We start from the raw sequence: 57,671 nt of genomic DNA on the forward strand, positions 1-57,671 counted from the left end.
ACGAACAAAATGGCTGCACTTTGGCATAAACGGGAACGACAAATAAATGGTTACATTTCACAAACTGTCGGCTTGTTGTTCAAAAAAGTGAAAGCATGTAACATAGATATGGTTGTCGTAGGGTATAACACTGGTTGGAAACAAAAATCTGATATGGGGAAAAAGAATAATCAAAAATTTGTTCAAATCCCATTTCATAAACTGATTGCAGCGATTGAGAATAAATGTATAAAAGAAGGTATACGATTTTTAAAACAAGAAGAAAGCTATACTTCAAAAGCTAGTTTTCTTGATAAAGATAAGATTCCAGTTTGGTCTAAGGAGGATAGGACTCATTATCGCTTTAGTGGCAAACGAATCACTCGTGGTCTGTATCAAAGTAAATCAGGAACATGTATTCATGCTGATATTAATGGTGCGTTGAATACATTGCAAAAATCAAGAGTTGTAGAATTGGATGACAATCTTAAAGTGAAAACGCCGATTCTATTAGAAGTGCAAAAACGTAAGGCTGTTGCTTCGCGCATAGCTTAGTGGATGTGTCAACCATCCATGTGTACTCGACTTGTCGGGGCCTGTAGCACACGCCGGATTCATCTGAGTGGTGGCTTCTTCTATAAGGAAGAACTGCTCTTTTTCGAAAGGGTGGTGCAAGTGGGGAAACGATTATTCGTTTCTAGTACCAACCAAAAACATACTTGGGGTGTTACTGTGAGGTGGCATGAATGCTAGAGCGTCAACTGTCTAGTGATAGATGAAAAGACCTAGAGTTCTAACTCAAGCCCCCACTGAAACGCTTCATCTCAGTGGGGATAGTTGACTCAGCTGATAACATGGTAGCCCTCCTTATTAAATTCATTGATCAACTATTTACCTGTTAACACATTACCGAAATAGGGCATGATTGGTTCCTTTGCATTCCAGGTTCAACACCCCTTCGATATTGTAAAATGTATCTCATTTATACAAATTGTAATATAATTTAAATGTAAATTCGTAGCGTAAAATAGATTAAAAGTAACAAATGTTGAGAAAGGATGCCCTTGTTGAAATTAGTATTTGTATTCCACTAGATAATAAAAAATGTAGAATGATTTCATTTCTGACATTGTTATTTACTAGTAATCAAAATACAAAATAAAGAATTTTCTCGGCTGGAAATTGTTACACAGTCATAAAATGGAGGCAATAGTTATGCAGCAAATTAAAAAAATAGGAAATTCATTTTGGTATATGACACCTGTTTCCGAGACTGATAGACCTATCTTAGGAATGGTAGTTGGAAAAGAAAAGACTTTGATGATAGATGCAGGTAATTCAGAAGCACATGCACAATTGTTTTTAGAAATGCTAAAAGAGCAAAATATCTCAAATCCTGATTTTGTAGCATTAACGCATTGGCACTGGGATCATATTTTTGGATTGCCTGTATTACAAAATGCATTGTCTATCGCACATTTTGAAACAAAAAAAGAGATGAACACACTTGTTTCTTATGAGTGGTCGGATGAGGCATTGGACGCACGAGTGAAAGAAGGTACAGAAATTGAATTTTGTGCGGACTGTATAAAAAAAGAGTTCAGTGAAAAACCAAGAAATATTCAAATTCTTCCGCCGTCCTTAACCTTTCAGAAACAACTTGAATTAGACCTTGGTGATGTGACATGTGTGTTAGAGCATGTGGGCGGAGACCATTCACATGACTCTGTTGTTATTTATATTAAAGAAGAAAAGATTTTGTTTTTAGGAGACTGTATATATGCAGATATCTTTTCTGCAAAGCGGAACTATACAACGAAACGAACGTTTAAACTGATACAAGAATTAGAGAAATTTGATGCCGAGACCTATATTCTTTCACATGGGGAAGCTATAGATCGAAATGAATTTTTGCGAGAGATTCGTTTATTAAAAACAGTAGGAACTTATACGGAAACTCATAAAGGCGATGAAGAGAAGATAAAGGCAGCATATAAACAAGAACTAGATAGAGAATTAAATGAAGATGAGCTAGAAACAATAACGTACTTTGTAAATGGTTATGAAATGGTTAATCTGTAAAACCTAACTCTAAATCAATTGATGCTTGTTCTGACCAAATGCAATGTAACTGCACAAAAAGAGTATTGAAAATTAATTCAATACTCTTTTTAATAATTAAATATTTAGTCCCAACCAATTTCTAAATTTTTTTGCTGGCTCATCAACTGGGTTTATACGGCTTTCAACACTGGTTGTGATTAGCAGCTTTTTTAGCTAATTCAGTAATATATTCAAAGAATGCATCACGTTTTACATCATAAATGACATTTACTGGTCTTCCGTTAGCAGTTTCCACTGTACGTCCTTGGCTGGGTCCGTATGTATGAACGATACTAGCAATCGTTTTTGTTTTTGCAAGATCAGCTTTCCCAACAAACGCAGCAGTTAATACATCCCACAAATAGTAAGTAGAGTTCGTTGAGAAGTGAACGAGAGGGGGAACCATTGCATAGCATTGACCAAGGAAATCAACACCAATATACTTACGCTCTTTTGCCCACTGTTCACGTATGTCTATAGTTAGCGGAACCTGGTTTGTACTTTCTAGAGTTACTAAATCAATGATTATATTAGCATTCCAAACACGAGCTACTGCTTCGGGATCCCAAAATGAATTCCACTCGGCTGTTCCGTCATGTTCTGGCTCATGTACATTGCCTGCAGTACGAAATGTACCGCCCATCCAAACGAGACGTTCAATTTTATCTTCGATTATTGGAGATTCATATAGTGCACGAGCAAGGTCAGTCAGGGGCCCTGTAAATAATAAAGTTGTTTTTCCATCAGTTTGTAGAAGAGTCTCTATTATATGATGATGTGCAGGTTTTTTTGATGCAGGTGTAACAACTTTCCCAAACTCATTTAAAATTGGTAAAGCATCTACATAAAATGCATGCATCCGCCATTCTTTTGGAAATGGGTTTTTTCCACGAGAGTTGGACGCTGCTACCTCAATATTATTTTTGCCGAAGCGATCTATAATTTTACGACTGGCAGACATTGCTGGTTCTAAATAACAATCTGCAGGAATAACTGAAACACCTGTAAGTTCTATATTTTCCATCTGGAGTAGTAAAAATAGTGATATTAAATCATCTACACCACCATCATGATTGAAGTACACTTTTTTCATCATTTTAATCTCCATTCTTTAATATTTAACCAGGAATTAAATTTTAATTGATGAAAAATCATCAATAATTTCCACCACTTCAATTCTCCCATTAATCAGTAACTCAGGAAGTTCATTTCTAACGTTTCCTTTCCAATACTCTCTAGCTTGTTCCATTTTTTGAGCGAAAGGAATACCATCTTCTTTCGGCAAAAGGTTTCCATCACCTTCAAAAGAACTTCCGATTACTCGTAGTTTAACAATCTGCAAAACTTCTCGATTATAAGAATCAAATAGCGCTTTCCATTTCAAAGCATCCTCATAGCTTTTGGAAGCATATAAGCAAGACAACCTTGAGGGATATTCAGGAAATTCTTGCAGTCTAACCATTTCTACAATCGTTTCTCTAACCGCTCTAATTGTTTGATCTATATAATTCAGAACTACTTTAGCATTTTCATTATTTATATGTAATTCCTCATTGATATAATGCCTTTTTAAAATTTGAATGGAGTCTTCATCATTAGAATTTAATTGTTCTCTTTCAAAAAAGAAGTGATAGAGGGTATTAGTTTGATTTTTGTCAAAGTGAATGATTTTTCCGATACTCATTGTTTTCCTTGTAACGATGTGATATGCGTAAAATTCTGCTTTATTCATGGTTATCCTCCTAGTAGTAATTATCATATAATTCAATATTAAATTTAATAATTCAACATCAAAATATATAAAACCTTTGTAAGTAAAAAGTTATAAAGTGGGAGGATTGGAGTGAAGAGTGGAAGAAATGCACGTAAACGCTTTAAAAATGTTCACAAAATGTTCACTTACGAAGGAGTTTCCAATATCGATATAATGACAAAGACTCAAAGAGAAGGGATGATGAAAATTGCCAACAACAAGAAAGGAAAACCTCCAATTTGGTATGATGATGTGCCTCGGGATGGTTATCGTTATGACGTTTTACAATTTATTAATGAATGGAGCAGGAGGGCCAATTCATATTAAGGAGATCGCATTAGAACTAATAATTGGATTTATTATTGCGCTATTAATTGAAATATGTATCGTAGGACCGTGCGCGAAAAAGATTGTATTTGCATTACCATTTGATAAATCAAAAAAAGTAAACATGATTATTGCGATGGCAACAACAATGGTAATCGGAATGGTATTCTTTATGTCATTTTACGGAATGGCTATGATGTATTTACATAATGGGTTACATGGTGACTCATTCGCTTCAATTTATTTCTCGATTTTCATTAAAAATTTCATTATGGCGTATCCATTGCAATTAATTATTATGGGACCACTTGTACGTTTCTTATTTGGAAAGTTTGTTTTGAAGAATAAAGCTGTTAATGTAGCGTAGTTTTAATTACTAAAATATTATATATGGATTAAATATTTTAAACACATCTCACATATTTTGAGATGTGTTTTTTCGTGTACATTACTAATTATTTTCATATCGATGTGACATTTGTCCTTTTGTCGTTGTAGTATTGTAGCTTTTAATTAAATCATAGATAGAAGATTAGGAGATGATTTTTTTGAAAGGTATTTTACTTTCAGTTTTTGGAGGAGTATTCATTACACTTCAAGGTACGTTTAATGCGAAACTTAGTTCAGATATCGGTATATGGTCGACGAGTATTATGACGCATTTAATTGGGTTTCTTATTGCAACAACTATATTTTTGTTAAAGAAAGAAGAGAAAGTAACGGATTTAAAGGGTGTAAAAAAAGTATATTTAGCAGCTGGCGCACTTGGTGGGTTGATTATTTGTGCGGAAACAATGGCGATATATTCAATGGGAGTTACATTAACAGCTGGAACACTTATGGTTGCTCAATTATTAACAGCTACTGTTATTGAAATGAAAGGATTATTTCATATAAAAAAGATACAAATGGAGAGATACCATATTGTGGGGACAATAGTAATGATTTTAGGTATTTTTGTGTTTAATATGTAAGGAAAGAAGGGACTGTAAGTGGATAATAAATCAGACTTAATTATTCAATATTTGAAAGCTTATAATATACTTGAAATTTTTTCAGGAATAAGTACTGACAATTTTCAAGTAAATCATTTTGAAAAAGGCAAGCTTATTTGCGATAAAGATGATGAAATTCATCGTTTATATTTTGTTATTAAAGGAAAAGTAAAAGTTTACACGATTACACCAGAAGGAAAGAAACTAATCCTTCGCTTTATCAATCCATTAGCAATTGTTGGTGATATTGAATTAATACAAAATAGCAAAGCACATAATGTTGTTGAAGCTTGTTCAGATGTTGTAGCAATCTCCATTTCTAATACAGTTATTAGAAATAAGTTATTACATGATCCTATATTTATGAAGTTCTTGCTTGAAAACATTGCGAACACGTTAAAAATATCGACTCGTTTTACAGCTCTAAATTTACTTTATCCGGTAGAAGTACGTGTAGCTAGTTATTTACTTTCGATTTCAACGGATAGTAATGGGAATATGTATAAAGAGGATTTAGATTCAACTTCTGTATCAAGTATTACAGATTTTATAGGTGTAAGTTATAGGCATGTAATTCGAGTTTTACAAAAATTTTATAGTGAAAAATTAATTGAAAAGAATAATGGAGTTATTGTAATTAAAGATTTTTCTAGAATGAAGGAAGTTGCTAAAGATAATATATATGAGTAATGAAAGGGAGAGAAGGGTTGTGATTGGATTTAGTTTAGCTATATTAGCTGGAATATTAATTAGCTTACAATCTGTTTTTAATACGAAAGTGAATGAAATTGTAGGACAGTGGTTAACAACTGCATGTGTTCTTGGAATAGGTCTCATAAGTTCTGTTTTATTTCATATCATTACAGAGAAAAGTATAAGCGTTAACTTTTATACTGCAAATTATTTATTTTATATAAGTGGATTGTTTGGTATCGGATTAATTATTTGTATAATGGGTGCAATAAAGAGTTTAGGTCCAGCTTATACGGTGCTCATTAGCCTTATTACTCAATTAGTTGTTGCATTATGTGTTGATACATTTGGATTGTTTGGAATGGAGAGAGTACCTATACAAATAAATAAATTAATTGGTATAGGTCTATTAATTGTAGGGGTAGGAATTTTTAAAAATCTTTTTTCGAATAAGAAAGCTATTACTATAAATGAGGATAGGGCCTAAAGAATTTAAAGGAAAAAGGTGTTAATAATTAGAACATATACATTTAGGTGGTAGTAAATGAGCGATAAGGAGAGAAAATAAGTGATTCAGTACATGTTGGAAGATGGTGTACATTATATTATGAGTGCAGTGACATAACTAGGAGGTTTCCACTATGACAGCTTTATTTAAAGCTATGGAGTTCCAGCTGAAAACTGAACGACTTGATCTGAGTATGTGGGAGGAATCCGATTCAGTCTGGATGAGAAAATTAATTGGCGAACGTGGTGTGGATATGCCAACCCTTGACGCCGTTCGTAGCATGCTTATAGAGATGCGTAAGAGAGCAGGCGAAAATGGCATTTCCCTTCTCACTATTCGCCGACGAGACGAAGGTGATTTCATCGGATACTGTGGCTTGATTATCGGTCGTTCCACACTGGAAGAGCCGGAGATCGCATACGAGTTGTTCCGCAGTGCTCATGGCAAAGGCTATGCGACTGAGGCAGCATCTGTTGTGCTGGACGCTGCGATTGCTACGGGGCGCCACAGACTTTGGTCGACTGTAGGCGCTTGGAATGTTGCGTCCTTCCGGGTGTTAGAAAAGATAGGATTTAAGAGGCATCACAGTACGTGGGACGAGCGCGGTGAGATTGTTTGGAACGTACGCGACCTTTAGAAATCCCGGACCTAACTCGAAACTATTGAAAAGGAGAAGAGGTCATTAGTTTGGGCAAGAATCCAGATAAAGATAAAATAACTGATTTATAATTCAAATAGTGACAAACTATAACTGAAGCATGTCCTCGAAAGCGGAGTGTTGCCTTCGCACCGAGGCTATGCCCTCCCCCAAAAACCAATCGAACGTTTCAAGTTATATATCTTTATTATACTGATTAAACTAAATATTTATTGTTTACTTATTTCATTCATTATGTAAATAAAAAAGGATAGTTAGCCCTCATAATGGACTAACTATCCTATAGATTATTATATGAATTTAATAAAATCGAGGTCTTCTTTTATATATGATTAATATATAAGCTATAGATTTATCATTTTTCAAACCGTATATGAACGAACTTCAACATCTTTATTAAATTTACAATCCGCATCATAATTCGTGTACTTCCATCCCAATCTTTATTTGTAGGTATATGTTTAAAGAAAGGGGAGCAGCTTAATATTTTTATGTTAGAAGACCACTTTTCTATTGTCTTTGGATTATTTACGTAAAAATACATCATAGCGCCGTTATTACCAGCTTTTTTTACAGTAGCATTCGAAAGTGTCAGTGCGAACTTTGATTCGGCATCAAAATATAACTCTCCTCCAGGAAAACGTTTTGCCATAGCGACAAATATCTCCTTCAGTTCTTCTTCTTTAAAGTAATAAAACACACCTGCTGATATAAAAAGAATACCGTCTTTTGGATCATATTTTATATCGTTGAACCAAGAAGTGTCAAAAAATGATTTGGCAATGCTTATATTTCGTGGTGTATCTTCAATTAATGTTTTGCGGAAAGCGATCGCATCAGGCAAATCAAGGTTATACCACTGTATAGTACCGTTATCAATTCTTGAAAAAGTAGTGTCTAGTCCAGAACCGATATTTACTATAGTAGCATTCGGATGTTTTCTAATAAATTGTTTAATAGTATCGTCTATTTTTCTTGCACGGGTAATGTAAGTGATACATCCATATTCGCCAAATGTATCTGCTATTTTAGAGAAATCAAAGTCGCATTCTTTAATAATCCGAATAGCTTCCGTATCATCTAAAATATCCTTGTTTTTCTCACTACCATATGCTCGTCCCCATAGTGGAATAAGCATAGTACTTTGAACTGATTGTAAATCTATTTCTTTAACCATGAAACGTCCTCCATTTAATAATAAAAAAATATCATATATATATGATTAGTCGTTATTTAGCATTTTTGATAGCATTTTATTTGTTTTATACAGTCCGTAAGTTAAATCACGTTGATCTTCTTCACTGAGTTTTTCAAGATTACTAGTGAAATTATTATAAATTTGTTTCCATCTTTCATAATGTACTTTTTCAGCTTTATCTGTTAAGGAAATTAAAACAGCTCGTTTATCTACTGTATCTTGTTTTTTTACAATGTATCCGTTTTGCTCTAAATTACGAACGGTTACACTTAATTGTTGTTTAGGTATGTTTAAATAACTAGCAATCATTTTTAAATTTACAGCGACTTTTTGCTGGGCAATATACTCAACTATGTGTTGCTCTAAATGTGTAAATTCAGTGGATTTCTCTGATAATAATTTGAAAGTACCTGACATATTTAATAATAAATTCATGTATTCGTTTATTAATTCTTTATTAGTCATTATTTTTCGTGTCCTTTATCAATTTAGTAATTATTTTATTACTATTTTTACTTAAAATCAAATAATAACATTGATATTAGTAATTGTTTATTTACTAATATCAATGTTATTTAAATCGTGAGCGATGCATTAGAGGAAAAGTTAAAGTTTTTTATGAGCGGTGAGTAGAAAGATTATAAAATATTACTTTATACATAAAAAACTAATGAAGCCAATGTCTTTTTCAGTCATTATACTATTAATAATTTTATGGTAAAATCTTTTACATAATGAAATAAAGGGGTAGTATTCTATGGGTTATTTCTCAAATAGTTTATTAGTTTTGTTTGTTCTTATCGTATGTAGCTGTATGATTTTTGGTTGATAATATAATGATGGATTGATATAAAAGAATGTATCTCACAAAGATGAGATACATTCTTTTTCTTATAATTGTAATTTAGATTCAGTATTTGGTGATGGTTGAAATGTATATATTTTATACTCACCATTAGTTGATATATTAAACAAATATTAAATAGAGAAATATATATGGTACCAATCTTATTAAGTTCCTTATGTTTTTAAAGAGAAGGAGTTTCATTTTTTCTTATTGAAGTATTGTTCTAGTCAGTTTAACGACGGTCAAAATTTTTTTGGAATAAAACAAAAAGGATGATAGGGAGTATTTACATGAAACCTATTTTAAATTACACGATTGAACCCCCTAAAGATTTCAATGAATTATTAACTATGTATGAATCTTTAGGATGGAATTCTCTTGAATTATCGGTTAATGAGTTAGAGCAAATGTGTAAGCAAAGTTGGTATGTGATATATGCTTTTAAAGAGCAACAATTAATTGGGATGGGACGAGTAATATCAGATGGTGTAATAACGGGCATTATTTGCGGTGTATGTGTAATGCCAGAGTATCAGTCCATGGGCGTTGGAAAGGAAATAGTGGAACGATTAATCCGGCACTGTGAACAAAAACGAGTTATTCCACAACTTATGTGTGTTGAAGATTTAAAATATTACTATGAATCAATTGGATTTGAGGAATTTTCGATTGGTATGACGAAACATATTAAACGATAGCGAGGCTTTGTAATTTAGAATTACTTGTTTATCAGGCCAATTTTTAGATTTCAAAAATTTCATTATAAAGGAGAATAATGTTATGGAGATTGCTAAAGGGGTAGAGATGTTACATCTTGAATTTCAAGAGTATATTATTCACCCAATTCTTTTATGGGATGATGAAATGGCAGTTTTAATAGATACTGGATTTCCTGGACAAATTGAAGATATACGAATAGAAATGGGTAAGGTTGGAGTATCGTTTGATAAACTAAAAGCCGTGATTTTGACGCATCAAGATATAGATCATATAGGTAGTCTTCCTGAACTATTACAAAACTGTGGAAGTAATATAAAAGTCTATGCTCACGATCTAGATAAGCCATATATCGAGGGGGAGTTACCTTTGTTGAAGGATGCACAAGTACAGAATCCACCAAAAGGAAAAGTGGATGATACTTTGGTTGAAGGCCAAGAACTTCCATATTGCGGTGGTATTCTTATTATTCATACCCCAGGGCACACTCCTGGTCATATTAGTTTATATTTGAGACAAAGTAAAACTCTTATCGCTGGGGATTCAATGTATAGTGTAAACGGAACTTTAGGGGGAATTCATGCCCCAACTACTTTGGATATAAAAGAAGCGCAAAATTCTTTGAAGAAGTATTTAAATCTAGAAATTGATTCTGTAGTTTGTTACCATGGTGGATTAAGTAAGGGGAATATAAATGCACAAATTCAAAAGCTGTAGATAAGAATTTTTTGTTAATCGGTGCTAAAGTATAATTTAATTGCTAGTATATAAATAAAACCCTTAAATTAATAAAGAGCATGTTTGAAGGAATTTCAAATGTGCTCTTTATTAAATATAATCAATTTAATTTTGATGACTTAATCCATTCCAATAAAACGAAACGATTTCTTTTGCTAATTCATCTATATTTGCAAGAGTAGGATTGTGATTCTCATCTTTAAAATTCCCGATTGATAATAAAGCGACGAAAGCATGGGCAGCAAATTTAGGATTTCCTTTAGGAATTTCTCCAAGGAGAATTGCGTTATCTAGCGCTTTTTCCAACACTTCATACATGTTATCCTCGGCATTTTTTAATTCCTTTAATTGCTCTTCAGATAAAGAAAGTTTTGCATCTTTCATAAAATTATTCATATCAATATCCATCGTTGCGTGTAAGTATACTGTAGCAAAGTTCAATAATCTTTCTTCCAAAGTTTTATTCGTAGAGAGTATTTGATCCATATTTTCTCTTATGCGCACCATCATTTGAATCATAGTAGCGGTAAATAGATCAGCTTTTGTTGAATAGTAATAGTAGACAGTTGCTTTTGTAACTCCACATTCTTTCGCGACCTCATCCATTGAAACAACTTGATAATTTTGAGTGAGAAATAACCTAGTTGCAACTTCTAAAATGATTTCTTTTGTAGACTTTGTATTTTTATTTTGACGAGGCCTTCCGAGAGGACGTTGTTTTTGATCCAAATACATTCGCTCCTGACATTTATTATTGAGATAATTATAACATAATTTTTTAATCATTCTTGATTAATTAACCGACCAGTATATATAATTAATATTGGAGGAAAAAAGGAAGGTGGGGTTTTATGAAAAAGCACCCGTTACATATGTTAGGGAGGCTTGTAGCAGGGAAGAATACGCAATGGATAACTTTATCGGTATGGATTCTTATTACATTAGTACTTTCATTTACGTTACCACAAGTAAACAGTACGAAAGAACCAAATCCGAAAAATTTACCTGAAACAGCTATGTCACAGCAAGCTGAAGCACTTATGAAAAAAGAATTTCCTAATAATGCAGGAAACCCGTTGTTAGTTGTATGGCATCGGGATGGTGGATTAGAGTCAAAAGACTACAAATTAATACAGGACGTTTATAAAGAGTTAAAAACGGACCCTTTAAAAGAACAATCATTGTTACCACCATTTGATACAATTCCAGAGCAAGTATTATCAAAAAGTGCATCAAAAGATGGTACATCATTTGTCACACCAATATTTTTTAATAAATCTGCTGGAACGGATATATTAAAAGGTAATTTAGAAGAGTTACGAAAAATAGTGAATAGTAAAGTGGATGAAGATCCGTTCAAACAAAAAATTACCGACTCTGGTTTACATGCTCGATTATCTGGACCTGTAGGTATTCAAACGGATGCGGTAAGTTTATTTAGTCAAGCTGATGTGAAATTATTAGTTGCTACTGTACTACTAGTATTGGTTTTATTAATTTTACTGTACCGTTCACCAATTTTAGCAATTTTACCTTTACTCGTTGTTGGTTTTGCATACGGAATTATCAGTCCGACACTGGGCTTTTTAGCAGACAATGGATGGATTAAAGTAGATGCACAGGCTATATCGATTATGACTGTCTTACTGTTTGGAGCAGGAACGGACTATTGTTTATTTCTTATTTCAAGATATAAAGAGTACTTGCTAGAAGAAGAAAGTAAGTATAAAGCATTGCAACTTGCGATAAAAGCATCAGGTGGAGCAATTATAATGAGTGCACTTACTGTAGTATTAGGGTTAGGAACGTTATTACTTGCTCATTATGGAGCTTTTCATCGATTCGCAGTTCCATTTAGTGTGGCTGTTTTCATTATGGGAATCGCTGCTTTAACGATTCTTCCAGCATTATTATTAATTTTCGGTAGAGTTGCATTTTTCCCGTTCATACCGAGAACAGCTGAAATGAATGAAGAGTTTGCAAGAAAGAAAAAGAAAGTAGTAAAAGTAAAAAATACTAAAGGGTTCTTTAGTAAAAAACTTGGGGATATTGTTGTACGTAAACCGTGGACAATTATTATGCTAACCGTATTTTTATTAGGAGGCTTGGCTTCATTTGTACCGCGTATTCAATACACGTACGACTTATTAGAATCATTCCCGAAAGATATGCCATCACGCGAAGGATTTACATTAATTACGGATCATTTTTCAGCTGGAGAATTAGCGCCAGTAAAGATTGTAGTTGATTCAAAGGGAAAAGATTTACCTATTAAACAAGAAATAGAGAAATTATCTTTTGTTAATAAAGTGAAAGAGCCAATGAAGGGAAAAGAAAATAATCAATTGCAAATGTATGAAGTTTCTTTAGTGGAAAACCCATACTCAATTGAAGCATTAGATCAAATCCCTAAATTGAAAAATAGTGTAGAAAAGGTATTAAAAGATGAAGGAATTAGTCAAGCTGAGAATCATTTATGGATTGGCGGAGAAACAGCTTCCTTATATGATACAAAGCAAATTACTGAACGGGATGAAGCGGTTATTATTCCGGTTATGATTAGTATCATCGCTTTACTTTTACTCGTGTATTTACGTTCAATCGTTGCGATGATTTACTTAATTGTAACTGTCGTTTTATCTTTCTTCTCTGCATTAGGAGCAGGCTGGATTTTACTGCATTTCGGTATGGGAGCTCCCGCGATACAAGGTGCGATACCGTTATATGCATTCGTATTTTTAGTTGCCTTAGGGGAAGATTATAATATCTTTATGGTTTCAGAAATATGGAAGAATAAAAAGAAACAAAATCATTTAGAATCAGTTAAAAATGGTGTTATACAAACAGGTAGTGTAATTACATCCGCAGGTTTAATTTTAGCAGGAACATTTGCAGTATTAGGTACATTGCCAATTCAAGTTTTAGTTCAATTCGGTATTGTGACAGCAATCGGTGTATTGCTAGATACATTTATTGTAAGACCACTGCTTGTACCTGCGATTACAGTCGTTTTAGGACGCTTTGCTTTTTGGCCAGGGAAACTTTCTAAAAAGAGAGAAGAAGTAAAAAAATTGGATATATAATAGAGAAGAGCCAAGGATATTTTCCTTGGCTCTTCTCTATGTAGTTCATTAATTTTTTGAAGTCAAATCATCAGTTACAACGTGATCAGCATCTTCAATGGTTGTTTCGGGCATTCCATATAAGCCGTTCATTGCTTGTTCTTCGATATTAAGATTTGCAGTATTATTATTTTGAATAGATGTAGTGTTTTCGATAACATTTTCTTTTTTATTTACATTTTTGTCATTCATGTTTGAATCCTCCAAACGTCATTTGATTTATTAATAGTATGTGGATGGATTTCCAGAAATATGTGAACGAATTTCTGCAGATGTTATATAGTTAAATAAAAAGCTTAGTATTAAATTTAAACTGTAAGGAGTGAACAAGTGTGGTGAAAACAAGAAAGTTAGCCTTCTAAAATAAAAATAAAATTTTAGGAGGCTATTAAAATGAAGTTTCATGTAATTGACAGAGAAAATTGGAATAGAGAGCAGTATTTTGAACATTATTTAAAATTAAAGTGTTCGTTTAGTATGACAGCGAATGTTGATATTACGATGATGCTAGAGGAAATACATCAAAAGGAAATTAAATTTTATCCGACTTTTATTTATGTAATTTCTAGAGTGATAAATAAACATACAGAATTTCGAACATGTTTTAATGATGAAGGAGTTTTAGGGTATTGGGAGGAAATGATACCTAGTTATACAATCTTTCATAAAGATGATAAATCTTTTTCAAGTATATGGACGGATTATTCTAGCGATTTCCACATTTTCTATAAAAACTATGAAGAGGATATGAGATGTTATGCTAATGTTCATGGTTTCTTCACGAAAGAAAATATTCCGCCAAATATTTTTCCGATTTCTGGTATACCTTGGACTAGTTTTACAGGATTTAATTTAAATATTAATAATGATGGTGATTCTTTATTACCAATTATTACTTGTGGGAAATATTTCAATGATGGAAGCAGGGTTATGCTACCTGTTTCATTGCAAGTACATCATGCGGTTTGTGATGGATATCATGCGAGTCGATTTATAGAGGATTTACAGGAGCTAGCTAATACTTGTAACGAGTGGCTTAAGTAATATCTAATTATTAATTATATAAAATTGAAAATGAATAAGCGTTAAAATAAAAAGAAGAGAACATATGTATATTACATGTTCTCTTCTTTTTATTCATTCATATTAAGTAACAGTGGAAAATATAGGTTGATTTGTAGTTTAATAGTAAAGAGAGTGATTAGTTTTAAATTTCTTTATTTTATAATTATTTAAGGGTTCAAATGTTTTAATAGGGGGAAGGTAAAGTGAAATTCATACGTATTGAAAAAGATGAAATCCTAATTAATAATATGGCAAAATTGTATTGTAAAGCATTTGAGAAAACAAATTTTACTGAAATGATTGAGAGAATGAAAAGACATATAGAATATGCAGATTTTAAAGGTATAGTAGCAATAAATGATGAAAATGAGGTAGTTGGTTTTACTTATGGTTATCGCTCATTAGAAGGGCAGTACTATAATCAATTAATGAGAGAAGCGTTAAATCTAGAACAAGCAGACGAATGGTTACAAGATTGTTTTGAATTTGTAGAGTTAGCAGTTCACCCACAATATCGAAATGAAGGTCTTGGAAGGAAATTACATAATGAATTATTAGAAGGGATTTCAAATAGAACGAGTATTTTAACAACACAAATAAACAATGAAAAAGCGCGTTCTTTATATAAAAGATTGGATTGGGTGGATGTATTAGAGCCATTTCACCCAAGTAAAAGTGATGCCCCATATGTAATAATGGGAAAAATATTAAAGACAAAAGTAAATTAATAACTATATCGTTCACAAAAGTTATCGGTTTATAACAATGAAGGGGAAAACAAAAATGACAATAATATCTATAGAAAAAGCTACAATTTTAGATGCTGAAAAGTTAACAGAAATAATGAAAAGAACATTTGATGAAGAAGCAAAGCGATGGTTATACGGCCAAGGCGATGTAATTGATTATAACATTCAACCGCCAGGATATTCTTCAGTTGAAATGATGAAATATTCAATTGAAGAATTGGATACTTACAAAGTGATAATGGATGAAAAAGTAATCGGGGGAATTATAGTTACGATCTCTGGTAAATCGTACGGAAGAATCGATCGTATTTTTGTAGAGCCTTTTCTTCAAGGAAAAGGAATTGGATCGCGGGTTATTAAGTTAATAGAAGAAAAATTTCCGAACATAAGGATTTGGGATCTTGAAACATCTAGTAGACAAATTAATAATCATCATTTTTATAAAAAAATGGGCTATGAAATAATTTTTAAATCTGAAGATGAGTATTGCTATGTAAAAAGAAAAAATGTAGATGCAGTTGGAGAGAACCTAATTAAAAATAAAGATATGAAAAATGGTCAATACGAAAACTGTAATTTGGTTAATACAGAATATTATCAAGTAAATTTAAAAAATAGTGCATTTGTTGGTAGTAATATAATGCATATGAATATGAGTAATTGTAATATAAGTCAATCAACCTTTAGAAATATTAATTTTAGAAATTCCTCATATGCAGATTTAAATATTTCTGGCAGTAAATTTAATTTTGTGACTTTAGGTGGAGTTCAATTTAGAGATACAAGCCTTGGAGGGGATAAAGATCCTATTTCATTTGATAGATGTGATTTGGAAAGTACTACAATACGTAGTAGTAATCTGAAAAATATTGAAATAGAAAATTGTGATATTACCGGTATGAAAATAAATGGTATTTCAGTAGAAGAACTGCTTGAGTTGTATAATAGGGTGAAAAATTAAATAAAAAATCACTTAGCATATTCTAAGTGATTTTTTCATTTTGAACGAGAGGGAATATAAGAGATGATGTTCAAAAAGCGAATATTATATCGAAATAATTATATAAAAATAACACAAAGAAATAAGGGTTGGCAGGATTTTAATATGGGATATTAGAATATGAATGTTTGAATGGAGGGGAGAAAGATGGAGATTAACGTTAGAGCAGTAGAAATACAAGATGCTAGAGCAATTCATCGTATATGCATACAAGATGATGTTTTACCTTATATGGTTTTCTTACCTAGTATGCGTGTAGATGCAATGGAGAATAGAATTCGAAATTTAGCACAGAATCAATTTGAATTTGTAGCAGAATATGATGGAGAAGTTGTTGGATTTGTCGGTTTAACCCAAAGTCCAGGGCGAAGATCTCACTCGGGTGATTTATTCATCGGAGTAGATAGTGAGTATCACAATAAAGGAATTGGAAAAGCACTTCTTACAAAAATGCTTGATTTAGCTGATAATTGGCTAATGTTAGAACGAGTGGAACTTGGTGTATTAGAAACGAATCCTAGAGCCAAAGTATTATATGAAAAATTTGGATTTATCGAAGAGGGTGTAAAGGTTGGGAATTTGAAGGCTCATGGGAATTTTGTTAACGAAATCATGATGAGTCGTTTTAGACCAAATGGTTTGATTGTACATAATAAATAGGGGTGTAAATTGAACAGAAATATCGATTTGTTTTGAAAAAAGTATGGCAAAAGGACGCCATGCTTTTTTCAGTTTATTAAAAATAAAGAACAATTTTTATTTAAAGGATGTTTTAAAGGATGAAGCATTAGGAATCATCTCAATCCGGAAAGCATATGACTTAATAGAATCTATTTCTATGTGCAAGGGGAATGCATATGTGGAAATTTCAAAAACCTTGAAAAAACGATTGCATAAGTATATTTAAATTTTATTTATTTTCATACATAGTATAATTGAGCATTCAAGGAACAAGGAGTGATTGTAATGTCGACAGACCAACCTATTCCTGGACATTTTATTATGGACCCACAGCGAGCTATGCTGTTGCCACCGGAATTGAAAGCAGCTCCATCTGAATCATTAACAGAACAATTATTTATTGAACGATCTATAACTGAAAATAGATTTTGGTTACGTATTATGAAAGAGCATGCTTTGTTTGAGGGGTTTAATCGTAACGATAAAAATTTAATTCAGCAAGTAGAACAGTTTTATAATCAGTTTGATAGGCAGCTGCAAAAAGCATTTACTATTCCACAAACTGTTCAAGCGGAAGGCAATTAAATGAAGAGAGCATTCAGTTAGTGTATGCTTTTCGTAATTATAAAAGAAACTTACTAATTTTAATCATCAATTGTAAAGTGAAAGGGTTTAATTTTCCACTTTTAGTGGATCATGTTGCACGAGAAGCGGAATATTTTATGCGGACACTTCAAAAGTTTAATGAAGGCAAGATGGATCCTATTCAAGATGTGATTATTAGCGAGAATGTTTTCTGGTTACGAATTATGATGGAACACTCACGTTTTATTGCTTCATTACTGGATCAATCGGAGAGAAATCTTGTTCATACAGCGTTGAAATTTGGAGATGATTTTGAAATTCTTCTTAATCAAGCTAGAGATGTTGAATCGATGTTATATCAAAAAGAACCGACATATCCGATTATAGGAAAAATGAATAAAGATAGTGAAAATGCTACTGTTGAGTTAAGGAATTTCAAAAAAGCAGGATTAGAGTTAATTCAAACATGCCAAATTCGAAATGTCATAAATCCATTGCTTGCTGATCATGTTACAAGAGAGGCAGAGCATTTCCTCTTTATGATTCATGTATTGGAGCAAAGGCTAAAGCAAAAGCAGGTGGAACAATCTCCGCAATAATAAATAAACAAGGAAAGCATGGCAAACTAATGTCATGCTTTTCTTGTTTATCCCGCTATTTGTCGGCAGTAAAACTCCCATCTCAAAATTTGGCTGGATCAAAGAAGTTATGAGGGAGAAAAACTGTCCGTAAACGCCCTATTGGTGAAGGCTAATAATCAGCGGGGGATGAACAAAACCCCCACTGATTAAAGTTTCACTTTATAAATTGTGATTTGATTGTTTCGGTTGTAATAAAAATAATGCTAATCCAATGAAAATAAGTAGAATTCCTAGTCCTTGCTGTAAAGAAATTGTTTCATCTAAAATGAAATAGGCTAAAATACAAGTTCCAATTGTCTCTCCTAAAATACTCATCGAGATAACAGTAGCGCTCATCCATTTTAATAACCAATTAAAAATTGTTTGTCCTAAAATCGTTGCAATGAATGCAAGACCTATAAAGGACCACCATGTTTGTGCAGTGTAATTGAAGAAAGATGACTGCTGTGTGTAAGCAAATATACCGAGAAAGAGTGAACTACTGCCATAACTAATTACCGAGTACGGTATTAGGGATAGGTCTTTACGAACATATTGACTAATGAAAAAGTAAGCTGTTATGACGCCAGCAGCAATAAAAGCTAAAATATCGCCGTATAAAGCCTCGCCACTAATTTGAAAATCTTGCCATCCAATCACGATACTTCCTGAAATTGCAATAAGGCAGCCTATAATCGCACCTTTCGTAAACCGTTCCTTAAATAAAAAATAACCACCGACCATTGAAAATAAAGGTTGCAACGTTACGATAACTGTAGAACTTGCTATGGAAGTATACTGTAATGATTCAAACCATAGTACATAATGAGCTGCTAGAAATAATCCAGATAAGAGTCCAAATCCCCATTGCTTTTTTGATAATGAGCGAAGTTCGCTTCGATTGTTTGTATTAAATATTAGAAACGGTAAAAGAATTACCGTAGCAAACAATAATCGATAAAAAGCAGTGATTGCTGCAGGGGCATCGGCTATTTTTACGAAGATAGCTGAAGTAGATAAGGCGAACACGCCGAAAAATAAGATGAAATATGAAAGAATAGGTGATTTCAAAGTTTGTCCCTCCGATTGGTTGTTTATTATAATGAACTGTATATAATATAATGTACAAAAGTTAGTATATAAGCCTAAGATGAAATAAGGAAGGATTAATTGCCACTGTTTAGTATGTCAGCACAAAAGGGACAAAAGATGTATTATGATGGACGAAAGGAAGTTGTAACAATGATTCATTATCGGCTAGGTCAAACTGTTTTAAGTTATCGTAAGAAAAATAATATGAAAATTCGTGAATTTGCTGATTATGCAGGAATCAGTACTTCACTTATTAGTCAAATTGAAAGAGGACATGCCAATCCTTCTTTAAATGTATTGGAATTAATAGCGAAAGCATTAAATGTACCGCTGTTTACTCTTTTTATTAATGATATCGATACAGACTCACTTATTTCTAAGAAGAAAGATCGGAAAAAAGTATATCGAGAAAATAATGATCATATTGTTTATGATGTGTTAACACCAGATTTTATGAAAGCTCGCATTGAAATGTTAATGATGGATTTAAACGGATATGCAAATACAACAGAAAGTCACTATTCCCACGAAGATAAGGAAGAAATTGCAGTTGTAATGAAAGGGGAAGTGTATGTGGAATTGGAAGGGAATGAATATTTTTTAGAAGAAGGAGATGTTGTGCGTATTCCACCGAACGTGAAACATAGATTTTTGAATAAGAGTGATGAAATGAATCACATCTTATTTGTATTAACACCTTCGTTAAGCTAAGGAAGTAGCTTAAGGATACATACTAAGTGGTAACATAATAGAAAGTATCAATTACATAAAGATTCGCGTGTATAATAAAACAACTATCTATAAATACATACACATTTGATTTTCACTTTGTATGTTTAAGAAGATGAGAGATTTGACAAAAAAATAAGATATTTCCATGACTATCAAACCAAATAATTCAGATAAACAAAGAGTGAAAATTTTTAAGGCTTTGGCAGGAGTAAAACGAGAGATTGTTCGTTATTTATTTCATAATCAAAACAAACACAATTGTGGAAGATTGAGACTGCATTAGGGATGAATAAGTATCATCTCAAAATATTATTAGAAGCAAATTTAATTCATGTTGAGCGACAGGGGCAATTTTAATTTATAACTGTAAAGGAGGAAACTTTTCAAGAGTTTTCACCTGGCTTTTTGCCGACTTTGTAGATGCTAAAAAACCATTTTTATTAGGGTTTAGAGGGGATAAGAGAGATGGAAAATATAAGTGTATTAAAAGATGGGCTTTCAATTATATCTCAATGTAAAAAAGAAACAAATGATATTTGGCATGTACATTTCGGAGCAGCTGCCATTGCTAGTTATTTTTTTACGAAAAACAATAACATTGATGAAAAAACTGCCTGTAACATTTATTCTCAAGCGAAAATGATGCTCCATAAGCAAAGGTTAGGCGAAACAATTGATAATAAACAAGGTGTCGATTATCAAAGTGCTGAAGAAACGATAATTAAATCTTTGGAACAAACGATTGATGAACTCCATTGGGTTGGTCATAATGTAATTTACGCTTCTTTAAGTTTACTAGCCATTAAGGAGTTAAGTCATTGGGGGAGTGAGCAAGATATTAATAATATAGCAAACCTTATATTATCGTTTCAAAAAACAATTCCCGGTAGATCTTGGATTGGTTTTACAACTAAAGAAGTAAAGCAACTAATTATAAATAATGAGGAGATTCAAAGCGAAATTAAAAACCCGAAGCAATTATCTGGATTTATTTTAAATGAATTATCTGAATTCAGTGTTATATATAAGGCAGAATCACATCACGATTTAATTGGTCATATGCTTACCTTCTCACATGCGATTAATATATTATATGACTTAGGGCATATAGAATTATTTCAACGAGGAATAAAACCACTATTAAAGCTAGTTTATGTACTTAGAAAAAGTCGCAATTTAATGCCGAATGCCCAAATAATATTGAATTCTACTGTAGATCGTTTACCTCTTACAAAAGCAAAACAAGTTGATACACTTCCGCTAGATAATGCATTCTGGCTTAAAGACTACAGCGAATTTAATTGGGATTTTGGGCACATATTTAAATTTTCATATAGTTATTTTGATCACTTAACAAGGGTTCCAGAATATAAAGATAAAACATTTGAGAAATTCTGTTGTATTATTAATGAGTAAAAGTGTCTAACTTTAAATTAATAGTAAATGGTACACATTCATAAACTAACATATTTATAAAAAATGGTAGAAAATTATAATGACCTGTAATAATAGGCTTAGTTTAAGTCTCTTTTTTTCTTAGTAGTATGTTGTTTTTTCAAATATGTAAGATTTTACATTAGCATGAGACTTTTACTTATTATGTAAGTAGGCTATACTAAAATACATATATTTTGAAATTGGAGCGAATAAAGACGACATGGAATTAGTGAAGTTAGAAAAAATAATTGAATTGAAAAAAGAAGAATTATTGAATCTAGTCTCAAATTATGGACTTCAACATGAAAAAGTAATAGCACTCAGCCAAGAAATTGACAAATTAATAAACTGGTTTATGTTTTTAAAATAGAAAGAACTATGACGTGAGTTGAATATGTTATAGTTCTTTTTTATTTGGTAATTTAGAAATATATTCGATATACTATCAATAAATAGAATATTCAGGTTTAAAGGAGAGGGATAAATGATACTACATACGCATATTTCAGGTGAAGGGGAACCAATTGTGCTTTTACATTCTGGTGGTATGACAGGTTTAGTAGAGTTTGAAGAACAGGTAGAATTTTTTACAGAAAAACAATATAAAGTAATTCGTCCTGATTTGAGGGGACATGGAGAATCAGGAGGTACATTAGATAATTATTTTCTTTGCTCTGCTGATGATTTGAATGATACACTAGAACATTTGCAAATTAATAGTTGTCATATAGCGGGTGTTTCACTAGGGGGGATAGCCGCTTTATTATTTGCGAAAAAATATCCAGATAAAGTGAGGACATTAACTTTTTCAGGTATCTTTCCTATTGAGCGAGATAATTGGGAAGAGTCTCAGGAGTATGAAGTAAAGTGTCATCAACAGTTGATGGAAAATGAAGAAGTTGTAACTTATATGAATCAAATTCATGTAAAAAGTGATTGGAAAGGGTTGCTGAAATCGTGGCAAGTTAAGGAGTGGTACCCATTTCATGAAACAGGTGATGTAGCTAATCTTCAAGTACCTACACTGTGTATTGTTGGGGGAGATTCAGCAGATGAAGTTACAGCCGCTACAACGTTTAAACAATTAAATAACAATATACATATTGCTGTTATTCCGTTTGCAGGTCATTTAGTGCATAATGATCAGCCTAAAATATATTCATATATATTGTCTAATTTCTTACAGAATGCGCAAGCTGCTAGTCGACTATGATAATTTTTGGTTATAATAATAAAGGAATTATTAATTGTATCGGTTAGGGGCGCAGCAAATATGAAAACAGTCGTTGTCATCGGTGGAGGTATTACTGGACTTTCTACTATGTTTTATTTAGAAAAATTAAAGAAGGATTATAATATAGATTTAAATTTAATCCTTATTGAGAAAGAAGAGTATTTAGGTGGTAAAATCCACAGTGTGGAAGAAAATGATTTTATTATGGAATCTGGAGCAGATTCTATTGTAGCTCGTAATGAACATGTTTTGCCGCTTGTAAAAGATTTAAATTTAGAAAATGAAATGGTATATAACGAAACAGGTATTTCTTACATATACTCTGATAACATATTACATCCAATTCCTGCTGACACTATATTTGGGATTCCTATGAGTGTTGAATCATTATTTAGCAGTACGCTAGTCTCAAAAAAAGGGAAAATCGTTGCTTTAAAAGATTTTATTACGAAAAATAAGGAGTTTACAAAGGATACATCACTTGCTGTATTTTTAGAAAGCTTTTTAGGGAAAGAATTAGTGGAAAGACAAATTGCACCTGTGCTTTCAGGTGTATATTCTGGTAAATTGAATGAGCTTACAATGGCATCTACGTTACCATATTTACTTGAGTATAAAAATAAATATGGAAGTATTATTAAAGGTTTTGAAGAGAATAAAAAACAATTTCAGTCAGCAGGAAATAAAAAGTTTGTATCATTTAAAAGTGGACTATCTACGATTATTAATCGCTTAGAAGAAGTGCTGACGGAGACTGTCATTAATAAAGGTGCTGTAACAACAGTGATAAGTAAAAAAGGGGATCGGTATGAGGTTTCTTTTGCAAATCATGAGACAATACAAGCTGATTATGTCGTTTTAGCAGCTCCACATGATATCGCACAAACGTTATTACAGTCTAATGAGTTAAATGAGCATTTTAATAAATTTAAAAATTCATCGCTTATAAGTATTTACTTAGGTTTTGACATACTGGATGAACAACTACCGGCTGACGGCACAGGTTTTATCGTAACGGAAAACAGTGATTTACATTGTGATGCTTGCACATGGACAAGCAGGAAGTGGAAACATACATCTGGTAAACAAAAGCTATTAGTAAGAATGTTTTATAAGAGCACTAATCCAGTATATGAAACGATCAAAAGTTATAGTGAAGAAGAATTAGTACGAGTTGCTTTATATGATATTGAAAAGAGCCTCGGAATTAAAGGTGAACCGGAAGTAATTGAAGTTACAAATTGGAAAGATTTAATGCCGAAATATCATTTAGAACATAATCAAGCTGTTCAATCATTACAAGAAAAATTGGCCGTGCTTTATCCTAATGTATACTTAGCTGGTGCTTCATATTACGGTGTAGGAATTGGTGCTTGTATTGGAAACGGAAAGAATACTGCCAATGAAATAATTACGACATTGAATGAACAGTCAAAATAATAATATTGAATACATATGTAAATAAAATGTCCCTCCAACATAATGGAGGGACATTTTATTTATGATTATTTAACATTAATTACAATCTTTTTATGATTGGCTTTATTCTCTTTAATAGTTAATGTTATTTTTCCAGATTCTTCAAATGAATACGGTGAGAGCCGATAAAGTTCTTTAATACTATGTTTTTCTTTTAATTTATTTGTAGGAATTAATGTTATATTAGGCTTCCATGTTTCCTGTTTGCCTGAAGGGTAGTCTACTATTATTTCTGGATTATTTAATTGTATTGTTTCCCAAGAGACAAAATACAGTTCAACTTCTGCATCTTTTTTTAGTAATTCTTCTGAGAAATAACCAAACTCACCAACATTACCAAAAACAGTGAAATTTTGATTTTGCAATTTAATATCTAAATATCTAGGTTGATATGTTGCTGCGTGATACATTCCGTATGAAAGAGAGAGTGTAGCAGCGATTAATATACCAACTGAAAATGTCTTAAAGCTATTTCCTTTAAAACTTGTCATCATAAATGAGTTTGGTGTGAATTTTTTTGCGAATAAAAAAATGAGTAAAATGAGCAAGAGGGATAAGCCAATGAAAATATACATAAAGTTTAAGCACCTCCGTAAGAAATATTTACTGTTTTTCTATATTTTAACATGAGAAGGTATAAATTAGGGGTGGTTTTTAGAGGGGAATTAATAAATACAACGAAGTTATATATTATTAAGAGGATAAACATCGCTAGAAATATTTGATTTGTGGGACATTAAGGACTTTCCTAATTATAAATACTTTTTCTGCTATAATAAATGAGTAGAGAGAAAGGAGTGATCCTATGGTATTTCCTATGTTAGAAACAGAACGCTTGCGCTTAGTTGAAATAGAACAATCTTATTGTCAAAAAATATATGAAATATTCTCATTAGATGAGGTAACGTGTTATTACGGTATGAATTCTTTTACTGAGTTTGGACAAGCTTCACGTATGATTGAATCTTTTTCAAAAAATTACTTTGAGAAAAAGGCAATGCGTTGGGGGATTGTATTAAAAGACACAAATAATTTAGTAGGAACAATTGGATTAAATAATTTACAACTTTGGAGTAAACGCTCAGAGATTGGATATGATTTGCATCCTCGTTATTGGGGGAATGGTTATGCTTCTGAAGCTGCTCGAGAAATTATTACTTATGGATTTCGAGATTTAGGCTTATTTAGAATTGGAGCTATTACATATCCTGAAAATATAACTTCGTGTAATATGTTATCTAAATTAGGTTTTCAACAAGAAGGGCTGTTACGTGGATACATTCATCAAGGAAATAAACAACACGATGCATTAATGTATTCTATTGTACGAACAGATGTAGAGGATATTCATTATTAATAAAAAAGCCCCTCTTATTTAAAATAAGAGGGGCTTGTAAAAATCAACCTATTTTAGGTAATAAACGTTCTCCGCTTTTCATACTACTTTTACATAAAGGGCATTTAGGCTCTTCTTCAAATGAAAAGTTCTTTCTCATCCATCCTAAACAATCCTCTGATTCACATTCCCAAACAGGGGTTTGTTCTGGTGGTACTTCTGCTACATCGTTCTTTCGATTGCGATACATGTAACCACTCCTTTTATGTAAAAATTTTTAGTTATATATTAAAAAGGTTGTTAACCGAGCTGGTAACAACCTTTTTATTGATTGAATTATAGCTTTACAACGTTTTTAGCTTGAGGTCCACGGTTACCGTCTTCAACTTCGAAGCTAACTTCTTGACCTTCGTCAAGAGATTTGAAGCCGTCGCCAGTGATAGCTGAGAAGTGAACGAATACGTCGCTACCGTCTGCAACTTCGATGAAACCGAAACCTTTTTCGCTGTTAAACCATTTTACTTTACCTGTTAATGTCATGGTAATGCCTCCTAAAATTTAAAAAGATTACAATATGATCGGCCTTATTCGATTGAAAATAAAAGTTCACATATTATCAAAAATCCATAAGGAGTACAAAACATTCCTGATTGATACTTGATAATATGCAAAGAAAATATAGTGCTAAATTGACCTTAATTACTATCCTACAACAAATGGTGGGAAATAGCAAGTGCTGGTAATATCAGTGAATGAATTGGGTGATACTGGTAAAAGACACGAAGACATCTCTTTTATTTATATATTATTCCTAATCTGAATTTATTCCAAACAGAAATCATTTATTTTAAAAAATATGTTTAAGGGAAACGATATATATTTTAAGAATACAGATGATTACAATAATAAGGAGGATAGAATATTGCTAAATAAACAATTTAAAATAATTGAAGCAGCAAAAGAAGGAAGAAGAAAAGTTCATCCTATTTTCGCTGTTATACTTGCAATTGTATTTTTAACTTTAGGTGAATTTTTCATGTTGTTTATGCTGTTTTTACCGAAAGCGGATACATCATTTGTAAAGGCAATTTATAATAATATTGAGATGATATTTACGTTTGGTGGGGCTATATTTTTTATTTTTTTATGGATTAGGTTTGTAGAGAAAAGGTCATTTTCATCCATTGGTTTTTGGAAAGTGCAATGGATGAGAAAGTATTTGAGAGGTGCGTTAATAGGATTTGTCTTCATTTCAATACCAGTAATTGTGCTTATATTAACAGGGATTGTAAAACTACAAATGCAACAAATTACGGCAACCGCCATATTTGGTATTGTAGGATCTTTAATTGCTTTTTTAATACAAGGTGCAACGGAAGAAATTATTGTACGAGGCTGGTTATTTCCAGTTATTTCTGTTAGAAGTCGTATATGGGTTGGGATTATAGTGACGTCCTTTTTATTTGGTTTTCTGCATTTACTTAATCCTGGTATTACAATCCTTTCAATATCGAATATAATATTAGTTGGTGTATTTGCAGCTTTTTACGTATTAAAGGACAGTAGTCTTTGGGGGATTTGTGCATGGCATTCCATTTGGAATTGGGCACAATATAATGTCTATGGTTTTGCAGTTAGTGGCATGACGATATATTCAACACCACTATTTAAACCTGTAACAAATGGCAATGAAGTCCTTCATGGAGGCTCATTTGGTATTGAAGGTAGTATCATTACAACAATAATGCTTTCTATCGCTTCAATCGTTTTATGGAGACAGTTATGGGGGAGAAGAGCGAAACAACGAGATTTTAGTTAATGAAAGTGGGAGAAACTATGGGGATTATAGCGTTTGAGGGAGCGAGTGCTGTTGGTAAGAGTAGCACATGCCGTGAACTAGAAAACAATTATGGAGCATTCATTATACCTGAAGTGAATTTTTTATTTGAAAGACCAAAAAATGAACATAGAACATGGTATTTTGAAAAACAAGTAGAGCGCTGGAATATAGCAGTGCAGAAGTCGCAGCAATATGAATTAGTAATACTCGATGGGGATATATATCAGCCACTTAGTTATAATTGGTGTTTTCATTTTGATATATTTAATCAGCCGTTATCTTTAATAGAAAACTTTTATAAAGAAAAGATGATAAATAGAGAAATTGGTTTTCCAGATCAATATTTTTATTTATATACAAGTGATGAAGAGCTTAGAAAACGGAAAGAGTCTGATGGGACGAAAAAAAGAAGAAACTTTGAAAAACATTTACATATATCTAAAGCATTTCAGCGTTATTATGAAAATCTCAATACCGTCACAGACGGGTACTGTAAATTGATTGAAGCAAAAAGTATAAAGTCGAATGAATTAGAAATTGTGAAAAGTTTAAACAGCTTAAAAGTATGTGAAGAAAGACGTTTTGATGTTTCGAGGTTAGATGTTATTACGAAGTGGTTAAAAGAAAATCGTGCATAAAGTAAAAACAACGAGTGTTTTAGAAGGCGCTCGTTGTTTTTTTGTTTCCATATAAATATAAAGGGAAATTTTGTAGAATATCTTTATTTTTTAACAGAATAATCTTTCAATTTCACGAAAAAAGAAATACAATATAAGGAAATATATATAAATAATATGATAGGGGATGGGATGAACTATTTTGAATGAAGGAACTGTTTTATATAAGAAATAATGAGGTAGTAAGAACAGAGATATTTGGGAGGAAACAAGCAAGATGAAAACATTATTTAAAATCATAGGAATTATAGCTGGTATGGCGGTAATCGGGGTAGGTGTAACGTATGGTATGCTGTATTATCTGAATAATAGTAAACCAGCTGCGAAAAAGGCATCACCAGCCGCTCCGGCAGTAGAAGTGCTAGCTGATAGTAATGTAAAAACTGAAGATGCAAAGCTTTTAGAAAATGGCAATCATTCATTACCGAATAGTGGTTTTAATAAAAATTTTAAGTGGACAGATGAGAACATACAGACAGCACTACATGAAATGGCACATCAAAAAACGAAAGCTGATCAAAAATGGGGCTATATTTTTATTACACAAGAACGTATTGAAAGTTTACTTGAAATTATAAATAGTAATGATGTTGCACAAAAAAGTACATATGTGGATATTTTAGAACGATGGAAACAAGGAAAATATGAAAAGGTTGATGTAGACCACAACAAGATTTGGAAATTACAAAGTGGGAATTTAGGAGAAGGGAAAGGAGTAATGTCAGAAAAGGAGCAAAAAGAATTAATTAATCAAGTTTTTATACAAAAAGGTACATATTCAGGTAGTAAATTAATTGCAGGTGAGGTACAAGCTAATAAATAATATACATATTGATTTTGAAACACCTGTATTGTTATGAACACAAATGTTTTAATAAAAATGAGTAATTGCTTTTTAGAGCAGTTACTCATTTTTGTTATTACTCGCTTACTTTTCTATTCTCTCTAATAATGTAAGAAACGATTGCAAAACTGGGGATATCCATCTAGATTTATGATAGATTACGTGGCTTTGAATGACGGCTGGAGTTTCGATGGGCTGAAAACAGAGTTGTTCTTTTTGATTACTTTCTTGTACAACGATGTAAGGGAGAATAGAAATTCCTAACTCACACATAACGGATTGTTTAATGACTTCAACATTGGAAGTCTCAAATGTTTTATTAGGATTTCTTCCGCTTTGACGTAAAAAACGATCTACCATTGGTCTATAGCCACAGCTTTGTTCTGTAAATATAAATTGAGTATCTTGTAATAAAAGGAGTGGATCAGTGTTTGAAGGGAAATGAGCAGGGAAAATCCATCCAAATGTTTCATTACATAAATTGCACGTAATAAAATCATTATGCTCTATACTTTCTCCAATTATGAAGATAACATCGGTTTCTCCTTCATGTAATTTTTTCAATGCTTGCTCATTGGTATTTGTCTCAAGTACGATATTTACTTTCGGATTTTCCTGTTTGTAAGTACGTAATAATTGTGGTAACCGATACACTGCCAATGATTCATTAGATGTAATAGCCAATGTTCCTTCTAAATGGTCACTGTTTTGAGGGATTTCTTGCGCTTTATCATAAATAGTAAGTAATTCTAATGCATACGGATGAAATTGATGACCTGCTTTTGTAAGAAGTATTTTTTTTCCTAATCGATCGAATAGGGGAATGTTTAAATCGTTCTCTAACGCTTTAATATGGGCTGTCACAGTAGATTGCGCATAACCTAATGCATGAGCAGCTTTAGAAAAGCTACCATATTTAACAATGGCACAAAATGTTTTAACATGTCTCATTTCCATAAATGATACCTCTTTTATTATCATGATTTGTGAATGATTATATCATGTATTTCAATTTTTCAAATCATTAAATTTCTTTTAAAATTAAGTTGTGGAGAAATTCATTCAATTGAAAATGGAGGAGAAAAAATGAGTGAAAAGAGCTATCATGTAGCTGTAGTTGGAGCTACAGGCGCAGTAGGGCAAAAAATCATTGCATTGTTAGAGAGAGTAACGAAATTTAATATAGAAGAAATTACATTACTCTCGTCAAAACGATCTGCTGGTAAGATAGTACAATTTAAAGGACGAGAGATTAAAATACAAGAGGCAAAATCAACTAGTTTTGAAGGTGTAGACATTGCCTTTTTTAGCGCTGGGGGAGAAGTTTCTAGACAATATGTAAATCATGCAGTTTCTAGTGGTACAATCGTAATTGACAACACAAGTGAATACCGAATGGCACACGATGTACCACTCGTCGTTCCAGAAGTAAATGCACATACTTTAAGGGAACATAAAAGGATCATTGCAGTTCCGAATTGCTCAGCACTACAGATGGTAACAGCTCTTCAGCCAATTCGAAAATCATTTGGTTTAGAACGAATTATTGTTTCAACGTATCAAGCCGTATCAGGCTCAGGAATTCATGCGATTCATGAATTAAAAGAACAAGCTAAGTCAATGCTTACAGGTGAAGAAGTGAAGAGCACTATATTACCAGTGAAAAAAGATAAAAAACATTATCCAATTGCATTTAATGTATTGCCGCAAGTGGATATATTTACAGACAATGATTTCACATTCGAAGAAGTAAAGATGATTCAAGAGACGAAGAAAATTTTAGAAGATCCAAATCTGAAAATGGCAGCTACTTGCGTCAGAGTTCCAGTTGTATCGGGGCATTCTGAATCAGTTTATATTGAACTTGAAAAAGAAGCGACCGTTGCAGAAATTAAAGAAGTACTACTGAATGCACCAGGTGTTATTTTACAAGATAATCCTAGTGAACAAATTTATCCAACGCCATTATATGCAGAGGGTAAAAGAGATACATTTGTAGGTAGAATACGTAAAGATCCTGATACAGCAAAAGGATTCCATCTTTGGATCGTTTCTGATAATTTATTAAAAGGTGCTGCTTGGAACTCAGTTCAAATCGCAGAGACATTGGTGGAAAATGGGATTATTTAGTATGGATTTATATAAATATTGAAAATAGAAGGATATTTGGGAAACCGTTAATTATAATGGTTTCCTGTTTTTTACTTAATGAGTATTTTCCTCTTACTTCAATTAAAATTTAATTTAAGTTAGTTTTTATAGTGTTTTTATAAATATCAACTTTATCTGCAGAGAATTTTAAAAATCTAGGCTCTCCGTTAATTGTGAGATTAATATTAAGTGATAAAGGCATTTCAACCTTTTTCATTACATCTTCTATAGCAATATACTCATCTTCTTTTTCGTTATAAAAACAATGGAACTAATTAATACCTCATTATTTTCAATATCAATACTACACATCATAGGGAATTTCTCATCATTATGTATTATTAATTCGCCAAGTACTATTGAACCGTTTAATTCTTCTGTAAAATTTATTGTTTCCACTGGTTTTACCCACGTTTCATCGCACTCTTCATTTTCCGCTTCATCTATTGCCCATTCCCATATTGGGTTTTGTTTCAGGTCCTCAATAGTTAATTCATCAATTGGTTTGCTATTACACATTAATATATACTCCTTTTGCCCTGAAAATGGATGAGTAAAAAATTTATTCATTAATTGTAAAATGTGGCTATTTGCAATCCTATAAATACAAGTTTGCTCGTTTCAATAAATAGTTGATCGCAAATAAGAAGTTTCAATGTAGAGTATTATCCATTTGATATTATTAAATCTAGTTTTGTAATGTTGAACTTATTTTTACAACCTATTAAAAGTCTATTCTTACGGTAATCTTAACAAGGTTTTAACTAGACAGTAAATAATGCCTTTTGAAAAGGAAAACCGTGGTTGTGATGGGGGAAATAGCAAAAAACATCAAGAATGAACAAAAGTGTTTTGGTATGATATGGAATATATTCAATGTGAGGGGGAGATTATGGTGTATCAAGTAAAGGGGTACTTTTCATCGCTAAAAGGAAGTCATTATGAAGTTGGAAAACAGCAAGGGGAGTTTGTGAAAAATCATCCGTATCTCATTCCACAATTTATGCAGCAAGAAAATTTAATATCAGATAGCCATTGGACAGAATCTAGAAAAGTACTAAAACAATATTGTCCAGGAATTAATGAAGAAATTGAAGGGTTTTGCGAAGTATTGAAAATCCCTTCTAGAAATATGATGTATTATTATCAAACACTATTAAAAGCAGGTTGTAGTCATTGTGCAGTATTACCTAGAAAAACTGATTCAGAGCATACATATGTATTAAGAAATTATGATTTATCACCGAGAATAGATGATATGCGTTTTTGCTCGACGCATGTTGAAGGTGCATATGCACATAGTGGCTTTTCTACTCAATATTTTGGACGAACAGAAGGAATTAACGAGCATGGGTTATCTGTTACATTTTCGGCATGTGGTCAACCTGTAGGGAATATTGATGGTTTAAGAAAGCCGATGGTAAATGGTTTGCAATGTTTTGCGGTAATTCGGGTATTATTGGAGAAATGTCAAAATGTGCAGGAGGCTAAGATATTAATAGAAGAAATGCCAATTGCAAGTAACATTAATATAATTGTAGCTGATCCTTTAAAAGCGGCACATATAGGGATTTTTGATGGTTTTAAATCAACAACAACTAAAGAAGACAGTCAAGGCTTTATCGTATCAACTAATCATGCGGTTAGTTCATCCATTCAAAAATTAAATAACAGGAGACTAGAGCAATCTACGAAGAGATATCACATTTTACATGAGCATTTAAACCGAAATGAACAGGTGAGTATGGAATCTTTAAAAGGATTGGTAGAAGAAGAATATCCTGCAGGGGTGACGGTGCATAATTATGAAGAGTGGTTTGGGACTTTGCATTCTGTATTATTTGATTTACAGGATCGTACATTGAATATTTGCTTCGGATCGCCACTTTTCAACGAGTGGCACTCATTGAAAGTTGGAGAAAGCCTTCCGTTTTCTCAAGTGAATGTGAACTTTGAAAATAGTGAATATACTGATTTTTGAAGAGAAAAGTGAGTTGATTCCTAAAGAATAAAAGGAATAATGTGGTAAAATGGAGGGGGCGGAAATAGACAGGAGGGGTTGATATTGCTACAAGCCATGTTACCATTTGTTCTTATCTTATTTTTAGTCGTTTCGATGTATATAACTTATCAAAAAAGAAAAAAATCAGGGATAAAAGGATTAAAAAGTGCATTAACTTCTAGTTGTTGCTTTTTAATTGCAATCTTAAATTTGTTTGCATATTGGTTTCATTTTGGTGGTATTTTTACTTGGTTATTTTCAATCGTATTATTGCTAGTTGGAGCATATTTTACAAAATATATTCCAATCTCAAAAAAGGTGCACTAAAATTATATGAGTTTAATATGTAATGTTTTATTTCAATGTGCTATAGATGCCTTTAAATCAATGCTTTTGAGCATTTTGATATGTGTTTGCAAACACATATCAAAATATACTCTTCGCGAATGTTTTCACTGCATCTTCTTGCATATTGGGTAAGACATGAGAATATACCCTTAAAGTTAAAGAGATATCAAATGCCAATGACAGAATTCATGAAGTTTGTAAAGTGCGAGAACGAAGGTGTTTTTGACATCAAGCAGATGTACAACGCGGAAAAAGCTTTCAAGAAAGTGCAGAACCACCGAAATCTACATTTTGCTTACATGGGTATGCGAGTAAATGTAGCTGGCAAGTGGGGTACAATCGTTGGAAACTGGAAAACTAATTTGTTCGATGGGGAAATAGAAGCGTACAACTGCCACCCTTATTGGGAAATTGCTTACTTCGATGAAGAGGGCAATGTGGTTCATAGCTGTCAAAAGGGAGAGTATGCGATATAAGTAAAAAAGGACGAGCAGTCGTACCTACTGTCCTTTATAGGAGAAAAATTATTCTGGACTAGAACTACGAATAACCAGAAAACGCACTTTTAACCAGTGTTGTCAAAGATGTAATAATTTATGCAACAAAAAAGCTTAGTCGGAATTCAAAACACCAAAATGGCTTGCATTGGTAAACAGGCTCAAAAGTAGTATATGCAAAATGAAAAATTCCATACAAAAAGCAGACAACAATTTTGGTTGTCTGCCAGTGAGTCGAATGAGTTAGCTAATTGTGATAAATTGCTTTCCCATTACAAGAAGAGTGAAGCTGCTAGTTCAAACAGCTTGTAGGTAGTCTTTTCGATATTTTAAAAAATATACAGAGAAAGCAGATAAGTGACGAATCTACCTGCTTCTGCTGTAACAAAAGAAAGAAGTATTAGCCGTGGATACGGCGGCTTGAAAATAGTATGTATTGGTTTTGAAAAAATATTCAAGGAGTGAAGGGAAATGGGATGGGGACAAATTTGAGGGCTATTCACTCGAACAGCTTCGTACCCGTCACAGTCGTTATCCTATTGTGACGGGTATCTGACTTATATTATTGAGGGAACGGGACGGAAGGATGCCACGGTATTGTTACAGGAATCCAGACGGACCTGCGCGCTTACCCCAGCATTCGCGAGTTGCGTCACGGCATTCAAGATAGCAGATCTTCTGCCAGATTTGACGGCTACGTTATAGTTCACGACTAGGGGCGAACTGGGTCCTGATGGGGAAAGCGATTGAGAATTGCTTGATGATAGGTTGTTCTTAACGTGACGTTCGCTGTCAGCGTGAAACCTTCTATAGTAATGCCAGTCAGCGTTGTCCCATTAAATGAGGTGAGTTTGACTGTAAGCATGTAACGGTTTTGCATATTTATTTTTCCTTTATTATTAGACTCAATTTATTTTATGCTTGTCTAACAATTTAGTGTAGACACTTGCATCATAATAAGTTGAAAGATATATAAGATTATATTTTGATAAGGCGTGGGGATAAAAAGAAGGCAGTTGAACAAAAACGTTATTTGAATAAAAGCTAGTGGACTAGTTTTTAACACTCACTGAAATTAATACTCATAATATACTTTGTAATAACTTATATGGAAGTGAGTTGAATACTAATGTTTTATTCATATTTTGATACCCGAGATAGAATGCGTCCGTATGGTACGGCGGGTATTACGTATAGCGGAGCACAAAGTACAATTCAAGCTGTTCAACAAGCGTTACAAGCACAGCAGCAAATGCAACAAATACAGCAAGGCATACAACCGTACTATTTATCTATGGAGTATTATTATCCAATGCATCATATTACACCATACGGAATTTCTGTTTCAACAATTCCATATGGAACTGTATACAATTTATAAAAATATGCGGGGGAATAAATTTGAGTATTTATATAAGGGCGCAAGTACAGAGCGCCCTTATAAGAAATGATTCGTATCTGATGAATTAATATTCAATTAAATGTGTAATTAAGATTAATATAAAAATTTTATTTTGTATGTATTTGAAACACGAAAAGAGCACTTAATAAAGTGCTCTCATGACGAGATCATTCACTCAAAAGAAAGGAATACACCATATCATACGAAAATATTTTGAAATGCTCTTGGGTAAATTAATTATTATTTGTAAAAAAAAGCAGCTAGCAAAAGCTAACTGCTCGGATATGATGGGGATTAATGGAAGAAAAGAGAAATATGATTAGTGTCTCTCTGTTTTTTATATTATTCGCAAATAAATCCGGTTGCTATACCAGTTGGAGCAACACCTACTGGGACCGTATCAATAACCGTATTTGTAGCAGTATTGATGACAGAAACAGTATTACTAGCTTGGTTTGTAACATAGGCGCGAGTGCCATCTGGTATGATAGTCACTTGGTCTGGTGATAGTGCAACCGGAATGGTATCGATGACGGTGTTTGTCAACGTACTTATTACAGATACATTATTACTTACTTTATTTACAACGTAAATACGAGCTCCATCCGGTGTAATAGCTATACCAACAGGTTCGGTACCTACGTTAATTGTATCAATAACGGAATTTGTAGCGGTGTTAATAACAGAAACAGTATTGCTGTTTTGATTTGTGACATAAGCACGAGTCCCATCTAGTGTGAAGACGATTATCCTAGGTCGAATACCGACATTAATGGTACCAACAACTGTGTTGGTAGCAGTAGCGATAACAGAAATTGTATTACTTAATTCGTTTGCAACATACGCAAGGGTCCCATTTGGAGAAACAGTAATTCCTTGCGGAGCGATTCCAACATTAATGGTACCAACAACTGTGTTGGTAGCAGCGTTAATAACAGAAACTGTATTATTACCATGATTTCCAACATAAACAGTTGTGTTATCGGGAGAAACAGCTACACCAATCGGGTTAGTTCCAACAGGGATGGTATCGATAACTGTATTAGTGGCAGTATCAATAACGGAAACTGTATTAGAAAAAATATTAGTAACATAAGCACGAGCCCCATTTGGAGAAACTGTTACTTCAAGAGGGGCATTATCTACAGTAATTGTAGCGACTACTGTATTTGTCCCGGTGTTAATAACAGAAACTGTATCATCTGCAGGATCATCAATGGCTCCTGCGTTTGTAGCATAAACAAGGAAATTACATCCAGGTCCCGTCGGCCCAGTAGGCCCAGTAGGTCCCGTCGGTCCAGTTGGCCCCGGTGGGCAATCACAATCTCCCGATGGCCCAGTAGGTCCCGGTGGTCCTTCAGGCCCTTGAATACCTTGCACGCCTTGAGGTCCAGTAGGTCCTTCAGGCCCTTCAGTTCCTTGAATGCCCTGCACGCCTTGAGGTCCAGTAGGTCCTTCAGGTCCTTCAGGCCCTTCAGGCCCTTGAATGCCTTGCACGCCTTGAGGTCCAGTAGGTCCTGGTGGCCCAGGAACTCCTGTTCCTGTCCCTGAACCAGTAGGTCCTGGTGGTCCTTGAATGCCTTGAATACCTTGCACACCTTGAGGTCCAGTAGGTCCTTCAGGCCCTTCAGGCCCTTCAGTTCCTTGAATGCCTTGCACGCCTTGAGGTCCAGTAGGTCCTTCAGGCCCTTCAGGCCCCGTAGGCCCCGTCGTTCCAGTAATGTTTAATAGTGAACTATTCAAGACTCCTTGTAAAATTAAGCTAAATGTCTGCTGTAACAAGGGGTCCGATATATTTGAACAACTAATAAGTGAAGACAAGTTTTGGAATAGAAATTGGAATAATGCTGAGATTTGAGTGAGAGTTGCAGTAGGTAAGGAATTGATTAATTGGTTTATAGTTCGTAAAACTAAATTTCTATTTGGTGTATTTGGTTGTACTGCTATTAATAAATCATTTAATGCCTGTAATGCTGTTTGGAGTATTTGTCTAGTTGTAGGATTTGGTGTTGTGAAGAAAGAAAGGATAGCTTGGTTTAATTGGTTTATTATTTGCAATAATTCTTGTTGTTGAGAATTTGAGAAAAAAACAGGTGTACAACAATTACTTTGATTACAAGGGGATACAGAAATAAAGCAGGGGCGCTGAAACTTATCACACGAATTTGGTGAATTTGACTTATTATTATGTCTCATAAATAACTCCTCTAAAAAATTTTAAATGTTAGATATGTCTTGATAATTTATATTAGCAACTGAGTTTAAAGTATTTATGGGTATATGTTTAATATGAAATGTTCAGAAATTTTTCTTCCTTCAAAGTATATGTCAATAAAGTGAAGATGATCTTATTTTACATGTAATCATATATATAAATAAAATGAAGATACTTTTATAGTACATATAATCAATACTTAGTTACTAATAGGATGTTGTAATCATAGGAATAGAAGATATTATGACATATGATTTTATTAATATGACTCGCATTCCATATAACGGGCATCTGATTTGAATTTTTTCCAGTATCTTAATACATTTAAGAGACTGGATTGTTTAGTGGAAATAAAACTTAATAAAATAATCCTTTGTGCGACACGTTTCCTCATAAGTGTGCAAACACGAAGTAGGAGGGTTATTAATTTGATAACAACAACTGTTTGACTGAAAGTAGGAATGAAAGCCGTCAGGTTGAGCTGAAACTACTTATCTAATACTCCTACATGCAAGGCGTGATAGTAGTCACAAATTGTATGAAGCTAGGTGAAGTCGGCTGAACAAAACCTAAGTGAGAAATCATATGGTAATGGATAGGTCGGGATGCTACAAAATATCTATGGTGAGAATGTCTAAAATAACGGACTGGCGAACTTGCGAATGTACGGGTCTAAATTATTAATACAATAGAAATTTGTATGTCGTCAATGATGACGTTATCTACCGAAAAGTAAGAGTAAAGGATACGAAATTCGGAACATCTAACGATGAGGGTGTAAAGATAACAGGCTTAAAGCAAGCACCTAAGGATATATGTATAGCTAAGTCAATCGGAACGTGGTAAGCAAGAAACTGTCACCAACGCCTACTAGCGGACAGATGCATATAAGGTTCTAACGAACCGAAATTGCTTCATTCTTGTGAAGGTGGGGACAAAGTACCGACGAAGCATGTAACGAATGTGGAGGGATAGTCCCTAGTCTTGTTCTTTGAAAACTAAATTAACTAGATGTAACTCACAGGATCGAGTAAGATGATGGGACTTTTCGTAAGAAAGGGGAAATAATACATCGGTGAGTACAACATTACGACATGCAGAATATTACGATATACAAAAAGTGTTCGATGATTTATACCAACGTAGTGAAAATAACGCTACTAAAGGTGTAAATCTATATAAATACATCATATCAAAAGAAAATATTCTATTGGCATATAGAAGTATAAAGGCTAACAGTGGTTCTAAAACTGAAGGAACAGATGGTATCACAATCGACCATTATAAAATGGAAGATGTAAATTCCTTCGTTGACGATATTAGAAAAACTCTCACAAATTACAAACCAAATACGGTACGTAGGGTAGAAATACCTAAACCTAATGGGAAGAAACGCCCATTAGGAATCCCTACAATGAGAGATAGATTGATTCAACAAATGTTCAAACAGGTTCTAGAACCAATATGCGAGGCAAAATTCCACAAGCATTCATATGGATTCAGACCTAACAGGTCAACACACCATGCAATGGCTAGGTGTCAATATCTGATAAACAGAGGAAGATTTAGTCACGTAGTAGACATTGATATACAAGGTTTCTTTGACAATGTGAACCATTCCAAGTTATTAAAACAACTATACAACATAGGCATAACTGATAAAAGGGTGCTGACAATTATCTCTAAAATGTTAAAAGCACCAATCAAAGGAAAAGGTATTCCTACAAAAGGAACTCCGCAAGGAGGAATCCTAAGCCCATTACTTAGTAATGTTGTATTAAACGATTTGGATTGGTGGATATCTAGGCAATGGGAGAATATTAAAACAAGAAGACCATACACAACAGCAACCAAAAATCCATTGCTGATAAAAACAAAATTGAAGAAAATGCATATCGTTAGATACGCAGATGATTTTAAAATATTTACTAACAATCATCAATCTGCAATCAAAATATTCCATGCAGTAGAAGGTTATCTTAAAAATCAATTAAACCTTAATATATCTAATGAAAAATCGACTATAACTAACCTAAAAAGAAAATCTTCCGATTTTCTGGGGTTCTCTATCAAATCTGTTAAAAAGCGCGAAAGATATGTGGCAAACACACATGTAAGCGAGAAAAAGAAAAAGGATATCCTTGAAAAAGCAAAGACAAGGATTAAAGCAATTCAAAAAAGCCCATCAGGGAAAACAGTACAGGACTATAACTCTTATGTGCTTGGTATAAAAAATTATTACAAAATTGCAACACATGTAACTATAGACTTTGCTGAAATAGCCTTTCGTCTCTCGAAAACTTTGTTTAATCGTCTAAAATCAATAGGGAAATATAAGGTTCCTACCAATGCGAATGCATTATACAAAAGAACTCATAGGAACAATTATAGAACCTTTGAAATAGCAGGCAATCATGTATATCCACTAGCGGACATACAAACACGATTCCCTCAAAGTTTTAGTCAAGACATATGCAATTATACTAAGCAAGGAAGACAAAAACTCATCAAAAGCCTAAAAGGTAACATTGCCAATGAAATGCAAAAGATGTTGCTATCCTCCAATAAAGGACAAAGCATGGAGTATACAGATAACAGAATATCCAGGTATTCCATGCAAAATGGTAAATGCGCTGTCATCGGAATCTTCTTAATAGCTGAAGATGTGCACTGTCACCATAAAATACCGAAAGGTATGGGAGGAACTGACGAGTTTAATAACCTGATTATTGTACATGAATTTGTCCACAGATTGATTCACGCTACAAATGACGAGACGATTAGAACATATATGAGAATTCTTCAATTGAACGATAAACAATTGAAGAAAATAAACAAACTCCGTAAAGCTTGTAATCTAGTTACTTTAGTATAAAAGGATAAGATGGGGCGCTGTATGCGATGAAAGTCGCACGTACAGTGCTAAGCGGGGGAAAAGATGGAGATAACTTCAAAGTCTTACCTATCGCAACTATAAATAAGTAGATCGAACGGAGGGGAACCGTATCGTATGAATCAATTGTCATTTTCTGAAGACATCGATGAAAAAGAGATGCGAAGACTTGTGGTGAAGGAGCTGAAAAACTACAAAGCATTGTGCGTTCGGATGAAAAATCAAGAAGAACAGGCTCAAACGGGGGCATCGTTCTTTTTCCTAAAATGAAAGGTGACGATAAGAATCATGAGATACGTTTTAAACAAATTGAACGGACATTGAAATATGCTCTTGATAATGATCAACGTCAGATAATTGAATTGAAGTATTTTGGGAGTGAGAAAGTCAAAGATTCCTATGTTTATAATGAATTGATGATGAGGCGTGATAGTTTTTATGAGAATAAAAAAATAGCTATCCGTTTGATAGCTACTGCTTTAGGGATTATATGAACGTGGTTTTATTTTAGTGAAGATGAAATTATGATCTTTTGTGTTACTGATATAAATTGTTATATGATACGTGTAATCCATCTTACTCGCTCTGCCTTGTGGCAGGGCTTTTTTATATAATAATATAAATTAAGTAGTTAAAGAGGTGTGTTTAAATGAGCTGGGAAGAATCATATAGAAGAGAGCAACCATGTCCATGTGGTAAGGGAAAATATATTGAAATTATGAAGGTGTATGCAATAGAAGAAATATAAGAAAGTGCTAACACGTATGCGGAATAGACATAAAACATCGCTGATTTGCCATTCATAAAAATAGACTTTTCTTAGCAGAAATCACTAATTATAAATACTTATAAAATTAGCTCTGATATAGCAGATATTGAAGCGAAGAAAAATAAAGATGGGAGTGCATATTGGAAATACGAAGATGACCAAACAAAATTATGGAATATACGACTATAGAACTAGAAAATGATGACATAAATCTAAATATTATTGTTTAAATTCATATTTTATAATGTCCATTTAGCCCGCATTAACTGCCCGTAAACCCCCTCTGATTAAAGTTTCACTTTATAAAAATGAGCCCATAGTAAAAATAACCTAAAAATAGGCATATGAACAAGGTGCATCATCTAGTGATAGGTCATATTTTGTTGGTGTACGTATTGAACTTAGTTTATCCCGCTATTTGTGGGCAGTAAAACTCCCACCTCAAAATTCAACTGGAGCAAAGAAGTTAGGTGGGAGCCCTGCTGCCCGTAAACGCCCGATTGGTGCGGGCTAATAATCAGTGGGGGATGAACAAAACCCCTACTGATTAAAGTTTCACTTTATAGCGCTATTTCTACTTAGATTTAACGAACAGAAATATAGGAAAGTATCGATGGGGTTTTAGTTTATAAACGGAGGTCATGAAGATGAATAATTTTCAACAAGAACTACAAGCGTTAAGCCTTAATGATTATCAGCCTGGAAATATTGTGTATTGGGACCAGCAAAACCAATATCCATATTACTATATTACAGATGATGCTCGTCGCTGTGGCGGCTGTGGCGGTGGTCGTTGTGGCGGTGGTCGTTGCGGTGGATTCCGTTGTTTTGGTTGCTTCGGTTGCTTTAGTTGTTTTGGTTGTGGTGGTTGCTCTAATTGCTCTAATTGCTCTAATTGCTCTAATTGCTCTAATTGTTTTGATGGTTTTAATGGTACTACTGTAACATTTGAATATTGATAAGAGACAAAAGGAATCCATTTTGAAAAAAGATTGATCGAAACGGATTCCTACTTTGTGAAGCATTATATAATTTTTATAAAAATGTGCTAACAAGTTTGCAAACAGACTTGCTAACACCTATACGAAATAGACATAAAATATCGCTGATGTGTAGCTTAATAATACGATAATAATTTAGCACTTATAATGAATAATAGGTTATTAGAAAAGAAACCATAAAATGTAATGTTTTATATCATTATAAAAAGAGATTATTCTAATAGGTCGTTGTGTAACGGCTGCATAGGATAATCTCTTTTTATGCTTATTTTTGTAAAGAATGTACTGTTATTTTGAGTTGCTCAATAAATTTCCGGGTAGCAGCGCACATATATTTATCTCTTCTATAAATAAGTCCTATATCTATTGTTGGAGTGGGGTTTTCAATTTTAATAGCTTGTATGTGCTCATTTTGCAAAAAGTCTATATACGGTTTTGGTAACACGGTAATCCCCATACCTTGTGCGACCATTTGAATTAAAGATTCCATTGTACTAATTTCTAAAATTGGCTTTGGTTTAAAGTTAAAGTTTTGGCAATGAGATGTAATTAGTTCTGTTAAATAGAAATTTTTAGGTAGAAGAATTAAAGGATAGTCCTGTAATTCTTCAATAGATACATACTTACGTTCAGTTAAAGAATGGCTGGTTGGCACAACTAATGTAAGTTCACTTTTATATAGTGGGATAGAAACAATCTCTTTATCTTGCACCGGGAGAAATGTAATACCAATATCTAATTCATTTTGTAATAATTTTTCACGAATTTCTCCTGTACGAAGCCCCAACACAGAGAGTTCGATATTTGGATATTGCTTATTGAAATCTAATATAGCTGGTGGTAGTAAATAATTTACTACGGTTAACAAAGATCCTATTGTTAAGGAACCATGATGTAATCCATTTAAATCTTGAATGGCAGAACGAGCTTGTTCGACTTCGTGAAAGATTGTTTTACTGTGCGATAATAAAACTCTGCCTGCTTCAGTTAAAGATATTTTTTTACCAATTCGATCGAAAAGTGGCATGCCTACTTCATGTTCTAATGCACGTATTTGTTGGCTTAGTGAAGGTTGTGAAATATTTAATTTCTCGGCTGCTTTTGTGAAATGTAATTCTTTCGAAACAGCTAAAAAGTATTCTAATTGTCGTAATTCGATTGAAATCACCTCAAGTTTAATCATAGGATATACCTATCATTATTATATAAATAATTGAATTGAACAATGGTTTTGTGGGATATATAATCACTTTATCAGAAATGGATTGATTAAAAAATTAGATGAGGTGAAGAAGAATTGTTGAAATCTAGTGTATTACCGGGCAGTTATTCACAAGTACTTCAAAAAAGGTATGAGGAGGCTGTACCGACAGGAATATATCATTTAACGCCTTTATATGTAAAAGAAGCAAGGGGAGCGATAATAACAGATGTAGATGGAAATCAGTTTATTGATTTTGCTGGTGGAATTGGTATGCAAAATGTTGGACATTGTCATCCGAAAGTTGTAAGAGCGGTACAAAAACAAGCAGAATCATTTATACATCCTTGTTTTCATGTAACTCCATATGAAAATTATATTACTTTAGCGGAGAAAATTAATGAGAAAGTGCCAGGTACAAGTAAGAAAAAAACGATGTTTGCCAATAGTGGTGCGGAAGCGATTGAAAATGCTGTAAAGATCGCACGTAAAGTAACAGGGAGGAGTAAAGTAATTTCGTTTGAACGAGGATTTCATGGGAGAACATTAATGACAATGTCTCTATCGACCAAAGAAACTCCATATAAAGCAGGATTTGGTCCGTTCGTTTCAGACATGCATATATTGCCGTATCCGTACTATTACAGAGCTGAAGAAGGAGTTTCTCCTGAAGAAGTGGATTCTCAAGTCATCTATCAGTTTGAAAAGTTTTTAGAAGAAGTATCACCTGAAAAAGTAGCAGCGATCGTAATGGAACCAGTACAAGGAGAGGGTGGGTTTATTGTTCCTTCCATTTCATTTGTAAAACGATTACGAGAAATTTGTAATCAATACGGTATTTTAATGATAATGGATGAAGTGCAAACTGGATTTGGCCGAACAGGGAAATGGTTTGCAACGGAACATTTTCATATAGAACCTGACATAATGACTTTGTCAAAATCAATTGCTGGCGGTTTACCATTAAGTGCTATTGTCGGTCGTGCGGAGTTGATGGACATTCCTGGGAGAGGACAAATTGGTGGAACTTTTGCCGGGAGTCCGTTATCATGTGCAGCCGGTCTTGCTGTATTTGAAATAATGGAAGAAGAAAATCTAGTTGAAAGGGCTCAGCAAATTGGAAATAGAATAATGTCACATCTACATCAAATGCAATTAAAGTACGAAGTGATTGGTGATGTTCGTGGAATCGGTGCGATGGTTGCAATGGAACTTGTAACGAATCGCATAACGAAAGAACCTGCAAAAGAACTAACAGTAAAGCTAATTGAAGATTTTTGGAAGAATGGGCTTATAAGTATTGGAGCGGGGATATTTGATAATGTACTACGCTTTTTACCACCTCTAGTTATCTCAAACGAAGAAATAGATAGAGGATTTGAAATAATAAATGAGTCTTTTGAAAAGTTGTGCCGCAAGTAAGAGGAGGGATTTGAATGACTAAAGTATATGAAATCCTATCTTTAAATCTAGGATTGCCAAAAGAGGTTATGTATGGTGGGAAGTTAATTCAAACAGGGATAAATAAAAAGCAAGTAAAGGAACCTGTTTTTTTATCATTTTTAAAGTTTAATGGAGATGGACAGGCGGATTTAGTTCATCATGGAGGGGTAGATAAAGCGGTTTGTGTTTATACTGGTGACCACTATACTTACTGGGAAAAAGAGTTGAATCAGGAACTTGTATATGGGGCTTTCGGTGAAAATATAACAGTAAGCGGAATGCGTGAAGAAGATGTTTGTATTGGTGACACGTTTCAACTCGGAGAAGCGATTGTACAAGTAACGCAGCCAAGACAACCTTGTTTTAAATTAGCCAAGAAATATAATATTCCAAAGTTGCCATTATATTTTCAAGATACAGGATACACAGGTTTTTATTTTCGAGTATTAAAAGAAGGGTGGATATTACCGGTAGATACTTTAAAATTGTTGAAGCTTGATCCAAAAGGTGTGTCAATTTTGTTTGCGAATCGCATAATGCATAAAGAAAAACAAAACTCTGAAGGATTAAAAAGGATTTTAGAAGTAAATGCACTGTCTACTAGTTGGAGAAAGACGTTTGAAAAGCGAGTGAAGGGAGAAGAAATTAGTACGAAGGAGCGACTTGAGGGAACCAAAGAATAGGTGAATTATATTTGCATAAAATGGTGTATTTCTATTATCGGAAAGATAAGTAGGAAGCACCATTTGTTATATAATAAACATGATATTATTCAAAAATCTTAATACTAGTTTATTCGACTTGTTTTTTAATAATCAAAACATAAAATAAATTAAACCATTTTTAAAAGTTTTATGATACTATATTGATTTGAAAGGCCTATTTTTTGAGAGTAGGTCATATAAGTATATCTAAATTAATGGAATCGACGTATGGAGGGACAACATGGGCAATGTTGAAAAAATGGCAAACTTTCTATTAGAAGAACCGAGAAGAGAACAGTTATTTCCTTTATTTGAAGAAGTGTTTGGGATTACGAGCCAAACATTGCAGGATTTTTCAGAGAAAGGGTATTGGGATTATACATATAAAGCATTATCATTTTTACAAGATGATAATGCGATTGCAAATGTTGCGGCATTTTCACTTCCGCTTTTAATTAATGGTGAAAAAATAAATGCAACGGGTATTCAATCAGTAATGACACATCCGAATTATCGTAGACGAGGATTAATGAAGCAATTGTTTAGTAAGATGATAGAGGAAATTGATGAGCAATGCGAGTGTGCGGTCTTGTTTACGGAAAATCCGGAACTATATAAACCATTTGGTTTTCAAATTGTGCAAGAATATTTGATGACAGTATCATACGAAAATAAAGGCTACAAAGATTCTCAACTTAAAAAGTTAGATTTTTATAATGAAGAGGATAGACAATTAATACATGAGATTATTGAAAATGGGCAAAGGCTTTCTAATAAATTTTCAACGTTAAATTACCGCTCTTCGTTTTATTTAAATATGTATGATTCAACATGGAATGAAAACCTTTATTATTCAGAGAAATTAGATGCGCTGATTGTTTTTACAGTAGAAAATCAAAAACTAAAATTATTTGGAGTATTTGCGCCGGTAATTCCGATTTTAGATGAATTATGTGAGGAAATCTCTGGGGAATTTACGGAGATTGAATTTTATTTCTACCCAGATCAATTAGGAATTGATGATGTACAATATACAGAATTACAGACTAGTAAGTATTTAATGGTTCGAAGTAATAAAGAATTAGATTTTAAAGGTTATAAATTCCCGGTATTAACTGAGTTTTAAATATTAATTTAAATGCTTTTTTATGGAGGAATTATGAAAACATCATATATACCAAATCATATTGAGCAACTTACTGTAATGAACGCACCTAAATTTTACAAACTTGAAGACAATGATACATTCATTGTCCATTCGAAAGAAGAAACAGATTTTTGGCTGAAAACCCATTATGGTTTTGAAGTAATGAATGGCCATGTATTTTATGATGAGATAATGACAGATTTTCAGGCTGAGGTTCAATTGCGCATGAATCCAAATGCGACATACGATCAAGCGGGTTTATTTGTTATGATTTCTGAGAAGTGTTGGTTAAAAACATCTTTAGAATATATTCCTGAGGGCCCATCACATTTAGGTGCTGTCGTAACGAATAATGGCTATTCTGATTGGTCAACGCAAGACTATCCAAATGAGTTTGCTAAGCAACAATTACGTTTTCGAATTATTCGAAAACTTGGCGATTATACAATATATGTGAAAACGAGTCAGCGATGGGAACAAATAAGAATCGCTCATTTGATGGAGGACATAGGTAATGAGCCTGTTAAAATTGGTTTTTATACGTGTAGTCCTTCTGAAAATAATGGATTCGAGACCGAGGTTTTCGATTTTAAAATTGAACAAATATAGATGGGAAAACCGCATTCTTACTAAATGAGAATGCGGTTTTTATTAAGTTAAAGAGTATTCACATCAACTGGCAGTGAAAATGCCTGGTAGATTAAAGTTCCATTTTATTGACTAAAAATGATTTAAAACTTATCATTTAATAATGTTAAATATTAATTTGCCTAATATAATAGGACTAATGGAGAAATTACAGACTATATCGCTCAAATAAGGAGGACTATAAATTATTCGATGGTAATTTCATGAAAAAAGGAGATTGTGTATGAAATCATTTCGCAAGTTGTTACAGTATTTAAAACCATACATGTTCTTCGCTATTATTGGACCGCTATTTATGGTACTTGAGGTTGCGATGGACTTAATTCAACCGACAATAATGCAACATATTATTGATGTTGGAATTGCAAACCGGGATTTGAATTATGTAATAAAAATGGGGCTTCTTATGATAGGAGCAGCAGCAATCGGTTTAATTGGAGGACTTGGTTGTATGATGTATTCTACAAAAGCTGCTGTTAATTTCGCTACAGACATACGAAAAGATGTGTTTGCGAAAATAGAAACATTTTCTAGCAAAAATCGTGATTCATTTGGAACAGGTAAATTATTAACAATCGTGACAAATGATATTACATCTATTCAATCGGCAATGACGATGACGTTACGTGTACTTGTCCGTGGACCGTTATTATTTATTGGAAGTATCATTATAGTCTTTGTAACAGCGAGAGACCTATTTCCAATTTTACTTGTTGTGGTACCCGTATTATTAGTTGCAATTGTATTGATTGCAGGTCAATCGAGCGGTTCATTTAAGCGAGTACAAGAAGCATTAGATAAAGTAAACACAAAGCTACAAGAAAATTTATCCGGTGTACGTGTTATAAAAGCATATGTAAGACAAAAATATGAAATCGCACAGTTTGAGAAAGTTAATACAAGTTTAACTGAAATAAATATTCGTGCAATACAAATTATTTCATTGATGATGCCAATTATTATGCTAGTTGTAAATAGCGGAATTGTAGCAACTTTATGGATTGGTGGCGAGAAAGTTTTTAACGGTACACTCCAAGTAGGGGCCATTTTAGCTTTTATTAACTATTTAAATATCATTTTAATGTCACTTATGTCTATTAGTATGGTATTTATTCAAATTGCCCGTGCTTTTCCATCAGCTGATCGTGTACAACAAGTCTTACATACTGAAGTTGATATTACAACTGAAGGCGACGTATATGAACCAAAACAAGTGGGTGGTAATGTAGAGTTTAAAAATGTTAGCTATAGTTATACGAAAAATAATGAATATGTTTTAAAAGATATTTCCTTTACTGTACGTAAAGGTGAAAAAATAGGGATTATTGGATCGACCGGAAGTGGTAAATCTACATTGGCGAAACTATTGCCACGACTTTACGATGTTGATCAAGGTGAAATATGTATAGATGATGTTAATGTGAAAGCATACGATTTGCAAAAACTTCGTGCTTCCATTGGCTTCGTTCCACAAAAGGCACTTCTTTTTTCAGGCAGTATAGAAGAGAATTTACGCTATGGCAAAGAAGATGCAACTTATGATGAATTGGAATTAGCATCTTCATCTGCTTGTGCGACTGAGTTTATCAATAAGCTGGAAGACTCTTATGAATATAACTTAACACAAGGTGCAACCAATCTATCTGGTGGTCAAAAACAACGTATATCTATTGCAAGAGCCCTAGTGAGAAAGCCATCTATTCTTGTATTAGACGATTCTACATCGGCAGTTGATGCGAAGTCAGAAGCTGTAATACAGGAAGCGTTAAGGACAAGATATAGTGGCACAACGACATTTTTAATTGCATCAAAAATATCTTCTATTATAGATGCTGATAAAATCCTCGTTTTGAATAACGGTGAATTAGTTGGAAATGGTACGCATGAGGATTTATTGGCAACTTGTGAAGTGTATCAGGAAATTTATCTTTCCCAAGGTGGTAGCCTGCAGCAAGAAGGAGGGGAAGAGCGTGCGTAATTTTCAAGGACAATTTGGAAATAAAGGTGGACGTAACAATCCGAAAACGGGAAAAACTAAGAATACTAAAGGAACTATAATGCGAGTATGGAACTATATGGGGTATCAAAAAGCATCTCTTATGTTCGTTATTATTCTTGTATTTATCACGACATTACTAGGTTTACTTGGACCATATTATATGGGGGTCATCATTGATGAATACATTGTACCGAAGGATTTAAGCGGGACAGCCAGAATGTGCATGCTACTCATTGCGATATATGGGATAACCGTATTATTAACATGGTTACAAACATTTGTAATGATTAATGTTGCATTAAAGACTATACAAAAAATACGACAAGATATTTTTGAAAAAATCCAAACACTTTCTCTACGATTCTTTGATGTACGTTCTCAAGGTGATTTAATGAGCCGTGTGACAAATGATATTGATAACTTAAATCAAGCTTTGACACAAAGTGTTGTGCAAATCATTTCATCAGCGTTAACGTTTATAGGTGTAACAATTGCGATGTTTTCATTAGATTGGATTTTAGCGATTGTAACTTTAATTACAGTACCTATTATGTTTTTCGTTACGAAAAAACTAGTTGCTTATAGTGGGAAAAACTTTGCGAAGCGTCAAAAGGATTTAGGAGAATTAAATGGATTTATTGAGGAAGCTATTACAGGCGCAGACGTAACTACGTTATACGGAAAAGAAAAAGAAACCGTACATAACTTTAATGAAATTAACGAACAGCTAAGAATTTCAGCAACGAAGGCTGAAACGTTTTCAGCATTTATTTTTCCAAGTATGAACTTTATTAATAACTTAGGAATGGGGCTTGTAATTGGAACTGGATCGGTAATGGTATTAAACGGAATGACAACAGTAGGTGTCATTGCAGCTTTTATTAATTATTCTCGACAATTTTCAAGACCACTTAGTCAATTTGCAACTTTAATGAATACGATTCAAGCGGCAGTTGCTGGAGGAGAGCGTGTCTTTGAAATTATGGATGAAGTACCAGAAATTCAAAATAAAAAAGATGCAGTACTTGTACAAAATTTACAAGGACATGTTAGGCTTGAGAAAGTTTCATTTGGATACGCACAGGACAACATGATTTTAAAAGATGTGAGTCTGGAGGCGAATCCTGGGGAGACAATCGCTTTAGTCGGTCCAACTGGATCAGGAAAAACAACAATTATTAATTTGTTAACTCGCTTTTATGACATTCAAAAAGGGCAAATTAGCATTGATGAAAAAGATATAAAGGATTATGATATTAATTCTTTGCGGAGTAAAATAGGGGTTGTTTTACAGGATACGTATTTATTTGCAGGAACGATTATGGAAAATATTCGATATGGACGTTTAGATGCAAGTGATGAAGAAGTAGTTGCAGCAGCAAAAGCAGCATCAGCACATTCTTTTATAAAACATCTACCGAATCAATATGAAACGGAAATTGCTTCAGAAGGTTCGAATTTAAGTCAAGGACAAAAACAACTCCTTGCGATTGCACGAGCGATTTTAGCAGATGCAGATATATTAATTCTCGACGAAGCAACATCTAATATTGATACGAGAACAGAATTACAAATTCAATCTGGATTAAATAATTTAATGAGAGGGCGAACAAGTTTTGTAATCGCTCATCGGCTGAAAACGATTGAAAAAGCAGATCAAATACTTGTAATTAAAGATGGTAGTATTTTAGAGAGAGGAAATCATGAAACTCTCATGGAAGATGGAGGGTTTTACTTTGATTTGTATACGAGTCAGTTTAAAATTTAACAAAAACATTGATGTGGTGAGGTTTCTCTAGAAAAGAGAAACCTCATTTTTTATATTTGCAAACATTGCCATCCGAAAAGTCTATCATTGAATGTTTTAACAGCGTCCTTTTGCAGACTAGGTGAAAAATGTGAATAGCGATTTAAGGTTATGAAAACGTCCTTATGATCCAATCGTTCGCTTACAATCTTTGGATGTACTCCTTGTTTTAAAAGAAGCGTTGCATGAGTATGGCGTAAATCATGAAATCTAATGTTTTTTAATTCGGATTTTTTCAAATAGGTTTTAAATGTATCACGAAAACCACTTTTGTCTTCTTTTTCCTGTCTCTGAATCAGCTCCGATATCGACAATAATACACCACTTTGTTCCTCTTTTTCGAATATGTCCTTTCACTTAAAACATTCCTTCATTGATTTTTGAATCATGTTGTAAAAGTATATTTGTAATTTTGCTGCTATGAAAATTACATGTTTGGACATATCGGCGATGGATATATTTTACCATATATAAATTAAATCATTTTGGAGTCATCTATTTAGTAAAGAAATTAAAATTATAAGAAATATGATTTTTAGTATATTTTCATCAGTTGGTGTATATATGTTGTATTTATTATTTTTGGATTTCAAATGAAATTTCTTTAGCTGCTTCTAAAGCTATTTTTTTAGCTTCTGTTTTAAAATAGGCTGCAGCTAAAACGTATCCACATCGATGTCCCATTGATGTAGGTGGTTTTAAGATAGTTCCTTTTTTAGGTTTTATATAAACTTTCTCTACACCAGGATATTTAGAACTACGGTTTTTCCCTGTAACTCGAATTAGTTTTCCTTTAGATTTAACTGTTAGGTAATGAGCGTACACATATTTATAATGTTTTTTATTTAGTGAAGGTTTATTTCCTAACATTAACTGAATAGTCTCTTGCACTAAGTTGATTCCATGTCCAATTTCAATTATGTCATTCATTGCTCCACCTGATATTCTGGGATTTATCTCAATTAATTTCCAAACATCTTTTATTCTCCGGAGTTCTAGATGACACGCTCCATTTTTCATATTAAAGGCCTGAATAACAGAATTAACTGCATTGAAAAGACTATTATATAGTCTTTTGTCTACCTGTCCTAGTAAAGAATAACCAGTAACAATAAAACGTTCAAAAAGTGTAATTTCTTGTTCAATTACTGCTATAATATGGACTTTTCCATCTTGAACTAAAATTTCAACTAAGTACTGAGGTCCATCTATATATTCTTCAAGTAGAATTTCTTCATTAGGTAGTTTTTTTAAAAGACTTTGTATAGATAAGATTAATTGATCTTTATTTTTTACTAATAATACATCTTTGGATCCTGTTGATTTAGGGGATTTTACAATAAGAGGGAAATTTATCTCTTTAGTTTTTTCAAGAAAAGATGATAATGATTCTGTTGGTTTGTAAATTAAATAGTTGAGTGAGATTGGTAATTCTTTAAGTACATTACGAGTTAATATTTTGTTTTCCATATGATGGATAGCTTTAGTAGATACAATATTTGAGCAAAATCTTTCTGATAAACGTGCAGCCACATAAACAAAAGGGTCAATAAAACTAAAGATCCCTTTTATGTTTTTTCCTGATGTATTTAATTTTTCAATTGTTGTAATTATATTATCATAATCATTTATATCAGTGAAAATCATCTGATGTACATCAGGGAATATAGTGCGTTCATTAATAAATTTTGTTTTTTTAGTTAATAAAACAGTAAAGAAATTAAGTTTTTCAGCTGCTTTGATTGCTTCTCTACTTGATCCAGATTTATTTGTTTCAATGAAAACGATAGTATCCATTTTATGTCACCTTAACCTTTATCATTTTATAAAATCTCAGGTTTATTATTTCTATAGGTAGAATATTAAAATGAGGTTAAGCTTGTTCTGGATTTTTCGAAAAATGGTTGAATGAGGAAGAACATGAATATATATATAATGAATTTGATATTTGTTTTGAAAAAAATCTTTAGAAAGAAGGGAAGAAGAACTAACATGACTATAATTGGTATGCTTCATCATCGGAAAGATCCGAATGACGTAAAGAAAGCATATACTTATGCTGCTGTAGCTAAAGCTGAAGGTGTGGAATTTTTTTATTTTACTTTAGGAAAAGTAAATATAGAAACGAAGAAGATTTTAGGTAAAACTTATGAAAATGGTAAGTGGATTGAACAAGAATTTTCTTTTCCAGATGTTATTTACAATGCAAGTGTTCATGTTAGTGATAAAAATCAGCAAATCTATGATTATCTACATGAAAAAGTTCCTTTTACAAGTCATTCAATTGGAAATAAATTAAGTGTATATAACAGAATAAATAGAGCGAAAAAATTTAAGCAATATCTTATTCCTTTTTATGAATTAAATGATGTTAATAAGTTTTTTGACATGATTAATCGTTATGAAAAACTTATTATTAAACCAATTTCTGGACATCAAGGTAGTGGTATTATTTTCATTGAAAAAAATGGGATGAATTACAGTATGAATGAGTCAGAACAAATTTCATCTATTAATAAAAAACAATTACGGAGCTTTATATCTGATAAGATTCAAGAGCAAGGTTACATAATTCAACAGTTTATTTCATGTCAAATGAAATCTGGTCATGTTTATGATTTTCGATTGCATGTTCAAAGAAATGGGGAAGGCAGGTGGGTTGTTACTTCTATATTCCCGAGAATAGGTCCATTAGGAAGTATTGTATCAAATATGGCTAAGGGTGGTTATAGTACTTATTTAGATGTTTTTTTAAAAGCGGAGTTTGATAACGATTGGTATAATATTAAAAGGTATTTAGAACGATTTGCAGTAACTTTTTCTAACCATTTTAATTCTTTATATAAGGATATACTATTTGATGAGTTAGGAATTGATGTAGGGATTGATAAGGATCAAAAATTGTGGTTATTTGAGGTGAATTGGAGACCAGGGGTACCTAATATATTTAATCTTGAATTAGATGTAGCTAGAAATTTAGTTCACTATGCTAGATATTTGGCTGATAAATATAAATAAGAAAAGGAAAATATAATGAAACCTAGAAACCTTTATATACCAATGTTTCTACTAATCTCTCTTTCTATATCTCCTATAAGGTTTTTCTCCATGCATTCCGAAATTCGGCGGATGCTGGACTGTCGCCAAGCCAACGTACCTAATATGAGGTAAATACCGGAACCTGGTAATACATCCTTCATTGTGGGCGGGGTCACATATTTATAAAAAAATACGCTTGTCCAATCCATTATCATTCTCCAGTCATTTAATACTACAAAGGGGGGAGAATATGGAAAACAATGAAAAAATCACGTTTCGATTTGTAAAAAAAGATGGAGAAGAAATTAATTTGGGAAATCTTGCTGATAAACGAAAAATTGTCATTGTCATTAATAATCAGATTACATTTGCACCGAATACAACACAAATTGCCAGTGGAGCCGGACAAAATAGTGCAGCAGGAAGTAATGCAGCAATCGATTCATCGAATACCCGACAGCAAGAAACGGTGGGCGCTGGAGGCGAAGCCATAAATAAAGGAATTAGTGGGGACCAGATTGAGCCGCATAAAATGAAAAAAGAAACTTCGGATGAAGAGGCAGAATTTGTACTTATCATCAATAATCAAATTAATAAAACCCGTAAGGAACAGGCTGGTGCTACTCAAGTGGCAAGTGGTGGTGGAGAAGACAGTGCAGCGGGAACCAACGCTGCCATCGAAAGCTCTAATACTAAACAGCAACATGCAGTAGGAGGCGGAACGGATAGTTCGGCAGAAAATGCAGGTGAAGAAGGCGACCAAATAGAAAAATGCGATTAAAGAAAAGAGGCTGTAATTATTTCGCAGCCTCTTTTTCTTATTATGGATTAATTGGTCTATTACTTACCCAACCAAATTAGGAATATATTAAATATCTTGATGGATCATATACTGTCCATAATCCTATCCGTTGAGAAGTATTTGGATTTTTATATACTGCGATTGATCTATAAGGTTTTCTATGACTAGCGAAAGTATTGTCAATATATACTGCAAGGTCATAAGGCTGAAGTTGTATTTAATAAAAAGTTGTAGCTTCTGATTTTGATGATGCGAAAAATCAAATTCGTCAACTCGAATTTGATTTTGCCACAGAAGCATGTGCTTCTTTTTTTGAAGAGCTATTAGTATTTGTACAGTTTCTAGTAATAAGTTTTGGATTATACATTCAAAAATAGAAAAAATATATCCAACCTTATTTAGCAATGAAGCTTAGTAAGAAGCGTGTGGATATAAAAATCGTTATTGGATAAAAAATCAAAAGAGCACGCCTATAAACGTACTCTTAGAAAGATAAGAAACTTATGAGTGGAGGAAATCTCCATATAATAACATATGCTTGTCTACTTTAAATGTGTAAAATTTATAAACAAAAATGCTATTTTATTAAGAAACGAGAAACGGTAGATAAGTAAGTACGTATATTATCGGATGTTAGTTGTTTTAATGAAAAAGAAACCTTTATAAAAAGGTTTCTTTTTCATTAAAATTAACAATCATAATCATTGTCGTATTCATGGTTACATTCATCGCAAGGGTTGTTCTGGTCATCACAGCAAATACAAAACGTTTTATTGATAAATATATCAATAAAATCAAAGGAATCGGAATTATTTGTGAGGGTAAGTTCTTGGAAATCTTCTACTTGAAAAATCCTTGTTTCATTAGGAACTATCGTAGCGATAATTGGTGTGTTAGAAATCCTTGTTCGAATAGTTACTTCAATGGGACCGGAATCGTTAGGAACAGATATTTGAAGTAATGTTTTGTTGTGATTAATAGTAAGATCTTCAAAAACCACTCTTGAAGAGTTAGGGGGTACGATAATATCTAGAGGTACATTTCCAGTTGAGGAAGTTCCCGAACCGGCTATGGTATGAGTCTCAATAAAACAGTTACTCTTTTGGTTAAGAGAATGTGATTGTTCTGCATAGTAATCATTTTGGTCATCACAGCAGATGCAAAACGTTTTTTGAATAAAAATACCAATGTCGCTACTTGTATTATTATTATTTGTGAGAGTGAGGCTTTCAAAATTTTCTACTTGAAGAATTCTTGTTTCACCTGAAGCTATTGTAGCGGTAATCGGTCTACGAGAATTTCTTGTACGAATAGTTACAACAATTGGTGCAGAAGTACCAGGAACATGAAACTGCAGTAATGTTTTATTGTGATTATTAGTAGCATCTTCAAAAACTATTCTTGAAGTGTTAGCTGGTACAATAATATCTAACGGTATATTTGAGCCAGCAATCGTATGCGTTTTAGTGAAACAGTTCTCTTTTTTATTGTGAGAATATGAATAGTTTTTATAGTACTTTTTACCATGTTTATAAAAAAAATCAGCCATTCTTTAATCTCCTATCTTTTATTTGTCTATATATTGTATTTAATGAGGATAAAAACTGTTTGTACAAGGTAGAAAAAAGTTTTATTTAGGAGAATAAGAGAAAAAGCTTAAGATATACGTACTGTAGCGTTTGGTTCAGTTAAACAAAATATAAGAATTAGAATGAGTATAGAGCTAGCTTATAACGATTGATATAGCACTGAAAACCAATAAAACAGCCATAATGATGTTAAATAATTGAGTATGTTTTAATAATAGTTTTTGGAACATTGAACCAAACAGGCTCCAACTAAATGTACTCATTAAACCGACTACACCTAGAAATAATGAAAAAAGTAGAAAACTTGAATATGAATTGTAGTAAGGGAGAATAAAAGTAGAAACTACAGTCAGTCCGAATAATATCCCTTTAGGGTTAACAAACTGAATAAAAATCCCCACTGTAAATAAGTTTTTATTATCTTTTTCATCGGGATCCGTACTGCCTTTACTAGTGAGTATTTTAAAAGCTAAATATAACATGTATGCTACTCCTAAAATTTTTAAAGGTAATTCGATTTTAGGTAAAATATTAATTAGTACTATATTAAAGAAACTACATAAAGAAGTGAGGAGGAAAAAACCGAAAGCTACTCCAAAGCAAAATTGCATGCTCCTTTTCAAACCAAGTTGATTTGCGTATGTCATAGCTAAAAAATTGTTAGGACCGGGTGTGAAGCTACTAATAAAAACAAATAATAAAAAAGAAAATAAAGGCATTTCAAAACCCCCTAAGTATTTTTCGTGTGTTATAATGACCGAAAAGAACAATATAACGTGTGCTTTTTATTATACATAACGGTCGTTATATTGTATATAGTGTAGGAGTGTTTTTTTATGGAAGAAATTCAACTTATTTTGGCGAAAAATATAAAGGCAATACGTGAGAAAGAAAAATTAAGTTTAGAAAAGGTTTCCCAATTAACAGGTGTGAGTAAAACGATGATTGGACAAATTGAAAGAGGAGATTCAAGCCCGACACTAACAACAATATGGAAGATAGCGA

General features: G+C 33.0%; 60 protein-coding genes and 3 pseudogenes (2 of these 63 cut by a window edge). 43 read left to right on the plus strand and 20 right to left on the minus strand.

From position 1 onward, the window contains the following. Window positions 1-534: the end of an RNA-guided endonuclease TnpB family protein gene (locus tag QCI77_RS11865; protein ID WP_353824945.1), read on the plus strand. It extends 822 nt beyond the left edge of the window; the window shows 534 of its 1,356 coding nt (coding positions 823-1,356); the start codon falls outside the window, past its left edge; its stop codon occupies window positions 532-534. A 660-nt stretch (window positions 535-1,194) separates the two neighbouring features. Then, window positions 1,195-2,061 (plus strand): MBL fold metallo-hydrolase, encoded by an 867-nt coding sequence (locus tag QCI77_RS11870; protein WP_113768929.1) that lies wholly within the window; start codon window positions 1,195-1,197, stop codon window positions 2,059-2,061. A gap of 163 nt (window positions 2,062-2,224) precedes the next feature. Here QCI77_RS11870 and QCI77_RS11880 read toward each other — a convergent pair whose 3' ends face one another. Together QCI77_RS11880 and QCI77_RS11885 are read right to left on the minus strand one after the other, a co-directional pair. Further along, window positions 2,225-3,178 carry a nucleoside hydrolase gene (locus QCI77_RS11880; protein ID WP_002141712.1) on the minus strand — a complete coding sequence of 318 codons (954 nt, stop codon included), beginning with the start codon at window positions 3,176-3,178 and terminating at the stop codon, window positions 2,225-2,227. 33 nt (window positions 3,179-3,211) lie between these two features. Then, the gene (locus QCI77_RS11885; RefSeq protein WP_016102044.1) at window positions 3,212-3,814 is read right to left on the minus strand and encodes a DUF2441 domain-containing protein; all 603 of its coding nucleotides are present in this window, start codon (window positions 3,812-3,814) and stop codon (window positions 3,212-3,214) included. A gap of 111 nt (window positions 3,815-3,925) precedes the next feature. Between QCI77_RS11885 and QCI77_RS11890 the strand changes: the two genes are divergently transcribed. The 6 genes from QCI77_RS11890 (at window position 3,926) to QCI77_RS11915 (ending at window position 6,995) form a co-directional block, all read left to right on the plus strand. Beyond that, window positions 3,926-4,162, plus strand: a complete 237-nt coding sequence (locus QCI77_RS11890; protein ID WP_232301881.1) for a hypothetical protein — start codon at window positions 3,926-3,928, stop codon at window positions 4,160-4,162. Next, window positions 4,080-4,529 (plus strand): DUF2798 domain-containing protein, encoded by a 450-nt coding sequence (locus QCI77_RS11895; RefSeq protein WP_229180808.1) that lies wholly within the window; start codon window positions 4,080-4,082, stop codon window positions 4,527-4,529. Before QCI77_RS11890 ends, QCI77_RS11895 begins: the two co-directional genes overlap by 83 nt. A gap of 181 nt (window positions 4,530-4,710) precedes the next feature. Beyond that, window positions 4,711-5,136: a DMT family transporter gene (locus tag QCI77_RS11900; protein ID WP_002127319.1), complete on the plus strand. Its 426-nt coding sequence runs from the start codon at window positions 4,711-4,713 to the stop codon at window positions 5,134-5,136. An 18-nt stretch (window positions 5,137-5,154) separates the two neighbouring features. Continuing rightward, entirely contained in the window at window positions 5,155-5,847 is a 693-nt protein-coding gene (locus tag QCI77_RS11905; RefSeq protein WP_002127320.1) for a Crp/Fnr family transcriptional regulator, read from the plus strand. Between the two features lie 19 nt (window positions 5,848-5,866). Beyond that, entirely contained in the window at window positions 5,867-6,337 is a 471-nt protein-coding gene (locus tag QCI77_RS11910) for a DMT family transporter (protein ID WP_085311005.1), read from the plus strand. Window positions 6,338-6,491: 154 nt separating this feature from the next. Next, window positions 6,492-6,995 carry a GNAT family N-acetyltransferase gene (locus QCI77_RS11915; RefSeq protein WP_002012819.1) on the plus strand — a complete coding sequence of 168 codons (504 nt, stop codon included), beginning with the start codon at window positions 6,492-6,494 and terminating at the stop codon, window positions 6,993-6,995. 376 nt (window positions 6,996-7,371) lie between these two features. Here QCI77_RS11915 and QCI77_RS11920 read toward each other — a convergent pair whose 3' ends face one another. Continuing rightward, on the minus strand, window positions 7,372-8,193 hold the full coding sequence (locus QCI77_RS11920) for a class I SAM-dependent methyltransferase (protein ID WP_353824946.1): 822 nt from the start codon (window positions 8,191-8,193) through the stop codon (window positions 7,372-7,374). Window positions 8,194-8,238: 45 nt separating this feature from the next. Continuing rightward, window positions 8,239-8,679, minus strand: coding sequence for a MarR family winged helix-turn-helix transcriptional regulator (locus tag QCI77_RS11925; protein WP_002127325.1), 441 nt, complete (start codon window positions 8,677-8,679; stop codon window positions 8,239-8,241). A gap of 672 nt (window positions 8,680-9,351) precedes the next feature. On the opposite strand from QCI77_RS11925, the gene QCI77_RS11930 reads away from it, so the two are divergent. Beyond that, on the plus strand, window positions 9,352-9,759 hold the full coding sequence (locus QCI77_RS11930; RefSeq protein ID WP_353824947.1) for a GNAT family N-acetyltransferase: 408 nt from the start codon (window positions 9,352-9,354) through the stop codon (window positions 9,757-9,759). An 82-nt stretch (window positions 9,760-9,841) separates the two neighbouring features. Beyond that, window positions 9,842-10,495 carry an MBL fold metallo-hydrolase gene (locus QCI77_RS11935; protein WP_113768934.1) on the plus strand — a complete coding sequence of 218 codons (654 nt, stop codon included), beginning with the start codon at window positions 9,842-9,844 and terminating at the stop codon, window positions 10,493-10,495. Between the two features lie 126 nt (window positions 10,496-10,621). Here QCI77_RS11935 and QCI77_RS11940 read toward each other — a convergent pair whose 3' ends face one another. Then, window positions 10,622-11,245, minus strand: coding sequence for a TetR/AcrR family transcriptional regulator (locus QCI77_RS11940; RefSeq protein ID WP_002085667.1), 624 nt, complete (start codon window positions 11,243-11,245; stop codon window positions 10,622-10,624). A 122-nt stretch (window positions 11,246-11,367) separates the two neighbouring features. Between QCI77_RS11940 and QCI77_RS11945 the strand changes: the two genes are divergently transcribed. After that, on the plus strand, window positions 11,368-13,599 hold the full coding sequence (locus QCI77_RS11945; RefSeq protein WP_113768935.1) for an MMPL family transporter: 2,232 nt from the start codon (window positions 11,368-11,370) through the stop codon (window positions 13,597-13,599). Window positions 13,600-13,647: 48 nt separating this feature from the next. On the opposite strand, the gene QCI77_RS11950 is transcribed toward QCI77_RS11945, so the two are convergent. Next, window positions 13,648-13,830 carry a DUF4021 domain-containing protein gene (locus tag QCI77_RS11950; RefSeq protein ID WP_002012828.1) on the minus strand — a complete coding sequence of 61 codons (183 nt, stop codon included), beginning with the start codon at window positions 13,828-13,830 and terminating at the stop codon, window positions 13,648-13,650. 201 nt (window positions 13,831-14,031) lie between these two features. Between QCI77_RS11950 and catA the strand changes: the two genes are divergently transcribed. The 5 genes and pseudogenes from catA to QCI77_RS11975 all read left to right on the plus strand — a co-directional run bounded on the left by catA (window position 14,032) and on the right by QCI77_RS11975 (window position 18,317). Then, window positions 14,032-14,682 (plus strand): type A chloramphenicol O-acetyltransferase, encoded by a 651-nt coding sequence (gene catA, locus QCI77_RS11955; protein WP_033715754.1) that lies wholly within the window; start codon window positions 14,032-14,034, stop codon window positions 14,680-14,682. A 224-nt stretch (window positions 14,683-14,906) separates the two neighbouring features. After that, window positions 14,907-15,431 carry a GNAT family N-acetyltransferase gene (locus tag QCI77_RS11960; protein ID WP_113768936.1) on the plus strand — a complete coding sequence of 175 codons (525 nt, stop codon included), beginning with the start codon at window positions 14,907-14,909 and terminating at the stop codon, window positions 15,429-15,431. Between the two features lie 37 nt (window positions 15,432-15,468). After that, window positions 15,469-16,413: a GNAT family N-acetyltransferase gene (locus tag QCI77_RS11965; protein ID WP_353824948.1), complete on the plus strand. Its 945-nt coding sequence runs from the start codon at window positions 15,469-15,471 to the stop codon at window positions 16,411-16,413. 186 nt (window positions 16,414-16,599) lie between these two features. Continuing rightward, window positions 16,600-17,112 carry a GNAT family N-acetyltransferase gene (locus tag QCI77_RS11970; protein ID WP_002168410.1) on the plus strand — a complete coding sequence of 171 codons (513 nt, stop codon included), beginning with the start codon at window positions 16,600-16,602 and terminating at the stop codon, window positions 17,110-17,112. Window positions 17,113-17,418: 306 nt separating this feature from the next. Continuing rightward, window positions 17,419-18,317, plus strand: a pseudogene (locus tag QCI77_RS11975) (DUF2935 domain-containing protein). A 201-nt stretch (window positions 18,318-18,518) separates the two neighbouring features. On the opposite strand, the gene QCI77_RS11980 reads toward QCI77_RS11975, so the two are convergent. Further along, on the minus strand, window positions 18,519-19,409 hold the full coding sequence (locus QCI77_RS11980) for a DMT family transporter (RefSeq protein ID WP_002168408.1): 891 nt from the start codon (window positions 19,407-19,409) through the stop codon (window positions 18,519-18,521). Window positions 19,410-19,523: 114 nt separating this feature from the next. Here QCI77_RS11980 and QCI77_RS11985 point away from each other — a divergent pair, with 114 nt between their 5' ends. The 5 genes from QCI77_RS11985 (at window position 19,524) to QCI77_RS12005 (ending at window position 24,273) form a co-directional block, all read left to right on the plus strand. After that, a complete protein-coding gene (locus QCI77_RS11985) occupies window positions 19,524-20,141 on the plus strand; it encodes a helix-turn-helix domain-containing protein (RefSeq protein WP_353824949.1) in 618 nt (205 codons plus the stop codon). Between the two features lie 486 nt (window positions 20,142-20,627). After that, complete coding sequence (locus QCI77_RS11990; protein ID WP_113768938.1) at window positions 20,628-21,578, plus strand: hypothetical protein; 951 nt, start codon at window positions 20,628-20,630, stop codon at window positions 21,576-21,578. 241 nt (window positions 21,579-21,819) lie between these two features. Then, complete coding sequence (locus QCI77_RS11995) at window positions 21,820-21,969, plus strand: aspartyl-phosphate phosphatase Spo0E family protein (RefSeq protein ID WP_002012842.1); 150 nt, start codon at window positions 21,820-21,822, stop codon at window positions 21,967-21,969. Window positions 21,970-22,083: 114 nt separating this feature from the next. Then, a complete protein-coding gene (locus tag QCI77_RS12000; RefSeq protein WP_002141734.1) occupies window positions 22,084-22,812 on the plus strand; it encodes an alpha/beta fold hydrolase in 729 nt (242 codons plus the stop codon). A 60-nt stretch (window positions 22,813-22,872) separates the two neighbouring features. Further along, entirely contained in the window at window positions 22,873-24,273 is a 1,401-nt protein-coding gene (locus QCI77_RS12005; protein WP_002031950.1) for a protoporphyrinogen oxidase, read from the plus strand. A 65-nt stretch (window positions 24,274-24,338) separates the two neighbouring features. Here the strand turns inward: QCI77_RS12005 and QCI77_RS12010 are convergent, their stop codons facing one another. After that, the gene (locus tag QCI77_RS12010; RefSeq protein WP_002127343.1) at window positions 24,339-24,887 is read right to left on the minus strand and encodes a hypothetical protein; all 549 of its coding nucleotides are present in this window, start codon (window positions 24,885-24,887) and stop codon (window positions 24,339-24,341) included. 230 nt (window positions 24,888-25,117) lie between these two features. Between QCI77_RS12010 and QCI77_RS12015 the strand changes: the two genes are divergently transcribed. Beyond that, a complete protein-coding gene (locus tag QCI77_RS12015; protein ID WP_002031946.1) occupies window positions 25,118-25,669 on the plus strand; it encodes a GNAT family N-acetyltransferase in 552 nt (183 codons plus the stop codon). Between the two features lie 43 nt (window positions 25,670-25,712). Here QCI77_RS12015 and QCI77_RS12020 read toward each other — a convergent pair whose 3' ends face one another. After that, window positions 25,713-25,898: a cold-shock protein gene (locus QCI77_RS12020; RefSeq protein ID WP_000286202.1), complete on the minus strand. Its 186-nt coding sequence runs from the start codon at window positions 25,896-25,898 to the stop codon at window positions 25,713-25,715. 86 nt (window positions 25,899-25,984) lie between these two features. Further along, entirely contained in the window at window positions 25,985-26,188 is a 204-nt protein-coding gene (gene cspD / locus QCI77_RS12025; protein WP_002012849.1) for a cold-shock protein CspD, read from the minus strand. A gap of 382 nt (window positions 26,189-26,570) precedes the next feature. On the opposite strand from cspD, the gene QCI77_RS12030 reads away from it, so the two are divergent. The 3 genes from QCI77_RS12030 to QCI77_RS12040 all read left to right on the plus strand — a co-directional run bounded on the left by QCI77_RS12030 (window position 26,571) and on the right by QCI77_RS12040 (window position 28,988). Beyond that, on the plus strand, window positions 26,571-27,467 hold the full coding sequence (locus QCI77_RS12030) for a CPBP family intramembrane glutamic endopeptidase (protein ID WP_113768941.1): 897 nt from the start codon (window positions 26,571-26,573) through the stop codon (window positions 27,465-27,467). A gap of 17 nt (window positions 27,468-27,484) precedes the next feature. Then, entirely contained in the window at window positions 27,485-28,126 is a 642-nt protein-coding gene (locus QCI77_RS12035) for an AAA family ATPase (RefSeq protein ID WP_061688797.1), read from the plus strand. Window positions 28,127-28,382: 256 nt separating this feature from the next. Further along, window positions 28,383-28,988: a PRK06770 family protein gene (locus QCI77_RS12040; RefSeq protein ID WP_113768942.1), complete on the plus strand. Its 606-nt coding sequence runs from the start codon at window positions 28,383-28,385 to the stop codon at window positions 28,986-28,988. A 105-nt stretch (window positions 28,989-29,093) separates the two neighbouring features. Here QCI77_RS12040 and QCI77_RS12045 read toward each other — a convergent pair whose 3' ends face one another. Further along, window positions 29,094-29,966 (minus strand): LysR family transcriptional regulator, encoded by an 873-nt coding sequence (locus QCI77_RS12045; protein ID WP_002127351.1) that lies wholly within the window; start codon window positions 29,964-29,966, stop codon window positions 29,094-29,096. A 129-nt stretch (window positions 29,967-30,095) separates the two neighbouring features. Here QCI77_RS12045 and QCI77_RS12050 point away from each other — a divergent pair, with 129 nt between their 5' ends. Next, complete coding sequence (locus QCI77_RS12050) at window positions 30,096-31,139, plus strand: aspartate-semialdehyde dehydrogenase (RefSeq protein ID WP_113768943.1); 1,044 nt, start codon at window positions 30,096-30,098, stop codon at window positions 31,137-31,139. A gap of 109 nt (window positions 31,140-31,248) precedes the next feature. On the opposite strand, the gene QCI77_RS12055 is transcribed toward QCI77_RS12050, so the two are convergent. Next, window positions 31,249-31,377 (minus strand): hypothetical protein, encoded by a 129-nt coding sequence (locus QCI77_RS12055; RefSeq protein ID WP_255220432.1) that lies wholly within the window; start codon window positions 31,375-31,377, stop codon window positions 31,249-31,251. Between the two features lie 8 nt (window positions 31,378-31,385). Beyond that, window positions 31,386-31,679: a hypothetical protein gene (locus QCI77_RS12060; protein ID WP_002168401.1), complete on the minus strand. Its 294-nt coding sequence runs from the start codon at window positions 31,677-31,679 to the stop codon at window positions 31,386-31,388. Between the two features lie 376 nt (window positions 31,680-32,055). On the opposite strand from QCI77_RS12060, the pseudogene QCI77_RS12065 reads away from it, so the two are divergent. Next, window positions 32,056-33,172, plus strand: a pseudogene (locus tag QCI77_RS12065) (C45 family autoproteolytic acyltransferase/hydrolase). A 53-nt stretch (window positions 33,173-33,225) separates the two neighbouring features. Further along, window positions 33,226-33,489: a hypothetical protein gene (locus QCI77_RS12070; protein ID WP_113768944.1), complete on the plus strand. Its 264-nt coding sequence runs from the start codon at window positions 33,226-33,228 to the stop codon at window positions 33,487-33,489. A 99-nt stretch (window positions 33,490-33,588) separates the two neighbouring features. On the opposite strand, the pseudogene QCI77_RS30930 reads toward QCI77_RS12070, so the two are convergent. After that, window positions 33,589-33,678, minus strand: a pseudogene (locus tag QCI77_RS30930) (tyrosine-type recombinase/integrase); the annotation flags it as partial. A 68-nt stretch (window positions 33,679-33,746) separates the two neighbouring features. Here QCI77_RS30930 and QCI77_RS12080 point away from each other — a divergent pair. Beyond that, window positions 33,747-33,986, plus strand: a complete 240-nt coding sequence (locus tag QCI77_RS12080; protein WP_353825806.1) for a hypothetical protein — start codon at window positions 33,747-33,749, stop codon at window positions 33,984-33,986. Window positions 33,987-35,136: 1,150 nt separating this feature from the next. After that, window positions 35,137-35,388 (plus strand): DUF3947 family protein, encoded by a 252-nt coding sequence (locus QCI77_RS12085; protein ID WP_002085634.1) that lies wholly within the window; start codon window positions 35,137-35,139, stop codon window positions 35,386-35,388. 363 nt (window positions 35,389-35,751) lie between these two features. Here QCI77_RS12085 and QCI77_RS12090 read toward each other — a convergent pair whose 3' ends face one another. Continuing rightward, window positions 35,752-37,605: a YVTN family beta-propeller repeat protein gene (locus tag QCI77_RS12090; protein WP_353824950.1), complete on the minus strand. Its 1,854-nt coding sequence runs from the start codon at window positions 37,603-37,605 to the stop codon at window positions 35,752-35,754. A gap of 1,094 nt (window positions 37,606-38,699) precedes the next feature. Here QCI77_RS12090 and ltrA point away from each other — a divergent pair. The 4 genes from ltrA (at window position 38,700) to QCI77_RS12110 (ending at window position 42,245) form a co-directional block, all read left to right on the plus strand. Continuing rightward, on the plus strand, window positions 38,700-40,499 hold the full coding sequence (ltrA, locus tag QCI77_RS12095; RefSeq protein ID WP_193653901.1) for a group II intron reverse transcriptase/maturase: 1,800 nt from the start codon (window positions 38,700-38,702) through the stop codon (window positions 40,497-40,499). Window positions 40,500-40,634: 135 nt separating this feature from the next. Then, window positions 40,635-40,787 (plus strand): hypothetical protein, encoded by a 153-nt coding sequence (locus QCI77_RS12100; RefSeq protein ID WP_162836442.1) that lies wholly within the window; start codon window positions 40,635-40,637, stop codon window positions 40,785-40,787. Beyond that, window positions 40,784-41,011 carry an ArpU family phage packaging/lysis transcriptional regulator gene (locus QCI77_RS12105; protein ID WP_002085632.1) on the plus strand — a complete coding sequence of 76 codons (228 nt, stop codon included), beginning with the start codon at window positions 40,784-40,786 and terminating at the stop codon, window positions 41,009-41,011. The genes QCI77_RS12100 and QCI77_RS12105 overlap by 4 nt, the downstream gene beginning before the upstream one ends. 922 nt (window positions 41,012-41,933) lie before the next feature. Beyond that, window positions 41,934-42,245 (plus strand): heterocycloanthracin/sonorensin family bacteriocin, encoded by a 312-nt coding sequence (locus tag QCI77_RS12110; RefSeq protein ID WP_113769406.1) that lies wholly within the window; start codon window positions 41,934-41,936, stop codon window positions 42,243-42,245. 307 nt (window positions 42,246-42,552) lie between these two features. Here the strand turns inward: QCI77_RS12110 and QCI77_RS12115 are convergent, their stop codons facing one another. Beyond that, window positions 42,553-43,455 (minus strand): LysR family transcriptional regulator, encoded by a 903-nt coding sequence (locus QCI77_RS12115; protein WP_085963395.1) that lies wholly within the window; start codon window positions 43,453-43,455, stop codon window positions 42,553-42,555. A gap of 129 nt (window positions 43,456-43,584) precedes the next feature. Between QCI77_RS12115 and gabT the strand changes: the two genes are divergently transcribed. The 6 genes from gabT to QCI77_RS12145 all read left to right on the plus strand — a co-directional run bounded on the left by gabT (window position 43,585) and on the right by QCI77_RS12145 (window position 51,197). After that, entirely contained in the window at window positions 43,585-44,910 is a 1,326-nt protein-coding gene (gene gabT / locus QCI77_RS12120; RefSeq protein WP_002085627.1) for a 4-aminobutyrate--2-oxoglutarate transaminase, read from the plus strand. Window positions 44,911-44,924: 14 nt separating this feature from the next. Continuing rightward, window positions 44,925-45,614 (plus strand): MOSC domain-containing protein, encoded by a 690-nt coding sequence (locus QCI77_RS12125; RefSeq protein ID WP_113769407.1) that lies wholly within the window; start codon window positions 44,925-44,927, stop codon window positions 45,612-45,614. 262 nt (window positions 45,615-45,876) lie between these two features. Further along, the gene (locus QCI77_RS12130; protein WP_002031966.1) at window positions 45,877-46,761 is read left to right on the plus strand and encodes a GNAT family N-acetyltransferase; all 885 of its coding nucleotides are present in this window, start codon (window positions 45,877-45,879) and stop codon (window positions 46,759-46,761) included. Window positions 46,762-46,794: 33 nt separating this feature from the next. Then, window positions 46,795-47,391: a DUF1349 domain-containing protein gene (locus QCI77_RS12135; protein WP_002127357.1), complete on the plus strand. Its 597-nt coding sequence runs from the start codon at window positions 46,795-46,797 to the stop codon at window positions 47,389-47,391. 262 nt (window positions 47,392-47,653) lie between these two features. Then, window positions 47,654-49,408 carry an ABC transporter ATP-binding protein gene (locus QCI77_RS12140; RefSeq protein ID WP_002168397.1) on the plus strand — a complete coding sequence of 585 codons (1,755 nt, stop codon included), beginning with the start codon at window positions 47,654-47,656 and terminating at the stop codon, window positions 49,406-49,408. Beyond that, the gene (locus tag QCI77_RS12145) at window positions 49,401-51,197 is read left to right on the plus strand and encodes an ABC transporter ATP-binding protein (protein ID WP_002165835.1); all 1,797 of its coding nucleotides are present in this window, start codon (window positions 49,401-49,403) and stop codon (window positions 51,195-51,197) included. The genes QCI77_RS12140 and QCI77_RS12145 overlap by 8 nt, the downstream gene beginning before the upstream one ends. A 50-nt stretch (window positions 51,198-51,247) precedes the next feature. On the opposite strand, the gene QCI77_RS12150 is transcribed toward QCI77_RS12145, so the two are convergent. After that, window positions 51,248-51,550, minus strand: coding sequence for a tyrosine-type recombinase/integrase (locus QCI77_RS12150; protein ID WP_483298977.1), 303 nt, complete (start codon window positions 51,548-51,550; stop codon window positions 51,248-51,250). 262 nt (window positions 51,551-51,812) lie between these two features. Then, a complete protein-coding gene (locus QCI77_RS12155) occupies window positions 51,813-53,033 on the minus strand; it encodes an ATP-grasp domain-containing protein (protein WP_061675815.1) in 1,221 nt (406 codons plus the stop codon). A 123-nt stretch (window positions 53,034-53,156) separates the two neighbouring features. On the opposite strand from QCI77_RS12155, the gene QCI77_RS12160 reads away from it, so the two are divergent. Next, a complete protein-coding gene (locus tag QCI77_RS12160; RefSeq protein WP_002165834.1) occupies window positions 53,157-54,254 on the plus strand; it encodes a YheC/YheD family endospore coat-associated protein in 1,098 nt (365 codons plus the stop codon). A gap of 271 nt (window positions 54,255-54,525) precedes the next feature. Further along, on the plus strand, window positions 54,526-55,056 hold the full coding sequence (locus QCI77_RS12165; protein ID WP_002031980.1) for a hypothetical protein: 531 nt from the start codon (window positions 54,526-54,528) through the stop codon (window positions 55,054-55,056). Between the two features lie 709 nt (window positions 55,057-55,765). Here the strand turns inward: QCI77_RS12165 and QCI77_RS12170 are convergent. Both QCI77_RS12170 and QCI77_RS12175 read right to left on the minus strand, forming a co-directional pair. Beyond that, window positions 55,766-56,626 (minus strand): hypothetical protein, encoded by an 861-nt coding sequence (locus QCI77_RS12170; protein ID WP_002031983.1) that lies wholly within the window; start codon window positions 56,624-56,626, stop codon window positions 55,766-55,768. 174 nt (window positions 56,627-56,800) lie between these two features. After that, on the minus strand, window positions 56,801-57,385 hold the full coding sequence (locus QCI77_RS12175; protein WP_002031985.1) for a LysE family translocator: 585 nt from the start codon (window positions 57,383-57,385) through the stop codon (window positions 56,801-56,803). A gap of 117 nt (window positions 57,386-57,502) precedes the next feature. On the opposite strand from QCI77_RS12175, the gene QCI77_RS12180 reads away from it, so the two are divergent. Beyond that, window positions 57,503-57,671: the 5' portion of a helix-turn-helix domain-containing protein gene (locus QCI77_RS12180; RefSeq protein WP_002031987.1), read on the plus strand. Its footprint extends 389 nt past the window's final position; 169 of the gene's 558 nt are visible here — the first part of the coding sequence; its start codon is at window positions 57,503-57,505; its stop codon lies beyond the right edge, outside the window.

The organism is Bacillus cereus group sp. MG9 (genome assembly GCF_040459995.1).
Taxonomy (GTDB): Bacteria; Bacillota; Bacilli; order Bacillales; family Bacillaceae_G; genus Bacillus_A; species Bacillus_A mycoides.

Bases quoted from the DNA above. Each gene is read 5' to 3' on its own strand.
- QCI77_RS12050 (WP_113768943.1), top strand. From the start codon at position 30,096: ATGAGTGAAAAGAGCTATCATGTAGCTGTAGTTGGAGCTACAGGCGCA.
- cspD (WP_002012849.1), bottom strand. From the start codon at position 26,188: ATGACATTAACAGGTAAAGTAAAATGGTTTAACAGCGAAAAAGGTTTC.
- QCI77_RS12040 (WP_113768942.1), top strand. From the start codon at position 28,383: ATGAAAACATTATTTAAAATCATAGGAATTATAGCTGGTATGGCGGTA.
- QCI77_RS12155 (WP_061675815.1), bottom strand. From the start codon at position 53,033: ATGGATACTATCGTTTTCATTGAAACAAATAAATCTGGATCAAGTAGA.
- QCI77_RS12100 (WP_162836442.1), top strand. From the start codon at position 40,635: ATGAATCAATTGTCATTTTCTGAAGACATCGATGAAAAAGAGATGCGA.
- QCI77_RS12130 (WP_002031966.1), top strand. From the start codon at position 45,877: ATGGGCAATGTTGAAAAAATGGCAAACTTTCTATTAGAAGAACCGAGA.
- QCI77_RS11965 (WP_353824948.1), top strand. From the start codon at position 15,469: ATGAAGGGGAAAACAAAAATGACAATAATATCTATAGAAAAAGCTACA.
- QCI77_RS12080 (WP_353825806.1), top strand. From the start codon at position 33,747: ATGTACAACGCGGAAAAAGCTTTCAAGAAAGTGCAGAACCACCGAAAT.
- QCI77_RS12005 (WP_002031950.1), top strand. From the start codon at position 22,873: ATGAAAACAGTCGTTGTCATCGGTGGAGGTATTACTGGACTTTCTACT.
- QCI77_RS12160 (WP_002165834.1), top strand. From the start codon at position 53,157: ATGAATATATATATAATGAATTTGATATTTGTTTTGAAAAAAATCTTT.
- QCI77_RS12085 (WP_002085634.1), top strand. From the start codon at position 35,137: ATGTTTTATTCATATTTTGATACCCGAGATAGAATGCGTCCGTATGGT.
- QCI77_RS11985 (WP_353824949.1), top strand. From the start codon at position 19,524: ATGTCAGCACAAAAGGGACAAAAGATGTATTATGATGGACGAAAGGAA.
- QCI77_RS11915 (WP_002012819.1), top strand. From the start codon at position 6,492: ATGACAGCTTTATTTAAAGCTATGGAGTTCCAGCTGAAAACTGAACGA.
- QCI77_RS12135 (WP_002127357.1), top strand. From the start codon at position 46,795: ATGAAAACATCATATATACCAAATCATATTGAGCAACTTACTGTAATG.
- QCI77_RS12165 (WP_002031980.1), top strand. From the start codon at position 54,526: ATGGAAAACAATGAAAAAATCACGTTTCGATTTGTAAAAAAAGATGGA.
- QCI77_RS11930 (WP_353824947.1), top strand. From the start codon at position 9,352: ATGAAACCTATTTTAAATTACACGATTGAACCCCCTAAAGATTTCAAT.
- QCI77_RS12140 (WP_002168397.1), top strand. From the start codon at position 47,654: ATGAAATCATTTCGCAAGTTGTTACAGTATTTAAAACCATACATGTTC.
- QCI77_RS11995 (WP_002012842.1), top strand. From the start codon at position 21,820: ATGGAATTAGTGAAGTTAGAAAAAATAATTGAATTGAAAAAAGAAGAA.
- QCI77_RS11925 (WP_002127325.1), bottom strand. From the start codon at position 8,679: ATGACTAATAAAGAATTAATAAACGAATACATGAATTTATTATTAAAT.
- catA (WP_033715754.1), top strand. From the start codon at position 14,032: ATGAAGTTTCATGTAATTGACAGAGAAAATTGGAATAGAGAGCAGTAT.
- QCI77_RS11945 (WP_113768935.1), top strand. From the start codon at position 11,368: ATGAAAAAGCACCCGTTACATATGTTAGGGAGGCTTGTAGCAGGGAAG.
- QCI77_RS12060 (WP_002168401.1), bottom strand. From the start codon at position 31,679: ATGTGTAATAGCAAACCAATTGATGAATTAACTATTGAGGACCTGAAA.
- QCI77_RS12110 (WP_113769406.1), top strand. From the start codon at position 41,934: ATGAATAATTTTCAACAAGAACTACAAGCGTTAAGCCTTAATGATTAT.
- QCI77_RS11870 (WP_113768929.1), top strand. From the start codon at position 1,195: ATGCAGCAAATTAAAAAAATAGGAAATTCATTTTGGTATATGACACCT.
- QCI77_RS12125 (WP_113769407.1), top strand. From the start codon at position 44,925: ATGACTAAAGTATATGAAATCCTATCTTTAAATCTAGGATTGCCAAAA.
- QCI77_RS12000 (WP_002141734.1), top strand. From the start codon at position 22,084: ATGATACTACATACGCATATTTCAGGTGAAGGGGAACCAATTGTGCTT.
- QCI77_RS11935 (WP_113768934.1), top strand. From the start codon at position 9,842: ATGGAGATTGCTAAAGGGGTAGAGATGTTACATCTTGAATTTCAAGAG.
- QCI77_RS11990 (WP_113768938.1), top strand. From the start codon at position 20,628: ATGGAAAATATAAGTGTATTAAAAGATGGGCTTTCAATTATATCTCAA.
- QCI77_RS12020 (WP_000286202.1), bottom strand. From the start codon at position 25,898: ATGTATCGCAATCGAAAGAACGATGTAGCAGAAGTACCACCAGAACAA.
- QCI77_RS12045 (WP_002127351.1), bottom strand. From the start codon at position 29,966: ATGGAAATGAGACATGTTAAAACATTTTGTGCCATTGTTAAATATGGT.
- QCI77_RS12035 (WP_061688797.1), top strand. From the start codon at position 27,485: ATGGGGATTATAGCGTTTGAGGGAGCGAGTGCTGTTGGTAAGAGTAGC.
- QCI77_RS11970 (WP_002168410.1), top strand. From the start codon at position 16,600: ATGGAGATTAACGTTAGAGCAGTAGAAATACAAGATGCTAGAGCAATT.
- QCI77_RS11885 (WP_016102044.1), bottom strand. From the start codon at position 3,814: ATGAATAAAGCAGAATTTTACGCATATCACATCGTTACAAGGAAAACA.
- QCI77_RS12010 (WP_002127343.1), bottom strand. From the start codon at position 24,887: ATGTATATTTTCATTGGCTTATCCCTCTTGCTCATTTTACTCATTTTT.
- QCI77_RS12090 (WP_353824950.1), bottom strand. From the start codon at position 37,605: ATGAGACATAATAATAAGTCAAATTCACCAAATTCGTGTGATAAGTTT.
- QCI77_RS11895 (WP_229180808.1), top strand. From the start codon at position 4,080: ATGATGATGTGCCTCGGGATGGTTATCGTTATGACGTTTTACAATTTA.
- QCI77_RS11950 (WP_002012828.1), bottom strand. From the start codon at position 13,830: ATGAATGACAAAAATGTAAATAAAAAAGAAAATGTTATCGAAAACACT.
- QCI77_RS12105 (WP_002085632.1), top strand. From the start codon at position 40,784: ATGAAAGGTGACGATAAGAATCATGAGATACGTTTTAAACAAATTGAA.
- QCI77_RS12015 (WP_002031946.1), top strand. From the start codon at position 25,118: ATGGTATTTCCTATGTTAGAAACAGAACGCTTGCGCTTAGTTGAAATA.
- QCI77_RS12175 (WP_002031985.1), bottom strand. From the start codon at position 57,385: ATGCCTTTATTTTCTTTTTTATTATTTGTTTTTATTAGTAGCTTCACA.
- QCI77_RS11880 (WP_002141712.1), bottom strand. From the start codon at position 3,178: ATGATGAAAAAAGTGTACTTCAATCATGATGGTGGTGTAGATGATTTA.
- QCI77_RS12170 (WP_002031983.1), bottom strand. From the start codon at position 56,626: ATGGCTGATTTTTTTTATAAACATGGTAAAAAGTACTATAAAAACTAT.
- QCI77_RS12055 (WP_255220432.1), bottom strand. From the start codon at position 31,377: ATGAAAAAGGTTGAAATGCCTTTATCACTTAATATTAATCTCACAATT.
- QCI77_RS11920 (WP_353824946.1), bottom strand. From the start codon at position 8,193: ATGGTTAAAGAAATAGATTTACAATCAGTTCAAAGTACTATGCTTATT.